Consider the following 57,671-nt stretch of genomic DNA (forward strand, 5'->3'; position numbering starts at 1 on the left):
GTTATGCTCAATAATGCGCTGGTAGCCACTCTTGATAACAAAGTCGAGCAGCTGGTCTTTCGAACCAAAGTGCTTGAAAATCAGGGCTTCCGAAACGCCGGCGGCCTTGGCAATCTGCTGGGTAGAGGTATTCTCAAACCCTTTCTCTCCAAACAGTTGCAGCGCCACATCGGCAATGTGTTGGCGGCGGGTAATCATACAGGAGATGGTAGAATAGGGCGGCAACCCGTGCCGGGCCGCCGTTATAACGAAGGTGCAAAGTTCGGGCATAACCACGGCAAAGCGGGCCTCCGCGTGCCTTATTTCCGAATAACCATGCGTAACTACTTAGCCATCAAACAGAAACCGGCCGATTCGGAATTACCAAATCGGCCGGTTGAGAAACTTTCAGACTCTGCCAGGCCGGGGCGGGACAGAGGGGTTACCAGCTGGGGTGGGACGACGGCTGGGTAATCAGGATGTGAAATGGAACCAGTTGGAGTGGGACGACAACCGGGCAACAGAGATAGAATGTGAACCGGCTGGGGTGGGACGACGGCCGGCTAGTAGAGTGGTAGCAGCTAACGGGGTGGGAGTCGCTGGCTGCTTAGTGATACAATATTACGACAAGAAACTAAAACGCGGTAAGTGTTAGCTCACCAAACAAAGGTGAGCTAACACTTACTGTTAAAAATTGTACGTAATTCATTGACTATCAGTAATAAAAAATAACGTATAAAATTTCGGTATTTGTGAAAATAGTATCATCATTAATCGGCTTCGGTAGCAATTGCCCGTTTTTCTGCTCAAAAAGCCAATTTCCGCTTGGGAAAGCTGCTGGCATAGAAGCAGGTAGCCCACAAAAAAAAAGGCTACAAAACTGGCGGCTAAGCCAATTTTGCAGCCCCCTGCGGGTGCGTACCGAAGCTACCTAACTCAAGTTGCGAGCTATACTCCTCGGTCGGCCAGCTAGCGCCGGCGGACCGGCCAAGCGGCCTCGCCAGTTGAAACTTGCCAGTGCGGCACGCTACGCCGCAACTTGGGTTACCTGGCAGCTTTATAGATACTTCTCATAGATGCCGGCCGCTATCTTCTCCACAATCGGTTTGGGTACCACGCTGGTAAGGCCCGCCGATACCTTATTGAGCACGCCGGGAATAAACTCGGCCCGGCCCGCAAATAAGGCTTTGAGGCCGGTGGTGGCCACTTGCGCAGCCGTCATCGACACTTTGTTGGCCACGGCCTGCAACTCGGTGCCCATGCCGGCGCGGTTGCCAAAGTCGGTGGTGGTGGCCCCAGGGCTGAGGCAGGTAACCGACACGGTGCTGCCCTTGAGCTCGTAGCGCAGCCCGCGGCTGAAGCTGAGGACAAAAGCTTTGCTGGCCGCGTACACCGTGAGCGAAGGCACCGCTTGGTAAGCAGCCGTGCTGGCCACATTGAGAATGTAGCCCTTGGTGGCGCGGCGCAGCAGCGGGAGCAGCGCATAGGTGAGCTGCACGGGCAGCGTCAGGTTGAGCTGTAGCATGTTGAGCTGCTCCTCCAGATTGAGCTGCTCGAAACGACCCCACAGGCCATAGCCCGCATTATTGACGAGCACACCCAGGCCCGCAGGGGCCTGGTGAGCGGCCCATGTGGCTACGGTAGCTGCTGCGTCGGGCTGCGTGAGGTCCAGGGCCAGTACTTGCGCCTGGCGCTCGTGGCGCAGCTGTACTTCCTGCGCCAAGGCCTGGAGCTGGTCGGCCGAGCGGGCTACTAGTAGGAGGTCGTAGCCGCGCTGGGCCAGGCCTAGCGCCAAGGCCCGGCCAATGCCGCGCGAAGCGCCGGTGATGAGAGCAAAAGGCATAAGGGATTAGGAGCTAAGGGACAAAAAAGCGGTGGAAGCAGCGCCGCCCAACCTAGTTGAGCAGCACCGCTTCCACCGCTTGAGTAGGCGAACGATGGCGTACTTATTTTACCAGGTGCAGGAAGCGCAGGTAGAAAGGCGTGGGGCTTTCCTCGCTCTTGGGCTGGTACTTGCCCCCGATAATGGGCACGTACATCACGCGGCGGCGCGACTCGGGGCCCGTGAGGGGCGACTGCGCCACGCGGTGCCACATGCGGCCATCGTGTACGGTAAGGTCGCCGGGCTCGGTTTCAATGGCAATCTCGTTGGGGTCGTAAAAAACGTCTTTGTAGTATTTCTTGCGAAACAGCATCTTGCCCAGGCCCTGGCGGTGGGTGCTAGGTATCACGCGTAAGCCGCCGTTGGTGGCCTTGGTACCGTCGAGGTGCAGGCCCACGTTGAGCATGGGCCGAATGCGCTTGCCGTAAAAAACATCGCGCAGCGAGTCGGTATGCCAGCCCATCTGGCTGAATTCGGAGCCCTCGATGTTCACGTAGTGGTTCACTACCAGGCCATCGCGCTCGTTTTCGCCTACCCGGCCGCCGGGCATTTCCAGCAGTGGAAACAGGGCCTTGAAGCGCGGGTCTTGCAGTAGCTCATGCAGCACGGGGCTGTGCTGCGAGGTAAAGGCGAAGCGCTGCACAATGGGTGAGCCGTCCACGTCTTTGCCGTACTTAATGGGCACTCCATTGACCTTTTCTACGCTGTGGGACAGCCAGTTAGCTTGCACTTCCTGGGTGGCTTGTAGGTAAAGCTGCACCTGCTCGGGCGAGGCAAAAGGCCGAAAATGCAGAAACCCGTATTTAGAGAAGAAGGCCCGCTGCTCGGCCGTCAGTTCCTGGCCAAGAGTGAAGCGCGGATAATCGGATAAAGATGCCATAGAGGGAAAAGTTGGCGGAAATAGCTCCCGGCCGCCCTGGAATTCAAATGAAGGGGCAAAGATACGTCTGCACTGCGTGGCACAGAATGAATATTGTCTGTTCTGCTGCCGCACCGTGCGGCCTATAACTAGGGGCCGGGTGGCGAAGTTTAGTGGCAGGGTTCTGTTTTATGGCTCATAGCCTATCTTTTTAGGATTATTAGGCCTAAAAGACTGTTAAATGGGCCAATTTTGTGGTTCGGCTTAGTTGCAGCCTTCGGGCGATAATTTGCCGTACAAAGACGCGGGCCGCTTGGCTTTCCTTTATCCCACCTGTTCTTTCTTGCCCGCTCATGGTTTTTACGCCTAGCCCCCTACTGCTCAAACTGCTCTACAACCGGGGCAGCCTCCACAACCTACCCGAGGGCCGGGGCGTGGCGTTCAGCATTAAAAACCGCCTCGATACCGCGCGCCTAACCGGCCTGACGCAGGTGAAGCTGGGCGACGTAACCGTGCCCGCCGCCCGCATCACCCTCGACCTGGGCGCGGGGGATTTTCGGACTGGCGCCAGTGTAGATGCTGATAGCCAGGCGGTTGAGCTGCCGGTGGGCCGCGTTGTTACGTTTGTGCTCGACATGCCCGCGCTGGCCGAGGGCGTGCATCAGCTGCAAGTGCAGTTTGGGACCGATGCCTTTGGCGAGCTCACCGTGGACGTGGAAGACGCTATTGGCAGCCCCGATAGCCGGGTGCGCATCCCGCGCTCCGACGAAGACGACTATGCGGCGGCGGCCATTCAGGCCCGGCAGCAGTTTGCCGAGGAATTTACCCAACAGGAATTCAGTCACTTAAAGAATTATTCGTTTGACCCGCACGACCTCAAGGGCAACTGCGAACATTTTGTGGGCGTGGCGCAGGTGCCGGTAGGCCTGGCCGGCCCTCTTACCGTGAACGGCGAACACGCGCAGGGCGATTTCCTGATTCCAATGGCTACCACCGAAGGCACGCTGGTAGCGAGCTACAACCGTGGCATGCAGGTGCTTAACTTGTGTGGTGGGGTAAAATGCACGGTTATTGGTGATGCCATGCAGCGGGCCCCGGTGTTTGTGTTTGATGATGCCCGCGGCGCCCGCGACTTTGGCCGCTGGGTGGCCGAGAGTCTGGAGCAAATTAGGCCCCAGGCCGAGAGCACGTCGCGCATTGCCAAGCTGCAATACATTGATACCTACCTCAGTAACAAGTTTGCCTACCTGCGCTTCAACTTCTCGACCGGCGACGCGGCGGGGCAAAACATGGTGGGCCGCGCCACGTTTGCGGCCTGCTCCTGGATTTTGGAGAACTACCAGGGCGCGCCCATCCGGCACTTTTATCTGGAGTCGAATTTTGCTACCGACAAGAAAGCCAGCCAGATAAACGTGATGCGCACCCGCGGCAAGCGCGTGGTGGCCGAGGCCGTAATCAAGCGCGATGTGCTGCAACAGCGCATGCGCGTGACACCCGAGCAGCTGGCCTACCACGGGCAGGTGAGCAACGTAGGGGCCTTTCTGTCAGGAGCTAACAACAACGGCGCGCACTCGGCCAACGGCATTACGGCGCTCTTCATTGCCACGGGCCAGGACGTGGCCAACGTGAGCGAGTCGAGCGCCGGCGTGCTGTATTCGGAGGTAACGAAGGAGGGCGACTTGTACCTCAACATCACTATTCCGTCGCTCATTGTGGCCACCCACGGCGGCGGTACCGGTTTGGCCACCCAAAACGAGTGCCTGCGCATGCTGGGCTGCGTGGGCCAGGGCACAGTATATAAATTTGCCGAAATAGTGGCCGGCGTGGTGCTGGCCGGCGAGCTGAGCCTGGGGGCCGCCATCAGTAGTAGCGATTGGGTGAGTAGCCACGAGCAGTACGGCCGCAACCGCTAGCGGGCTAAGCGATTGGGTAGCCTATATTTGGTCCCGCTCATTCTCTTTTTTCTGCCCGAAGTTTGAAACTAGCCTTTACTCTGCTGCTGGCCGCGGCGTGCGCCCCTGCTTGGGGCCAGGCCGGCCGGCCCAGCGCCGACCCCGTCCGCGCCCTTTACCGCGAAGCCAACACGCCAGCTGCCGCCCTGCGCCTGCGGGCCGAAATAAGCCAGCACTCCACCGAGTTTTTGGCCAAAGGCACCTACGAAGCCGGTTACCTGCGCACCCTCGATGGCCGCCGCATCTTGCTGGCCGGCCTGCGCTACCACGTGGGCCAGCGGGTACTGCAAGTGCAGGATTCGCTGCAAGCCGATAGCACCCACTATTGGCCGCTGGCCGCCATCCGGGGCTTTGACTTGGGCCTGGACGACGACGCGCCTTTGCCCGCTAGCCAAGCTGATGCCCCGCCCGCAGTGCAGCGCTACCGCGCCCGCCTGGTGCAGGACGGCCGCCAGGCCCCACACCGCGAAGCCGTGCAGGTGCTTACCACCATCGACTCGGGCCCGCTGCTACTGGCCTGGCTGCCCACCGTGGCTGAGCCGGCCAGCCACTACCTCATGCAAGTGCTGGTGGCCGGCCCCGGCCTGGGCGGCACCGAGCCGCTGCACCCGCTCGACCTCACGCCGGCGGCCGTGCTGCGCCTCTGCGGCAGCCGCGCCGAGGAGGTCCGCACCTTTGCCACCGCCCGCCACCTGCGCTACGACCAGCCCAACGAAGTAGCCAAAATGCTGGATTATTATAATCGCGTGGCAGTGGCTAAGTAGTTGGCTAATGTGGTTGAGGCTATGCTAAAAAGAACGTCATGCTGAACGCAAGGAAGCAGCTCGCTCGCGCCGCTGGATTACTAACCCGCCGATTCGAGCGAGCTGCTTCCCTGCGTTCAGCATGACGTTCTTTTACTTCAACTATGCTAACGTTCTTGCAGCCTACTTGCCCAGCAGCGCCAGTTGGGCGGTGCTATCCTGCACCACGTGCAGGGCCTGCTGAAGCTCCAGGTCGTCTTCACGCAGGATGGCGCGGGCGGCCTCGGCACCGTAGGCGCTGCGGGCAATGTTGGCCTTGAGGCAGTTGCGCAGCGCGGGCGCACAGCGGCGCAGGGCCACGGGGTCGGGCCGCATACCGGCCAGCGCAGCTTGGCGCACGAGGCCATCCAGCTCGGTATCGGTGACGCGGAATACGGATTGGTATTGCGCGAAGCGCAGGCCCGCCAGCTCGGTTTTGTGTCGCTGGTAGAAGGTGAGCGCGTAGGCGTACAGCACGCCCAGGTTTTGCAGGCGGGCATAATAGGCCGAATGCAGCACCGTATCGCGGGCCACAAATACGTCGGGTGTGATGCCGCCGCCGCCGTACACCACCCGGCCGTGGTCGGTGCGAAACTGCGGACCGGGGGCCACGCGCACGCTATCGGCTGAGCTTAGCTCGCCGTGCTGCTGGCGCTCGGTGAGCTCGCGGTTGTAGCTGGCGCGGTCGGGGCCGTAGGGCTTTTGGATGCAACGGCCCACCGGCGTGTAGTAGCGGGCCACGGTGAGGCGCAGCTCGCCACCCTCTTGCAGGGCAATGGGTTGCTGCACCAAGCCCTTGCCAAAGGTGCGGCGGCCCACCAGCAGGGCGCGGTCGTGGTCTTGCAACGCCCCGGCCAGCACCTCGGCGGCCGAGGCGCTGTTCTCGTCTACCAGCACCACGAGGGGCTGCTGCTCCCAGTCGCCGGCCACGTGGGCGTAGGTCTGGGAGTTGTACTGCTCCTCCTTGCCGGCGGTGTATACGATTTTGCGCGAGCCGGCGATGAACTCATCAGCCAGGCGGGTGGCGCGGTCGAGGTAGCCGCCGGGGTTGCCGCGCAGGTCGAGCACCAGCCGCTTCAGGCCCTGGCGCTGCAAATCGGCTAGCTGGGCCTTAAACTCCTCATACGTATTGGCGGCGAAGCGATTAATCTTGATATAACCCGTCTGGCCATCCTCCAGCAGCGCGCCGGGCTCCACGGAATTATTGGGTAAGCGGCCCCGATTGAGGCGAATGGTGAGCGGCTGCGGCAGCGTTGGCCGAGCCACCAGCAAACTTAGGGCGCTGCCGCGGGGGCCGCGCAGCAGCTGCATCACCTGCGTGGTACTAAGGTGCGCCCCGGCGATGGCTTGCGTGCCGGCACGCAGCAACTGGTCGCCGGGCAGCAGGCCCGCCGCTTCGGCCGGGCCACCCGGCAGCGTGGCAACTACGGTGGCCGTATCCCGGAAAAAGTTAAAATCGATCCCGGCTCCGTCGAAGCTGCTTTGCAGGAACGCATCGACCTGGTCGCGGTCCTTGGCGGGGATGTAAACCGAGTGCGGGTCGAGCTTACCCAGCAGCTGCGCCACGGCGTAGTTGGTCAGCCCATCAGCATCGACCGAATCGACGTAGTCGCGGTCAATATAGCTAAGTATTTCTTTATAACGAATATATCCGCGAGCAGTAGCGTCCGGATTTTCGGTGCGCGGCCTGAAAGGGTTGGTTCCCAATATGATACCGATACCTAGTGTCAGCAAAGGGAGTAGCCAGAGCCGGCGCTTTCTCTGCTTGCGAGTAGGTATTGGAGTAGTATAATGAACATCGCCGGGCGATGGTAACGGGGCGGGCATAAGCGAATCCGCAGAGCGTATAATTCTAAATCAAGCAGCAATAAAGTCAATTACTCACCCAAATCTACCGCCTGGCCAGCACAACCAATCACCAGTTACGGCCAACGGGAATGCTTTCCGGGTAGGCGCACACATTTTCTCGGTAAAAGACAAAATACCCGGTGACTTACGGTCAAGCTTAGCTGGCTGGTTGGGGGCCGGGCCGTTGCGGGCTACCAACCGGCCCTGCCACGGGGCCGTATCTTTGTGGTTTACCGCGCTTGCTTATGGCTACTCCCACTCCCGGCCGCATTTTGGCCATCGACTACGGCAACAAACGGGTGGGGCTGGCCATTACCGACCCGTTGCAGCTCATCGCTTCGCCCCTGGATACCATTCACAGTCAGGACTTAGTGAAATTTGTGCTCGACTACCACCTGCGCGAGCCGCTGGCGGCCGTGGTGGTGGGCATGCCGCGCACGCTGCTCAACGAGCCCACCGACTCGACCAGCGCGGTGGTGGGTTTGCTGCGCCGCCTGCGCCGCGAGCTGCCTGCCGTGCCCATCCACGAAATCGACGAGCGCTTCACTTCCCGGCTGGCCAAGCAGGCTATGCTGGCCGGCGGCCTGGGCCGCAAGGCCCGCCAGGATAAAGCCACCGTGGATAAGGTGAGCGCGGCGCTTATTCTTCAGTCATTTTTAGCATCCCCTTCGCACGCATGATTCTCCCGATTGTTGCCATCGGCGACCCCGTTCTCAAAACCCTCGCCAAAGACCTGCCTACTGACCTGCCCGCCTCTGAGCTGCAAAAGCTGGTGCAGGATATGTACGAAACCATGTACGAGGCCCACGGCGTGGGCCTGGCCGCCCCCCAAGTCGGCCGCGCCGTGCGCCTGTTTGTGATGGACTCGGGCCCCATGCTGACCCCCGACGAAGACGACGAGGATGACGAGCCCGTGGAAGTAGCTGCCGCCGACGAAATCACCGAAACGCCCATCAAGCGCGCCTTTATCAACCCGCAGATGGTGAGTGAAACTGGTACCCAGTGGGGCTTTGAGGAAGGCTGCCTGAGCATACCGGGCGTGCGCGAAATGGTGCAGCGCTGCCCCGACATTGTGCTGCGTTACGAGGACGAAAACCGCCAGGTGCACGAGGAAGCCTTCAGTGGCATGGCGGCCCGCATCATCCAGCACGAGTACGACCACCTGGAAGGTATATTGTTCACGGACAAGCTATCCACTTTCAAGAAGCAGCTGTTGAAAGGCAAGCTTGCGCGCATCAGCAAGGGCGACGTGAAGCACGACTACCGCATGAAATTTCCGAGCGGCGGTGGGCGGCGGTAGGGTAAGCCCAGTAAGTAAGTATAGCAAAGCCGGCGTACCTCATGAGGTGCGCCGGCTTTGTGCTTTGAGGACCAGGCGCGTATCTTTTGGCCCGTGAAGAAACAACTATTGCTATTATTGCTGTTGGCAAGCTGGCCAAATGCGCCCGCGCAGGCCTGGGGCTTTTTCGGCCACCGCTTGCTCAACCGGCTGGCGGTATACACGTTACCGCCCGAAATGCTGCCGTTTTTCAAGGGTAATATCGAGTACCTGACAACTAACGCCACCCGGCCCGACTCGCGGCGCACGGTGGTGCCCACCGAGGCCCCGCGCCACTTTATGGATGTGGATGTGTACGGCGACAGCGCCCTCACTGCCCACGGCCTGCCCCGCGCCTACGCCGATGCCGTGGCCTTGGTGGGCGGTGAGGACTCGCTGCTGCACCACGGCATAGTGCCCTGGCAGGTGGCCACTATGAAGGCCCAACTCACGGCCGCCTTCCAGGCCGGCGACACTGACCGCATTCTATACCTGGCCGCCGACCTGGGGCACTACGTGGCCGATGCCTGCGTGCCCCTACACACCACCCGCAACTACAACGGCCAGCTCACGGGCCAGCGCGGCATCCATGCGCTTTGGGAGTCGCGCTTGCCCGAGCTACAAGCTGCTGACTACGACCTGCTTACCGGCCCGGCCCCGTACCTGGAGCAGCCCATTGAAGCCGCCTGGGCGGCCGTGGCGCGGGCCCACGCGGCTGTCGATTCGGTATTCAGGATGGAGAAAGTCGTGTCGGCCGAGCTGGCCGAGGACCGCAAATACGGCTACGAGCAGCGCGGCAACCAAACTATCCGCACGTACTCGCGGGAGTTCAGCCAGGCGTACCACCGGCAACTCAACGGGCAGGTGGAGCGGCAGCTGCGCTACGCGGCCCGGCTCATTGGCGCATTCTGGTACACGAGCTGGGTCGATGCGGGCCAGCCCGACTTGACCAAACTACCCCAGCAGCCCTCGGGTGCCGCGCGGCTGCAAGCCGCCGCGGAAACCAAGGCAGCCCTGGCGGCCCCCGAAGTGCCGTTGCCGGGGCATGACGAATAGCCGCTCAAACAAAAAAGCCCGCTGATGTAGCGGGCTTTTTGCTTAAACAGTGAATAGTAAAGACTTAGACGTTTGGGTTAGAGCTGGCCAGTACGTCGTAGGCCAGGTTTTCGGCGGGCGTCATGTTGTTGGGTAAGCGAATGTCATCGGCGTCGTGCACGCGCAGCGTGAGCAAGCCTGAGAGTATCATGGCGCAGCCGCCCAGCACCAGCGTGAGCGACGAGTCGCCGTGGAACAGGTGCTTGGTGAAGTAGCCCAGCGTGACGCTGGCCAGCATTTGGGGCAGCACGATGAAGAAGTTGAATACGCCCATGTAGTAGCCCATTTTATTGGTGGGCAGCGCCCCGGCCAGCATGGCGTACGGGATGCTCAGGATGCTGGCCCAGGCAATACCCACGCCAATCATGGGCACCAACAGCAGCAGCGCGGCAGAACGAACGTGCAGACCAGCGAAGTCTACGTAGTTCGTAATAGGCACGCTACCAATGAAGTAGATAGAAATGAGGCCCAGGCCCCCGGCCGTGAGGCAAATCAGGTGCGTGACGCGGCGGCTGGTGGCGCGGGCAATAATGGGCAGCCCCAGCGCCGCCAGCGCCGAAATACCGTTGTAGACCGCGAAGCACACGTTCACCCAGTCGGCCCCTTCATTGTAGAGCTTGGAAGTGGTATCGCTGGTGTGGTAGATGTGGCTGGTAATGGCCGGCGTGGCATAAATCCACATTGAGAAAAGAGCCAACCAGCTGAAAAACTGCACGATGGCTAGCTGCCGCATCGTGCGCGGCATGTCGGAAATGCCAGCAAACGACTCCTTTACCCCGTTCCAGAAGCCGGCGGTGCGGGCTTTCTCGGCCTCAAACTCGGCTAGGTTTTCGGGCGGGTACTCGCGGGTGCGGATAACCGTCCAGAGCACGGCCAGGAAATACACGATGCCGCCGGTGTAAAAGGCATATTTCAGCGAGGGCGAAATCTCACCGGCCGGGGCTACGTTGTTGAAATGCAGCCAGTTGGTGAAAATATAGGGGAGTAGCGACCCCACCACCGCGCCAATGCCGATGAAGAAAGTTTGGGCCCCGAAGCCGGTGGTGCGCTGGTTGCTGGGCAGCATGTCGCCCACCAGCGCCCGAAACGGCTCCATGGAAATGTTGATGCTCGAATCCATTATCCAGAGCATGCCGGCCGCCATCCACAGGGCCGATACGTGGGGCATCACCAGTAGCGCCAGTGAGGCGCAGATGGCCCCAATGAGGAAGAACGGGCGCCGCCGGCCCCAGCGCGCGCTCCAGGTGCGGTCGGAGAGGTAGCCGATAATGGGCTGGATGACCAGGCCCGTAGTGGGCGCGGCCAGCCACAAAAAGGCCAGCTGGTCTTCCTTGGCTCCCATGGTTTCAAAAATTCGGCTCATGTTGCCGTTCTGAAGGGCAAAGCCAAACTGGATGCCCAGAAAGCCGAAGCTCATGTTCCAGATTTGCCAGAAGCTGAGGCGAGGCTTGACGCGCAACGAGTTGGACGGCGCGGCTACGGCAGAAGCGGCCATAGGAGTAGAAGCAAAAGGGTGGGAAAAGAATAAGTAGCTCTTAGCAAGGGCATTACCTTAGCTAAGTGAACGCCGTTATTTGGCGCTCAGCTCCAGCACCATGGCACTGAGTGGCTCCAGGGTCAGGTTGAGGCCGGGCTTGGGAGCCCCGCCGTTGAGCAGGTCGCGGTAGGTGTACACGTGTTGCGGGTCGAGGCCCATGCGCTGCAACACGGCGGCCGGAATAAGCAGGTTGGGCTTGTAGGTTTTGGTATCGCTGAAGTTGACGACTACCAGCACCTGCTGGCCCTTGGTATAGCGCACGAAGCTGTAGAGCTTGCGCTGGTCATACTCCTTGCCGAGATTGTTGGCATCCTGCAACTCATAAAAATACCCCTTGCGAATGGCCTCGCTGCTGCCCGCCAGCGTGAGCAGGCGCACGTAGAAATCGCGCAGCTGCTTTTGCTCGGGGCTGAGTTTGGCGCCGTCAAATTTGCCCTGGTTCATCCACTTCTGGTGCTCGGGCACGCCCCAGTAGTCGAAGATGCTGGTGCGGCCGTCGGCGCTCGAAAAGCCTTCGCTGCCCAGGGCCGGCTCGCCCACTTCCTGGCCCATGTAGAGCATGACGGGGCCGCTGCCCAGCGTGGCACTCACCGTCATGGCCGGAATGGCGCGCCGTGGGTCGGTGGCAAACTCCTTGGACGCAATGCGCTGCTCGTCATGGTTTTCCAGGAAGCGCAGCATGTGCGAGCCGAAGCCTTTGCTCTCCGTTTGCCACACGTGGGTGATGTCTTCCGTGGTGCCTTCCTGGCGCATCAGGCGGCGCAGGCCGTCGTAGAGGCCCACCTTGTCGTATAGAAAGTCGAAGTGGCCCTTAGTGAGGTAAGTGCTGTATTCCTTGGCGTTGTAGGCCTCGCCGATGAAGATGAGCGGGGGCTTCACCTTTTTTAGCTCCGGAATAACGTAGGCCCAGAACTCAACGGGCACCATCTCGGCCATGTCGCAGCGGAAGCCATCCACGCCCTTTTCGGTCCAGTACACGAGGATGTCGCGCATCTTCTTCCAGGTGTCGGGCACGGGTACGAAGTGCAAGTCGCGGTTGTGCTGATAATCGACGCCGTAATTGAGCTTCACCGTCTCAAACCAGTCGTCAATCCTAGGCGCGGCCGTAAATACGTCATTGCCAGTAGCTTTGGCCGGAAACTCGGCGTACTTGCCATCTTCGCCGGGCCCTTTGAGCGCGCCGAGCGGGTTGTAGCCGGCGGGCACCACGAAGCGCTCGCCGGGCAAGTAGTAGAAGTTGTTGTTGGGCGCGAAGGCCTTGGTTTTATCGTCCTGGCCGCCCAGGTCTACCACGCCGGCCGGCTTGGCATCCGAGTGATACGAGCGCGCTACGTGGTTGGGAATGAAGTCGATAATCAGTTTCAGGCCGTGGGCGTGGGTGCGCTGAATGAGGCTCTCGAACTCGTCCATGCGCTTGGCCTTGTTCACGGCCAGGTCGGGGGCCACGTCGTAGTAGTCCTTCACGGCGTAGGGCGAGCCGGCGCGGCCTTTCACCACGTCGGCATCGTCGGCGGGCAGGCCGGCGGCGGGGTAGGCCGTCATGGTGGCGTGTTCGAGCACGCCGGTGTACCACACGTGCGACACGCCCATCTCCTTTATCTTGGTGAGGGCCAGGTCGTTGATGTCGTTGAACTTGCCGCTGCCGTTTTCCAGCACCGTACCGTAGGTCTTGTTCAGGGCTACTTTGTTGCCGAAGAGGCGTGGTAGCAACTGGTAGATAATGAGCTTGTTATCCTGCGGAACTTCGGCAGTGGTGTTCGAGTCATTGTCCTGAACAGGAGAGGTAGGGTCGGCCACGGGAAAAGGGGTCGGAGTGAAGGCGAATAAAGCCAGGAAGCCGGCCGCCAGCGTTAGGTTTTTCATAGGCGGCGGTAAGGTAAGAAGTAGTTGGACAGGGAACAAACGGCCGTGCGCGGCTAGCCGGATATTTCAGCGTAGCGAAAGCCACGCTGAAATATCCTGATTTAATGCTACTTCCGTAACTCCACCACCCAAGCCGTGTGCGCCGGCAATGTCAGGGTCTTCAAGTTGCTGATGGCCGCGCCGCTCGTCACTTCCACGCCCGACGAAAAGCCGTCGGTGCGCTCGGCGTAGCGGGTGCCGTCTACCTTCTTCTCGTTCTTGGTGTTGTTGGCGATAATCATCACGCACTCACCACCTTCGTTGTAGCGGAAGTACGTGTACACGCCATCCTGCGGAATAAACTGCATGAGCTTGCCGCTGCTCAGCACGGGGTGCGCCTTGCGGTAGTTTGCCAGCTTGCTCACGTAGTCGAACGCCGCGCCGGCCTGGCCGCTACGCGTGGTGAAGTAGTTGGTTTTATCACCGGCCCAGCCGCCCGGAAAGTCCTCGCGCACTTTGCCATCGGGGTCCGAAAAGTTCTTCATCAGCACCTCGGTGCCGTAGTACAACTGGGGTGTACCGCGCAGTGTGAGCAGCCAGGCCAGGCCCATTTTATATTTGTTAAAGTCTTCGCCAATAACTGAATAGAAGCGGCTCATGTCGTGGTTATCCAGGAAAGGTACGTTGCGCGTGGCGTCGGTATAGAGCCAGTCGCCCTGCAAGGCGTGGTAGAGCTTGCTGAGGTCGCCGTTGTCGCCTTTCAGCGCGTCGCTGATGCCGAAGCAAATCTGGAAATCAAGCACGCCCGGCAGGTTCGACTTGAAGCCGTTGACGGGCGGCAGGATGTTTTGGGCGAAGAAGGCCTGCTCGGCCTCGGTGCCCTCCCAGGCCTCGCCAAACATGGCCAGCTTGGGGTATTCATCGGCAATGGCTTTGCCCCAGGCCATGAGGAAATTCAGCTCCGAATAGGGGTAGGTGTCGATGCGGTAGCCATCGAGACCAGTACTTTCTACCCACCACAAGAAGTTCTGAATCAGATAGGTAGCTACCAACCGGTTGCTCTGGTTCACGTCGGGCATGGTGGTGTCAAACCAGCCGTCGTTTTCCAGCTTGCGGTCCATTTTGGAGCCGTAGGGGTCGTTGAGGGCGAAAGCGTTGTAGTTGCTGCGCGTGAAGGTCGGGAACTGGTGAAACCAGTCGGCCGCCGGCTTGTCCAGAAACAAGTGGTGGTAGCTGCCCCAGTGGTTGAGCACAATGTCCTGTACCACCTTAAGCCCTTGGCCGTGAGCCGCTTTCACAAACTGCACGTACTCGGCGTTGGTGCCGTAGCGCGGGTCCACTTTGTAGCAGTCCGTCACGGCGTAGCCGTGGTAGCTGGCTTTGGGCATGTCGTTTTCAATCACCGGCGTGGGCCAGATGGTGGTGACGCCCAACTGCTTGAAGTACGCGAAGTGGTTTTGAATGCCTTGCAGGTCGCCGCCGTGGCGGGCATACATCGAGTCGCGGGCGATGTGGTTCACGCGGGTGCCCTTCACCACGTCGTTCTTGGGGTTGCCGTTCGAGAAGCGGTCCGGCATCAGCATGTAGATGAAGTCGGCCTGCGTGAGGCCCTGCGTGCGGGCCGGGTCCTGGTTGCGCGGGCGCAGCTCGTAGCTGTAGATAAACGGCTTGGCCCCCGTGAATTGCAGCTTGAGCTTGCCCGGCTGCGCCTGCGGGCTCACCGTGAGGCTCACAATCAGGTAGTTAGTGCTTTCGAGCTTCTGGAAGCCGTCGAGCGTTACGCCGGGGTAAGTGGCCAGAGCTACCTGGTCGGCGGCGATGCCGGGCGCGTTTACCAGCAGTTGCAGCTTGGGGTTTTTCATGCCCACAAACCAATAAGTGGGGTCGATGCGAGTAGCCGGCGCGGCGGGCGGCGCGGCCAGAGCCGGCGCGGTAGCCAGCAGCAGGGCCGAGCCCGCCGCCAGGAAAAACGAGCGAAAAATTCGCATAAGTCAGAGAGTGAGGGAGAAAGGTGGGAAAAAGCAGGTGCGCCGCCAGCTAGCCGCAACGAGTTAAAACCAGTGAAAAATGCCGATTTCGCTCCGCAAACCATTGCGGTAACAAGCTGGCTAACAGCAAAGCAAAATACACCGACTTACCTTGCTGCCCCGCTAGCTTTAGGGCGCGGGCGCTTCCTTTACAGCACCAAACCGCCTTAGCCACAACCAAGTACCTACGCACCACTCCCTTTTCTTCATGGCATTTCAATTTAAAATGGCCGCCCCAGCGGCCAAATACAAGGCGGCCGCGGCTTACTTCTCGATGGAGTTTGCCCTCGACCAGAGCCTGAAAATCTATTCGGGCGGCCTGGGCTTCCTGGCCGGCTCGCACATGCGCTCGGCCTACGAGCTCAAGCAAAACCTCATCGGCATCGGCATGCTGTGGACTTACGGGTACTACGACCAGGTGCGCAACCCCGACCAGACCATGAAGGCCGAGTTTCTGCACAAGCAGTACTCGTTTCTGGAAGACACAGGCATTGTGTTCCCGGTCATCATTCACGAGGCGCAGGTGTACGTAAAGGCGCTCTACCTGGCCCCCGAGACGTTTGGCACCGCCCCTATGTTCTTCCTCACCACCGATATTGAGGAAAACGACTACCTCTCGCGAACCATCTCGCACCACCTCTACGACCCCGACGCGGCTACCCGCGTGGCCCAAAGCATTGTGCTGGGCGCGGGCGGCGGGCAACTGCTCGACATCCTGGGCCGTCAGACCGACATCTACCACCTCAACGAGGGCCACGGCCTGCCGCTAGCGTTTTTCCTCTACGCCAAGCACAACCACGACCTGGCCGAGGTGCAAAAGCGCCTGGTATTCACTACCCACACGCCCGAGCTGGCTGGCAACGAGGAGCGCCCCATCAAGCTGCTCCAAGATATGAGCTTCTTTGCTGGCGTGCCGCTCGACGAAATTCGCCGGGTAGCCCGCCTCGATGGCGACGCGCTCAACTACACGCTCACCGCCCTGCGCTTTGCCCGCAAGGCCAACGGCGTGAGCAAGGTGCACGGCGAAGTGGCCAATGAAATGTGGGGCCACTATGAGGGTATTTGCCCCATCATCTCCATCACCAACGCCCAAAACGGCACCTACTGGCGCGACCCCGCGCTGGCTGCCGCCTTCAAGGCAAAGGATGATACCGCCCTGCTGGCCCGCAAGCGCGCCATGAAAGTAGAATTCTTCAAAATCGTGGCCGACCAGACCGGCACGCTCCTCGACCCCGACGTGCTGACCATTGTGTGGGCCCGCCGCTTTGCCGCCTACAAGCGCGCCGACCTCATTATGCGTGATTTTGAGCGCTTTGTGAAACTGGTGAGTGATGATGCGCGCCCGGTGCAAGTTATCTGGGCCGGCAAGCCGTACCCGAAAGATTACGGTGCGATTGATATTTTCAACAATATTATCCGCAAAACCAAGAGCCTCAAGCGTTGCGCCGTGCTCACGGGCTACGAGTTGGCCCTGAGCGCCGAGATGAAGAAAGGCTCCGACCTGTGGCTGAACACCCCGCGCTACCCCCGCGAGGCCAGCGGCACCAGCGGTATGACGGCCGCCATGAACGCCAGCGTAGGCGTGAGCATCGCCGACGGCTGGATTCCGGAGTTTGCCAAGGACGGCGATAACTGCTTCATTATCAAGCACGCCGACGTGGCCCTGCCCGACGACCAAAAGGACACCCTGGAGGCCGACAACCTGCTCACCGTGCTCGAAAAAACGGTGGTGCCAATGTATTACGACCAGCCCAAGCAGTTCCTCAAAGTGGTGAAAGCCGGCATGAAGGACGTGGAGCCCGAGTTCGAGAGCGGCCGCATGGCCAAGGAGTACTACGAGCAGCTATACAGGGCGTAGGAACCGGGCCGCGTTGGCCCAGCGACAATAAGCCTACTTTGAAACCCCATCTGACGCAAGTCAGATGGGGTTTTTGGCATTTTAAGCTAACTCCCATCAAAGAAGGCAACCAATTGGGCAGATGCTAGTTAGCTTCCAGATGGTTGCTAAAACTTAACCTGTTACGCCAATGCGCACCAACCCATTACGCTTCGCTAGTTTTCGCCGCCTGGTGCTGCTGCTGACGCTGCTCAGTGGGGCAGCGCTGGCGGCCCACGCCCAAACGCCGCCCCCGAACGACTCCCTTGCCAGGGCCCTGCCCATTGCCTGTGGGCAGGGCCTGGTGGCCAGCACGGCGGGGGCCCGCGTGGCTAATGCCCCGCGGGGCACCTGCGCTGGTACCTCCCTGGGCACGCCGGGCCTGTTTTATCGGTTCACGGCTCCTACCAGCGGCACGTACCAGGCCAGCACCTGCGGGGTAGCCACGGATTTCGACACCCGGCTGTTCGCATTCGACAGATACAGCGGCTGCTTGGGCGGCAACGACAACGCGCCGGGTTGCGGCAGCGCGTCCACGCTGTCGTTTCCGGCCACGGCCGGCGTTCAGTATTTTTTATTCGTGACGGGCACCAGCCCCACGGCAACGGGTGCTTTCGAGCTGAATTTGCAGTGCAGCTTCGTGGATTCGGCGGCCTGCGTGAAACCCAGCGACGTGCGGCTCACGCGCCTGACCGATTCGGTGGCCAGTGTTTCGTTTGCGCCGGTGGCGGGTGCCTCGGGCTACCAGGTTACGTACCAGGCAGCGGGCGGGCCAGTGCAGGTGGTGGCCCCCGCCCCGCCAACCCCGCCCGTCTTGCTGCGGGGCCTGCGGCCGGGCGTGGGGTACACGGTGAGCGTTTCCACCATCTGCCCGCCCGCGCCTAGCCAGCCCACGACCACCAACTCGGCCCGCGTTACTGCCCAGCTGGAGGGGGTGCTGGGGGTGGCGGCCGCCCGCACCGGGGCGGGCATCCTCGAGGTCTATCCCAACCCCGTTACCGGCGGCCGCCTGACTTTGCGGCTACCCGCCAGCCTGGCCGCGCCCGCGGCCACTGTGCGTTTGTTCAATGCGCTTGGCCAGACGGTACTGAGCCAAGCCCTGCCCGACACGGGCGATGCGCACACACTGGCAGTGCGCAGCCTGCCGGCGGGGCTATACACGCTGTGGGTGCAGCGGGCAGATGGGGCGGTAAGTAGTCAGCGCATAACGCTGGAGTGAGGGCCGCGGGAAATTATTTTAACTACCTGAAGCAGCATGTTTAAAATCAAAAAGCCTGCTTTTAGTACTGCCTACGGATTACCTCTGCTAATCTGGTGGGGTAGTTGAGCCGTAAAGGGGGAGAGCTCGTCCGTTTCCCGAAATTTTCCCTTTTACCCGCCATGTGTGGTCGCTATACCCTGATTACCCCCGCGCCAGCGTTAGCAAAGCGTTTCAACGCCCAGCCTACTGAACAGGCGCCTACGTTCAACGCCGCGCCTTCGCAGGCGCTCCCCATCATCACCAACGCCGCGCCCGGCCAGATTCAGCTGGTGAAGTGGGGCCTGGTACCCAGCTGGAGCCGCGACCCGGCCACGGGCCCCAAGCCCATCAACGCCCGCGCCGAAACGCTGGCCGAGAAGCCTAGTTTCCGGCAGCTGCTGGCGCGGCGGCGCTGCCTGGTGCTGGCCGACTCATTTTATGAGTGGCAGGCCACCGAGCGGGGCAAAATTCCGCACCGCATTCTGCTGCAAAGTGAGGAGCCGTTTGCCTTCGCCGGGCTCTGGGACGAGTGGCTGGACCGCAGCACCGGGGAGCTGCACCCCACGTTCACCATTATCACCACCGAGCCTAATGAGTTGATGGCCAAGCTCCACAACCGGATGCCCGTCATCTTGCCCGGCCCCGAAGCCGAGCGCGCCTGGCTCGCCGACGACCTGGGCGCGGCGCAACACCAGCAGTTGCTTGTGCCCTACAATACGGCCCTGATGAAAGAGTACGCCATCACTACGCGCGTCAACTCGCCCGCCCACAACGATGCTGAAGTGCTAGAAGCAGCGTGAAAACCAACTAGTTATGTAACTACTTGTTGTGCAGCCATTTACAATGTAGGCTTTACATCCAGCGTAAAGCTGGTGCTGCCCAGCTGCCCATCCTTCGTAAGGCCTTGCGCCACAACGAGATAGCGCCCGGCTTGGTCGGAGGTGAAGAAGTCGAGCGTTTGGGGCTGGCCGGCGGTCAGGCGCACGTCGGGGTTCCAGTAGAGCAGGTTGCGCAGGTCGGGCAGGCGGCTGCGCTGCTGGGCCTCAGTGTCGTAGTGCGGCGTATAAAATTCGCGCGGCACCTGCATCGCCTCGTACTCCTCAATAAGCGCGTGCGGGTTGAGCGGAAACCCGGCTAGGTCGCCCTTGTACGTGCTAAAGCTCACCACGCCATCGTATACTTGCTGGCCTAGAAAGTAGCGATTGGCAATCACCTCCAGCCGCTTGATTTTTAGCGGGTCGAAGGCCACGAGCTGGTTGATATTGAACACGGGCAGGCCGTCAATCAGCGTCAAAGGGTTGTCTTTCAAGTTGATATGCCGCGGACGGTCAATCACAACAAAGTGAAAGCCGTCTTTGCGCTTGCGCACCAGCACGGCCGGCACGTACTCGCGCATCACGTCTTCCAGCGATGGGAAGCGGGTGTAGTCATCGAGCCGAAACTGCTCGTCGGGCTGGCCATAGAAGGCGAGCGTGTCGCCGGGCACGGCGCGGTAGCGGGGCACTTGCGTCTGAAACTCGCGCTGCGTCTGCACCTGTAAGTGCCTTTCGCTGAGTGCATTAGTGAAGCGTACCGACAAGGGTGCCAACCCCGGCGCACTGCCGCCGCCACCCGCCGTGAACGGGCTTAGCAACTCGATGTGGTAGGTACTGTCGCGCATGGAGTTGGTTTGAAAAACCAGCTTGCGCAGCCCGTAAAAATCGGGCATTTCAAACTGCACCACACCATCGACTCGGCTCAGGGAACTGGCAAACTTGAAGTTGCGGCCGGGCAGCGACAGGTACGCCGGTATCCCGCTGGCGGGTGCGCCAGTAGGCTGGCTGATACGGCCTTGCAGCAGGTAGCCGTTGAGCTCGGGCGGGTAGGTGTGGGTGGGAGCTTGGCCAGCCACCACATCTTCCCACTTAAAGCGCCGCCAGCCCTGAGTGAGCATGAGGTTGTCGGCCGCCAGCTGGGCCGTGGCGCTGGAATCGCGGAAGTAGTAGCCCGCATCCTCAATAAAGCCAGGCAGGTCGGCGGCCAGCAGCAGGTAGCTGCTGATGTCGGCCGCGGCCGCGGTGGCCAGCGAATCGAGCCGGTACACGGCCAGCGATAAGGCTGCTGGCTGCGCCGCGCCCACTTGCAGCTGCACGCGGCTACGCGGCCCATACGCCGCCGCTGAAGCTTTGCCCTGAATAACTAATTGGTGGCTGGGCCGCCGGAAATACAGCCGCTCGCCCACTGGCCGCTGCCCGCTAAACACCGTGAAATGCGTGATGCCCGGCCGCAGCGACCGCTTATCCACCTGAAACGTGGCGCGCCCGGCCGTCAGCGCCGCCGTGGCAGCCACCGTTACTTGCTGCCCGGTGTGGGCCAGCAGGCGCAGCGGCTCGGCGAGCGCACCGCTTGGCTGCGTTTGCACGGCCACGGTGAGCTGAGTGGGGCCGTCGTCGGTTACGAGCAGCGCGTAGCCCTGCTCGGCCACGGCGGGTAGTTTGCTGGTGACTACTGCGCCGCCCGGCAGCCGCACGGTGGCTTGGTAGGCGGCCCCCGCCGCGGCCGGGGTGAGCAGGAAGCTACCCAGCCCCAACTTCAGCGTTTGGAAGCTGGCTACCGTGGTGCCGGTGGCATCGGTTACCGTGCCCGCGGCGGCTACGCTATTGCCCTGCTGGTCAGTTACTTTGAAGGCAACCCGGCCCGGCAGGCCCCGCACCAGCTGCCCGCCCTCGGGAAAAAACTGTATGCCATAGACCGGCCCGGCCTGCGCCGTAGAGGGCGCTACCGGCATGCCCTGCAAGGTGTTGACTACCGTAATCGGGCAATGAAAGTAAAATGCGGGGCCCGCGTTCTTCATCCAGTTGGTGTAGGCCCGCACGGTGTAGCGGCCAGTGGGCAGGTCGGGGGGCAACTCAAACGCGCCCTGGCCCATGGCTTGCACCAAGGCAATTTTGGCTCGCAACACGGGACGCTGGGCGGCATCGAGCACCTCCACATAGGCTACCTTGCTCATGGTTAGCGGCCGGTGCGCGGTGCCCTCCACAGCATAGGCTTTGAACCACAACGTTTCGCCAGCCACGTAGGCGGGCCGGTCGAGGTGCAAGAACAGCTGCTCTACCAGTGCCTGCCGCTGGTACTGCCCCAGCTTGCGGCCCAGGGTGGCCAGCGAGTCGGGGGCCTGGGCGTAGCTGGGGGCGGTGGCTAGCAGCCCGAAAGCTAGTATTAAACTACCTGCCCGGTGAAAATATGGGGTAAAAATCCAACGCATTTGTTTACAAGCTAATAGGTAGTAACCGTTCGTTCAATCTCTTGTCTATTACCAGAAACTAGGCTTAGTCGTAGTGCCCCGCGTGCGGCAATCAGCACAGTCGGTGGAGGAAGCCAAGAAGCCCCGGCCACCGCCGTCATTTACGCTGTCGATTGGAATATTTCGAGGATTAGCAAATAGGCCGATTACGCCAGGTTCGTCGCATCCAAGCGGTGTGCAGAAATAGACGGGGGCTAATATGCATTCGGCGTAAGGTGAATCGTACTGTGAGTCACTGCGTAAGGGTAGCTGGGCAGCCTCAATAAATAGGCGTTGCTGCTGCACGGTGTGGGCTCCCACAAAGCCGAGCACGGGCTCGCTGGCGTTATCCACGCGGTGTACATTGCCGGTGAGTTGCGAGGGCAGTGGGTCGTTAACAGTTCCCACTGCCTCAGTATTCTTGCGCAGTTGTTCGTAATAGGCAAACTCCTCGGCAGTTTCGGCTACTTGGCTCACTAGCACACTGTACCGAATTTTGATTCGCTCGGCCTTTGTTAAGATGCTTAATACCGTGAAGCTGGTAAGGGCATCTTGACTGAGTTGGGTCGTGTTAGTTTGTTTTATAGTAGTGGGCCGCTCCGTGCGCCAGCAGGTGTAAATAGGTGTAACGCGCTTACCAATGAGGCGACGGAAAGGTACTCGGCCAGGGAAGTATTCAAGATTCGAGCGAAAACCAGCATTGAACTCCCACGTTTCAACAAATTGCCAGCGGTAAAAACGTGACTGCTGGGCATCATCGCGAGCATTTACTTGGATGTCAACTCGGTCGCCGGCGAGCTGCCAGACAAGCTTATCAATGGCGGGCGTGACCTTAAGGGGTACTAGTGCCGACTCATAGGTAACGCCGCCGCTAGTAGTAATGCGTAGTTGGTACTGGCGGCCAGCGGGTAGCAGCAGGCTATCGGACTGGTAGGCGCCAGCGGTTTTCTCACTTAGAGTATAACGTACCCCCAGATTATCAACTAGAAAGAGCTTAGCGCTTTTTTCTATGATCGGCGTAGCAGTAGCCGCTAAGTCAGCCGTGCGAGAAAGCTTGATGCGGGTACGCCCGTTGCCATTGATAAAGCCATCGACTACAAGCAGGCTGGTGGGTGCATCAAGCACGGCGGGCATATAGGGCTCTACGCACCCACCCAAACTGATGAGGGCCAGCCCGGAAAATAAAAGAAATGCTTTTTGCCGCATAATGCAACGTGTAAGTAAAGTGGGTAATAGACAGTGGTTTAGTATAAAGTAGCTGCCCGTTACCAAAATTTAGGCTTCGTAGTGGTGCCTCGCGTGCGGCAGTCGGCACAGTCGGCAGAAGCCGCACTGTAGCCAAGTCCGTAATTAGGGTCATTTATTCCATCGAGCGGTATATTAGTTGCAGTGGCAAACAGTTTGATTACCGACTCTGCGTCACAAGAGCCCTGACTAACACAGAAGTAAACATTACTCGCGATACAGCTTTTATAAGGTGTATCATACTGGTAGTCGGCCAGATAGGGCAGCTGGGTGTGGTCGATGAAAAGGCGTTGCTGTTGCAGGGTGTGGGCACTTACAAAGCCTAGTACGGGCTCGGCCGCATTATCCGTGCGGCGCACGTTGCCAGTGAGTTGGGTGGGCAGCGGGTCATTGACAGTGCCCACGGCCTCTGTGTTTTTGCGCAGCTGCTCGTAGTAGGCAAATTCTTCGGCCGTTTCAGCTACTTGGCTCACCAGTACGCTGTAGCGAATTTTGAGCCGCTCGGCCCGGGTAGCGATGTCGAAGAGGTTGAAGTCGGTGAGCGCGTTCTGGCTGAGCTGCGCCGTGCTGGTCTGCTTGATGTTAGTGGGCCGTTCGGTGCGCCAGCACGTATAGATAGGCGTAACGCGCTTGTCTATCCGCCCTGGCCCTGATGTAGTAGGAAAATACTCTACTTCAGAGCGGAAGCCAGCGTTGAACTCCCAGGTTTCGACGAAGCTCCAACGGTAAAAGCGTGCTTGTGCGCTGGCATCATGTGTATTAAGAAGGACGGCCACCTTGTCGCCATTTAGTTGCCAGGTAAGCTTATCTATAATGGGAGTAGTCAGCAGCGGGACCAGGGCCGACTCGTAGGTAGCGTTGGTAGCCGTGGTGATGCGCAACTGGTACTGGCGGCCGATAGGTAGCAGCAGGCTATCGGAGCGGTAGAAGCCCGGCGTTTTCTCACTGAGCGCGTAGCGCCCACCCATGTTGTCGATGATAAAGAGCCTAGCTCCTTTTTCGGCGGGTGGCGTGGTGGTGGCCGTAACGTTGGTTGTGCGCGAGAGCTTAATGCGCGTTGCCCCATTGCCATTAATGAAGCCATCCACTACTAAAAAGCTAGTGGGCGCATTCAGCACGGCCGGCACGTAGGGCTCCACGCATCCCCCTAAAGTGAGTAGTGAGCACAAAATGCTTGTTATAAATAGCTTGGCTTTCATGTCTTAAAAGCGAAAATTGTACGTGACCGTCGGAATAGGCTCGCCAAAAATCGATAGCTTATAGCCCTTCAGCTGGCCATTAACCGTTTGAAAATAAACTGAGTACGGGTTGCGACGGCCCGTTACGTTGTAGATGCTAATTGTCCAGGAGCTGTGGGCCAGCTTCTTGATTTTGTGGCTGCCCTCGATGTTGAGGGCAAAATCCATGCGGTAGTAGTCGGGCACGCGGTAGGCGTTGCGGTCCGAGTAGTACACGCGCAACGCATTGTCGATGTAGTACTTAGCCAGCGGCAGCGTGATGGGGCGGCCGGTGCTGTAGTTCATGTTGAGCGAGGCGCTGAAGCGCTGGCTGAAGCGGTAGTTGCCCACCAGCGTCACGTCGTGGGGCTTGTCGTAGTTGCTGGCGTACCAGGCGCCACCGTTTACCACGTCGGTGGCGGTGTTTACCTGCACCAGCGAGCGAGCGTAGGTATAGCTGAGCCAGCCGTTGATTTTGCCGGTGTTTTTGCGCAGCAGCACTTCCACGCCGTAGGCCTTGCCCTCGGCATTCACGAGGTCGGTTTCGAGGCGGGGGTTTAGCAGCAGCACGGCCCCACTCTTGTAGTCCAGAAAATCGTGGATTTTCTTGTAGTAAGTCTCCACCGAAAACTCGATGGTATTGTGCTTGAAATTGTGGTAGTAGCCCAGCGAAACCTGGTCACCCACCTGCGGCCGGATGTAACCGTCGCTCAGCTTCCAAGTGTCGGTGGGCGATACTACCGTGGTGTTGGAAAGCTGGTGGATGTACTGCCGCATCCGGTTGTAGCTGGCCTTTACCGAAGAGTTATCGGTAAGCTCAAACTTGCCCGATAGCCGCCACTCGGGCCCGTTGTAGTGAGCAAATACCTGGTTTTTGCCATAGGTGGTGGTACCCGTAATGGTGCTCTCGCTGCGCGAAATACCTGGGATGTATTCCGACACCGCGCGCGGCCCCAGCGCTTGGTAAAACGAGTAGCGCAGGCCTGCCTGTACCGAAAACCGGGGGCTCACGTCGAAGCGCTCCGAGGCATACACGGCGCTTTCCAGGGCCCGCTCGTGCTGGATGTTAGTGGGCAGCAGCAACGACTTTTCGCCCGAAGGCAGTTGGTCGCCGGGGGCCGTGTTGTAGAGCAGCGAGCTAGCCCCAAAGTCCAAGGTGTGCTTGGGGTGCACCTGGTAGGAGAGGTCGGCCTGCACCGACGACTGGTTGAGGCTATAGGCAAAGGTGCTGGCGGAAAACTCGTTGCGCGTGGTGGCCAGGTTGAAATCGTAGTGGCTGGTGGTGCCTAGTAGCGTGCCGTAGAACTTGTCATTGAAGTCGTGCTTCCACTTCAGGCTGGCGGCCACGTTGCGGTACTCGTACACGGTGTCGCTGGCCAGCCGGAAGCGGTCGTGGCTGAGGTAGCCGGTGGCCGACAACGAGTTGTGGGGGTTGAAATCGTAGGTGAGGTAGGCGCTCAGGTCATAAAAGGAGGCCGCGCTGTTCTTGAGCGTGGGGCTCGGCACCTTCTTCAATAACCAGTCGGAATACGATGTGCGCCCGCTCACCAAAAAGGAGCCTTTGCCATTGGCCAGCGGTCCTTCCAGCGCCAAACGGCTGGTTAGCAACCCAATACCGCCCGAGGCCCCGAATTTTTTGCGGCTACCCTCGCGGCCCACAATGTCGAGCACCGAGGCTAGCCGCCCCCCGTAGCGCGCCGGAATGGCGCTTTTATACAGTTCCACCGACTGCACCATGTCGGGGTTGAAGGCCGAGAAAAAGCCGAATAAGTGGGCCGGGTTATAAATGGTAGCCCCGTTGAACAGCACTAGGTTTTGGTCGGTGCCGCCGCCGCGCACGCTAAAGCCCGTGCTGCCCTCGCCAATGGTTTTCACGCCCGGCAGGGCCGTTACCACCCGCAGCAGGTCCGACTCGCCAAACACGGTCGGAATTTGCTTTATCTGCTTGATATCCAGCTTCTGCACGCCCATTTGCATGCCGCGCACGTTGCGGTCCTTCTGGCCCTGCACCACTACTTCCGTCAGCGAGGTCGCATCGGTCAGCACTTCCAAGTCGAGGCGGCCGTCGCCGTGCACCCAAATTTGGCGACGCGTGCTCCGAATGCCCAGGCCCCGAATATTGAGGTTGTGCCGGCCCACCGGAATCATGAGCGAGTAGTTGCCCAGCTTATCGGTGGCCGTGCCAATATTGGGCGAGTCGATAAATACGGCGGCCCCCAGCACGGGCGCGCTACCCACGCCGCCCGTGCGCACCGTGCCCGTGAGCGTGGCGCGGCCCCCGGTCGGCGTGGCCTGGCGCGGCCCAATCTCATACACCCGAAACTCCGACGTGCCCGTGGCCGGCGGCCCGCTGGGCCGCGCGGGTGCATTGGCCAGGTCGGGCGCGGGCGCGGTACCGGGTGGTAGGGTCTGAAAAATACCTTTGGGCACCTGCGTTTGCAATGGCCGCTCGGGCGTCACAAATACCCGGTTAGTAGCCTCATCGATAGCGAATTGCAGCGTAGTGTGCGCAAACACCTGCGAGAGCAAGGCCAGCAGCCGCACGTTATCGGCCTGCACGTGCACCGTTACGGTGTCGAGGGTAGCTGCCTTGAAATAGAAGCGGTAGGGCGTCTGGGCCTCCACGCGCCGCGCAAATTCTTCGAAGCGTAGCCCCCGAAAATCACCGCTGATGGTGGGGTTAGCTTGCTGGGCCTGAATAGGTTGCGCGCTACTAGTCAGCAGCCCGGCCACTAAAAAAACAACGAAGTAGAAACGGGTCATAGAATGCACATGGAAAAGGAAAGGAGCCGCCCGCGGCGGCAGTCGCGCCAGCTACTGCGGCAGCGTGTAGTAGTAGCGCAGCGCCTCCAGCGCCGAGGCCTCTTGCTGCGCCGCGCCGAAACCCAACTTGTGCTGGCGGGCGTAGCGCTGCACCTCGTCCTGATGGGCGGGCAGCACCGCTAGCAGGGCTTTGAGGCTGCTGACCTCGGCCGTAGTGCGGGCCGTGCGTACGTAGAGCTTGTCGGTCTGCCGGTATTCCAGGCGCAGCACCTGCTGCACGTAGGCTTGATTTATTTTTTTGGAGTGGCTGGCCAGCAGGCTTACCGGGCCGCCCAGCAGCAGGTCGTAGTAGCCGGTGGGCAGCGCCTGGCCAGCCGAGTCGGCTGCCAGCCGCACAAACCGGTGCCCGCCCAGCGTGAAGGAACTGACCTCGCCCGGCACCAGCGTAAAGGCCGCCGCCAGGCCCGGGTAGCTTGCCACCACCTGGCCCAGCGCCAGGTCATAGCGCAACGGCACCGCCCCAAAGGCGGCCCCACGGTAGACTACCGTGCCCAGCTGCGGCGCAGCATCCAGAAAGAAGGGGTGGCTGATTGTGCTAGGCTTCACGTAGTCCACGTATTCGGGCCCGTTGAAGAGCAGTGATTCGGGCCGCACGGTGCGGGTGTACACTTGGCCCGCCGCCGCCACGGCGGCCGTCAGGGCGCTGGAGTCGGCCGGGGTTTGCGCGGCGGCGTAGCCTGCGCTGGCCAGCGCCAGTACCAACCCATAGCCCACCCGATAGCGTAATTTTGTCATCAACCTCACGTCGTTAAAAAGCCCTTACCCAACCAGTTTGCATAGCCATGTCTGGTAGCAAGTTGCAATGATAACGCCGCGGCCGACAACTAAGTATTGCGTTGCTGCCTACGTGAGGTAGTTACATGAAGCTGGTTTCCATACTACTTCAATTTAGTGAAAGGAAAATATTACGAATGAAAAAAATATTTTCCCGATTATTCACCCGCCTGCGTCGCCGCGCGCCGCGCGCCGCGGTCACCTTCCGGCTCACGGCGCTGCCGGCCAACACGCCGGCCGGGGCCACCATTTACCTGGCTGGCTCGTGCAACGGCTGGACCACCGACGACCCGGCCTACGCCTTTTCTTTCGACCCCGCCGCCGGCAATTATTACCTCACCCTGCCGCCCGGCCGGGGCACGCTCGACTATAAGTTTTGCCGCGGCAGCTGGGTCACCATCGAAACTGATGCCGACAACCGCGCCATTCCCAACCGGCGCTATATCTTTGGTCAGCAGCAACAAGTAATTGAGCAGCAAGTAGTTAATTGGGAGGACCAGGGCGGTAGTATTCCGCCGCGCCAGCATTCGGCTTCGCCCAATGTGCACATCTTAGCTCCCGCCTTTGCCATGCCGCAGCTGCGGCGCACGCGCCGGGTGTGGGTGTACCTGCCGCCCGGCTACGAGGGGGGCACCCAGCGCTACCCGGTGCTGTACCTGCAAGACGGCCAGAACGTCTTCGACCAGTACACCTCCTTCGCCGGCGAGTGGGGCGTGGATGAAACCCTGGATGCCCTCGCCGCCAGTGGCCTCGACCCGCGCGGCTGCGTGGTGGTGGCCGTGGACAACGGCGGCCGGCACCGCCTCGACGAGTACTCGCCCTGGCGCAACAAGCGCGTCAAGCGCGGTGGCGAAGGCGCGCAATACGTTGATTTTTTGGTCGATACGCTTAAGCCATACATCGACCACCACTACCGCACCCAGCCCGCGCGCGACAGTACGGGCGTGGCCGGCTCCAGCATGGGCGGGCTGCTGGCCACCTACGCGGCCCTGCGCTACCCGGCCGTGTTCGGACGGGTGGGCGTGCTGTCGCCGGCCTACTGGTTTGCCACGCCGGCCCTGCTGAGCTACGTGGCGCAGCAAGCGCCCCGGTCCGATACACGCTGGTACTTCGTGTGCGGCGCTCAGGAAAGCCCCACCATGGCGCCGCTTATGGCCACCGTGCGCGACGCGCTGCAAGCGGCCGGTGTACCTGACAACAACTTAAATTACAAGGTGTTAGTAGATGGCGTGCACGCCGAATGGTTTTGGCGGCGCGAGTTTGGGGAGGCCTACCGCTGGCTTTTTGCCGAGGCGGCGGGCTTGCCGACCGCGGCGGCCCCCAGCACTTCCTTGGCGTAGTAGGCGCAAAAATCGGTGAGCGGGCACACGCTGCACTTAGGTGAGCGGGCCACACAGATGTAGCGCCCGTGCAAAATCAGCCAGTGGTGGGACTTCGGAATCACGGCCTGCGGAATGTACTTTACCAGGCCTTTTTCTACGGCCAGCGGCGTGGTGGCGGTTTTGGGTACCAGCCCCAGCCGGTGCGACACCCGAAAAACGTGCGTATCCACGGCCATCGCGGGCTGGTTGTAAATCACCGACACCACCACATTGGCCGTTTTGCGGCCCACGCCGGGCAGGCGCTGCAATTCCTCAATGGTGCTGGGCACTTCGCCGCCAAACTCCGCCATGAGCAAGTGCCCGAGGCCGGCCAGATGCTTGGCCTTGTTATTGGGGTACGACACGCTGCGGATGAATGGAAAAATATCCTCGGCCGAAGCCGCGCCCAGCTCGGCGGCTGTCGGAAACTGCGCTAGCAGGGCGGGCATCACCAGGTTCACGCGCTTGTCGGTGCACTGGGCACTTAGCACCACGGCCACAATCAGCTCGTAGGGGTTACGGTAGGCTAACTCCGTTTTGGGCTCCGGAAAGTTGGTGGTGAAGTAGTCGATAAAGCGGCGAAACCGTTCGGGGCGCGTCATGGCAAAAAGGTAGCAAAACTGGGCTTTAAGCCAAAGCTACCGCCAAAAGCGAGCAAAAGGAAAAGCAGAAAAGAACGTCAGAAACTAGAATAGAACGTCATGCTGAACGCAGTGAAGCATCTCGCTCGCGCCGTTGGGTTAATAACCTGATGGCACAAGCGAGATGCTTCACTGCGTTCAGCATGACGTTCCTTTTTTAATTATTCCTAACTACAAAAAGCTCAGCCCCTAGCGCATAAACGTGCGCGAGTACTGCAAAATGGCCGCCGTGGTAGCTGGGCGCGGGGCGCGGGCGAGGCGGTCGAGGGTGCGCTGGGCCAGCAGCAGGTCGGCGCAGGCGCTGGCTAGGGCAGGGTCGTGCAGTAGGGCTTCTTCGAAGTCGTGCTGCTCGTCAGCCGGCAATTCGTTGTACACGTAGCGAAGCAACGTCGGGTGGGGTAAGGTTTGAATCATATAGGAGCGAATGCGCGGCCATTTTTTTCCGCAGGTTGATAAGCGCGTAACGCATACGACCGAGCGCAGTATTGATGCTGACGCCGGTTGCGTCGGCTATTTCCTGAAAGCTCATGTCGCCGTAGTGACGCATTAGGAGTACTTCTTTTTGGGCAGTGGGCAGTTCCTGAATCAGCTGGCGCAGGTGCGCGTGGCTTTCCTCGCGGCCTAGTACGTCGTCAGCTGACTCTTCGGACAACTGTAACGAGTTGGCGAGCCCCATATTGTCATCGAGGCTGGTTTGGGGCGCGCGCTTGGCCCGGCGAAACGCGTCGATGGCCAAGTTGTGCGCAATGCGGCACAGCCACGAGCCGAACTTGCCCTCGTCCTGGTAACGCCCGCTTTTGAGGGTGTGGATGGCCTTGATGAAGGTGTCCTGGGTGAGGTCGTCGGCCATGTCTTCGTCGCGCACTACCAAGTGAATGGTGGTGTAGACGCGCGCCTGGTGGCGCTGGAGCAGCTGGGCAAATGCCGCTTCACGGCCGGCCAGGTAAAGGTCGATGAGCGCAGAATCGCTCGGCTGCAAGGGTTCCATAAAGGGCTACGGGTTATTGGGGAACGTAGAGCTTCTGGTCGATAGGGCAGCCGTTAAAAATTTACTGGGTGAGCGGAAAGTGAAGCCGCTATAATCAAGCCAAATGTAACAGGTGGGCCGCGAGTTGTGCAAATAAGCACTGGCGAAGGCGCAACTTTATTTTGTGTTTTCAGTAGCGCCCGCCCCGGCGCAGGTACCGAAGGCCGGAGCGCCCCGCCGACATGGGCAGGCAGTGCAGTTCCCTGCCTCAACCTAACTATCGATAGGCCGTTGTAGAGGCAGGGCGGCCCATTTTCCGCTGCAACACTATGCGAATAATTGCTCCTTTTGCCGGGTTACTACTCGTTGGTTTGATAGGGGGTGGGTGCGGCAGCCCCTCCGAAACTGCCAAAGACGGGGCGGTGACCCTAAAATTCAATTTTGCGCCGGGCAGCAAGTTCACCTACGCCGTAGAAAGTACGCAGCAAATAGACGCGCCCGGCCAGAAAATCGGCCAGTCGATAACCATGGTGAGCAGCTACGCGGTGCAGGCCGGAGCCGGCACGTCGAAAAACCTGACGGTATCCTACGACCGGGTAGCCATGAAAATGGATGCGATGGGCCAAAAGCTAGCCTACGACAGCAGCAACCCGACCACCAAAAGCAGCCCCCTGGCCTTGATGGGGGGCCTGGTGGGCAAGTCGTTCGAAGCCACGCTCACCGACGAAGGCAAGGTGACCAGCATCAAAGGCGTTGACGCCCTAGTAAATGGCATGGTAGACCCTGCCAACCCCAACGCGGCGGCCGTGCGCGCGCAAATGAGCAAAACAATGAACGACAGCACCTTGCAGAGTGCATTGGAGCAGTCGTTCAACATTTACCCAGACCACGCGGTGAAACCTGGCGATACGTGGTCCAAAACCATTAAGCTGGCAATGGGCCCCTTAAGCATACGGGCGGCCAGCACCTATAAGCTGAATAGTGTGAGCGCAGGCATCGCGCACTTGGGCATTACGAGCAAGCTCGATGGCCAGGGGGCCATGGATATGTCGGGCACCCAAACCGGCACCATGGATGTGGAGGTAGCCACCGGCATGCTTACTGATAGCAAAATCGTGCAGATGTTAACCAGTAAACCCGGCGCGCCCGCCGCAAAAATTACCACCAACATTCATGTCACGGGCACCAAAAAATAAAACACATTAGCCTAGACTATAGCTACTTGCTTATGACTACTTACCTCGCCCTGCACTACTGGGCCGGCTCCGGCCGCGAATTTGAGCCCCTGCTGCCGCTACTGCCGCCCGGCAGCAAGCTGCTGGCCCCCGACCTGCCCGGTTTTGGCAGCCAGGCCGCCCCGGCGGGCTTCGACTACTCGGTGGCCAGCTACGCCGACTGGGTAGCGCAGTATATTGAAGAGAGTCAACTAACTGATTATCAAATAATTGGTCATAGTATGAGCGGTAAGGTAGCCCTGGCCCTGGCGGCGCGCCAGCCGGCCGGGCTGCGCGGACTCATCCTGCTGGCACCCTCGCCGCCCACGCCCGAGCCCATCAGCGACGCCGACCGGGCCGCCAGCCTGGCCGCCTACGGCCAGCGCGCCGAGGCCGAAAGCACCTTCACCAAAATCACCAGCATCCCGCTCTCCGAGGAGCAGCGCGCGCAGGTGATTGCGGACAACCTGCGCACCACCCAGGCCGCCTGGGATGCCTGGCTGCTGCGCGGCTCCCGCGAAGACATCTCGGCCCTGATGCCCCAGGTAAACGTGCCCTGCCGCCTACTGGTGGGCGAAAATGACCGCGCCATTCCGCTGGCCGCCCAGCGCCAGCAAACGCTGCCGCTGCTGCCCGCCGGCTCGGCCCTGGTGGCTGTGCCGGGGGCCGGCCACTTGCTGCCGCTGGAAGCCCCGGAATTTATTTTTAGCGCGTAGGGGAAGCTTTAGCTTGCCGCCGAAAGGCGCAAATTATTGAAGTACAATAACTTAGATAACGACTGGCAAGCTAAAGCCTACCCTACATGGCTACCTACCAAAACCCCGTGCTGGACTGTGATTTCCCGGACCCCAGCGTGCTGCTGACCTCCGATGGTTACTACTACGCCTACGCCACTCAGGCCAAGTATGCGGGGCAAGTGCTCAACTTTCAGGTGGCGCGCTCCCGTGACCTGGTGAGCTGGGAGCACCTGGGCGAGGCGCTGCCCACCAAGCCCAAGTGGGCGGCCACCAGCCAGCGCTTCTGGGCCCCCGATGTGAGCCGGCACACCAATGGCCGCTACCTGCTCTACTACTCGGCGCAGCCCAACGACCCGGCCGCCGGGCTGTGCCTGGGCGTAGCCGTAGCCACGCACCCCGCCGGCCCGTTCGTGGATAGTGGCGCGCCGCTCCTGGCGGGTGGGCCAGGCTTTGAAAACATTGACCCCATGCGTTTTACGGAGCCGGATACTAGACGGCAGCTGCTATTCTGGGGCTCGGGTTTCGGGCCGCTGCGGGTGCGCGAATTGGCCGCCGATGGGCTCAGCTTTGCGCCCGACAGCGTGGCACAGGTGGTGGTGGCGCCCCTGCTCACGGGCGATAAGGCTGCCTATGGCCACCTCATCGAAGGCAGCTGGGTGCACTACCGGGCGGGCTGGTACTACTTGTTTTACTCGGGCGACAATTGCTGCGGCCCCGATGCCCGCTACGCGGTGCTGGCCGCCCGCGCCCGCCAGCCCACCGGCCCCTACCAAACCCTGGCGGCCGCTACTGGTACGGCGGGTACCATTCTCACCGAAAATGCGCGCTGGCAAGCGCCCGGCCACAACTGCCTCCTCACCGACGCGGCGGGGCAGGACTGGCTGCTCTACCACGCCATCGACCGGCAGCAGCCCACCTACGATGCCCTGAACGCCGAGCAAGGCTACTCGCGCCGCGTCATGCTGCTCGATAAAGTTACCTATGATGAAGCGGGCTGGCCGCAGGTGGGCACGCCCTCCATTTTGCCCCAGCCAGGGCCGATAATTAGGTAAGTAAGAGCTTGCTAGTTAGATAATTATATAAAAAAGGAACGTCATGCTGAGCTTGTCGAAGCATCTCTACCTCATCGTTGGATGAAGCGGTAGAGATGCTTCGACAAGCTCAGCATGACGTTCCTTTTATCCCCTTCTTCCTATCCGCCTTAGTCCAGCGAGCGGCCTCGGAACAGGATGTAGCCCAGGTGCGCGTACAGCCCAAAGCGGTTGTTGGGATTCGGGTCGTCGTAGTAGAGCGCGTGCAGCGCCAGCGGCCCCACCGGCGTGGTGAAAATGAAGCCCGTGGAGGCCGTGAGGTAGGGCCGGCTGATGCCGGCGGCGCGGTCGGCTACCTGATTGTTGTCGTTGAGCTGCGCAATGTTGAGGTGCGTAAACAGCTCAGAGCGCCACTCTAGCTTGCCCAGCACCAGCTGCGAGTAGCGCACGCCCACGGCCGCAAAGCGCGGCGAGCGGTAGCGCTCCAAAAACCGGGTGCGCGAGTCGGGCAACGGCGCAAACAGGGGGGCGGTGGTCAGCGAGGAGCGGTAATTGAAGAACTCACCCTGGCCACTTATCGTTATTTCGCCGAAATAGCCCCAGGCCGAGCGGTCCTTTTGCAGCGGGTAGTAGCGCTCGTAGGTGCCCCTAAATTGAATCCACTCATGGTGCCGCGAACGCTCGCCCAGGTCCTGAAAATTGGAGGTAGAGCCGGGGTTGTACACCTCGGTGCCCGTAACGCCCCGCAGGGTGATGATGGCGCGCCGCCCGCCGGTAGCGTACTGCTTGCGGTTAAGGGAGTTGCGCGCAAACCGAATGGCCGCCGTAGCCCCTTTGAAAGAGGTGCGGTCGAGCGTGGCAGAGGACGAAATATCTTGTAGGTTGGAGTAGTTATCAACGTTATAAAAGGCCCCCAGGTCGAGCACCATGCGCGAGCGGTAGCGGGGCGATACCCCAATCTGGGCCCCGATTTTGGTGTCCTTTTGCTGCACCTGGGTGCTGAGGGCATCGCTGCCCAGCAACACGCCCGTCTGCTGAAAATCCCACTGGTTGTAGGTGACGATGGGCGAAATATAGAACGGCAGCTTGCCCGGCGCATTCACCCGGAAAGTGGCCTGGGCTCCGTTGTAGAAGCGCCCCACGCTCACATTGGCCGCCGCCGAGTATAGTAGCCGGCGCAGGTAGCGAAACTCCACGCCCAGGTAGAGGCTTTCGATGGGCCGGGTGCTGAGCGTAAAACCTAGGTCGGCGGCTACGTTATTATTGCGCTGAGCATCAATACTAAATACGTAGCCTTTCAGCTTTTCATCGTAGCGAATGCGGGGGTAGATGTTGCGGAAGTAGTCGTCGGAAGCCAGGCGGTAGTAGCCTTCCTCCAAGTCATCGATGGTATACGTAGAGCCGCTGCGCCGAAAAAAGCTGCGGGCATACTCGTTCTGGTCGGGCCGCAGGCCGTGCACTTCCACCTCCACAAAGCGCGGGGCCGGCACACTCTGCTGAAACAGCGAACGGCGGCGTTGCAGCTCCACCGTATCCACGCGGCGCCCGATGCGCTGCTTTATTTCGGCCAGCTTGAGCTGCGTGGCCGTGTCGCCCTGGGCAATAAGAATGCGTACCTTGTCGAAATCGGCCGCGCCCAGGCTGCCCAGGTTGGGCTGAATATAGATGCCGTTTTTGCCTACGCTATTGGTATCGGCCACGCTGGAACCCAGAAAAACCAGCGTGCTGGTGAGCAGCGCGTCGTCTTTCTTATACGGGTACTTTTTAAGCGACACGTCGCCCACGTTCACCCCAATCATGATGTCGGGCTTAAAGTCCTTACGCATCACGTTGGTAGGAAAGTTGTTCAGCACCGCGCCATCAAATAAATAGCGGCCGTCGAGGTTGCGAATGGGCCGGAACGCCAGCGGGTAGGCCATCGAGTTGCGCACGGCGTCGGAGAGCGAGCCCGATTTCTGCACCACCTCCTGGCGGGTAAACACCTCGGTGGCCAGGGCGCGGTAAGGCACAAACAGGTTGTCGAAGTTGTACTTGGCGGCGGCCCCGGCGGGTGCCAGCAGCCGGGTGAGCGCAAAATTCAGGTTGAGGTCGTTGACAAGATTGGGCGAGATGTTAGCCTTCAGCGTGGAGTCGATGGCCAGCCCCAGGCGCAAGGACGACGGCGAGGGCTCGGCCGTGAGAAAGTTGAACGTTTTGTCGGGTAGCGCCTTGCCATTGGCCCAGTTCTGAAACTCCTCCGACAGCACAATCTGCTCGATGTCGCGCGGTGAGTAGCCGGCCGCGTACATGGCCCCCACCACGGCTCCCATGCTGTTGCCCACAATGTAATCGATGGGGATGCCGTTGGCTTCCAATTGCTTGAGCACGCCCACGTGCGCCAGGCCTTTGGCCCCGCCGCCGCTTAGTACCAGGCCCACGCGCTGCGCGTGCACCGGCACCAGCAGCCCCCACATCAGTACCAAGCACAGTAATTTTTTATACATAAAGAAGAAAAATAGGACTGCAAGTTACGTGTGGTATACGCCTGGGCTTTTGCCGCGCGCTGCCGGGGCCAGCAGCTTGTGCCAAGAGGTGGGCTAATGGGTTATGTTGTTTAACAATCTGATAATGAATGTTAAACAACAAATAAAAAGCTTGCCTTTTCGTGCAACCTCCCCTGTTTTCCGCTGTTATTTTGAACCACTACTTTTCTGGCCCCCTGATGAAAACCCCTGCCCCCGACGCCAACAGCAGTAGCACCCCGGTTCGCAAGCGCACCAAAACCCGCCCCGCCACCCGCCGTCGCACCGACGAGAATACCTACACCGACCCCCACCTGCGCGAACGCTTGCGCACCGAGATTCGCGCCGCAGCCAAGGGCGGCGAGCCCGGCACCTGGAGCGCCCGTAAATCGCAGCTGCTCACGCTGGCATACCAAAAATCGGGCGGCGGCTACCTCCAGCTCCACCCCAATGCCAAGCAAAAAAGCCTGACGAAATGGACTGACCAGCAATGGGAAACCAGCGACGCCAAGCCCGCCCGCCGCGCCGGCGGCACCACCCGCTACCTGCCCGCCAAGGCCTGGGACGCCCTGACCCCCGCTGAGAAGAAGGCGACCAACGAGAAAAAAAAAGCCACGTCCAAGGCCGGCAAGCCGGTCGTGGCCAACACCGCAGCCGCCAAGCAGGCTCGCAAGCGCGCCGAATAGCCTCCTCGCAAGTGGCTCGTCGGCAATAGCCACTCTCCACTGTGCCCCGTACTACTGGGCTCCCGTTAGCCATTAGTATCGTATGAAAGAGTTTTTTGTGGAGCTGCTGGGCTTGGCGGCCAAAGCCGATACCATCACGACGAGCCAGATTTGCTGGCGCACGCTGGTTGTATTTATTATTGCGCTCATCTTATTGCGCGTATCGGGCCGTCACACCTTTGCTAGCAACAGCGGGCAGGAAACCGTGGTAAAGTTTATGTTGGGCGCCCTGCTGAGCCGGGCCATTGCGGGCGATTCGCCGTTTGGCGTTATTCTCGCTGCCTCGGCGGCGTTGGTGCTGCTGCACCGGGCTTTTGCCTATGCTACCTATTTTTTCCCGGCTTTTGGCCGCTTAGTGAAAGGTGAGTCGTCTGTTTTGGCTGCCGATGGTAAAATTGACCACCAGGAGCTGAGGCGGGCTTCTTTTTCGGAAGAAGCCCTGCACGCGGCCCTGCGCGGGGCCGCCAACCTCGACGACCTCACCAAGGTGCAAGAGGTACGCCTGGAGCACGACGGTACCGTAACCGTGGTGAAGAAGGAGAAAGACAGCTAGGGTTGCCTGATTAAGCAACCTGCCTGCCCTACAAACAAGTAGCCCTGCTCAACACCATCTGGGCAGGGCTACTTGTTTGTAAAACACTGAAAACCAGTATCTTGCGTATTAATCCCGCTTGCCCTTCAGCGCTTGCTTGAGCGCCCCTAGCTCGTCGCGCAGCTTGGCCGCCTGCAAAAAGTCCAGCTCTTTGGCCGCGGCTTCCATTTTCTTCTCGGTGGTTTTGATGAGCTTTTCGAGCTCGGCGCGGTTCATCATGGCCACTACGGGCTCGGCGGCCATGGCTAGTGCCGCGCCGCCTTCGGCGTAGGCGCCGGCGGGCGCTTGCGCTTCCACCGTGCGATAGTCGGCCAGGTCGGTCTGACCCAATATCTGCGCATGGCTCTTGCGCACGGTGCGTGGGGTAATGTTATGCTCTTCGTTGTAAGCCTGTTGGGTGGCGCGGCGGCGGTTGGTTTCGTCAATGGCGCGCTGCATCGAGCCGGTCATGCGGTCGGCGTAGAGGATTACCTTGCCGTTCTCGTTCCGCGCCGCCCGGCCCATTGTTTGAATCAGGGAGCGCTGGTCGCGTAGGAAGCCTTCCTTGTCGGCATCCAGAATGGCGACCAGGCTAACTTCTGGTAGGTCAAGACCTTCGCGCAGCAGGTTTACCCCGATGAGCACATCGACTTCGCCCAGCCGCAGGCGGCGCAGTATCTCCACGCGGTCCAGGGTTTTCACGTCCGAGTGAATGTACTCGACCTTGATGCCCAGGCGCTCCATGTACTTGCTCAGCTCCTCGGCCATGCGCTTGGTGAGGGTGGTCACCAGCACGCGGTCGCCGGCCTTCACGCGCTCGTCCACCTCGTCGAGCAGGTCGTCAATCTGGTTGACGCTGGGGCGCAGGTCAATCACGGGGTCGAGCAGGCCGGTGGGGCGGATAATCTGCTCCACCACCACGCCGTTGGCCTGGGTCAGCTCGTAGTCGGCCGGCGTGGCCGATACGTACACAGCCTGCCGGTACATGCCCTCAAATTCGTTGAAAGTCAACGGCCGGTTGTCAAAAGCTGAGGGTAGCCGGAAGCCGTATTCGATGAGGGCCGTTTTGCGGCTACGGTCGCCGCCCCACATGGCCCGAATCTGGGGCATGGTGGCGTGGCTCTCGTCCACTACAAGCAGGTAGTCGTCGGGGAAGTAGTCAAGTAGGCAAAACGGCCGCGAGCCCGGCTCGCGCCGGTCGAAGTAGCGCGAGTAGTTTTCGATGCCTGAGCAGTAGCCCAGCTCGCGTATCATTTCGAGGTCAAACTCGGTGCGCTCCTGAATGCGGCGGGCCTCCACGTCGCGGCCCTCCTTCTCGAAGTACTTGTGCTGCTGCACCATATCATCCTGAATCTCGTGGATGGCGGTGTTCAGCGTTTCCTTGCCGGTCACAAAAAGGTTGGCCGGGTAGAGGGTCATGTTCTTCTCGTCGCTCAGCTTGCGGCCGCTCACGGGGTCGATTTTCTGAATTGCCTCAATCTCGTCGCCGAAGAAGAAAATGCGGTAGGCGTAGTCGGCATAGGCCGGAAACACGTCCACGGTGTCGCCCTTCACCCGAAACGAGCCGCGCTTAAACTCCACCTCGGTGCGCGAGTACAGAATCTGCACAAACTGGTAGAGCAGGTTGTTGCGCGAGTAGCGGTGGCCGGGTGCCAGAAAAATAACATTCTTGCTAAATTCCTCGGGGTTACCAATGCCGTAAATGCATGACACAGAGGCAATTACTACCACATCGCGCCGGCCGCTCAGTAGCGTGCTGGTGCAGTGCAGCCGCAGCTTCTCAATCTCTTCGTTGATGGCCAGGTCCTTCTCAATAAAGACGTCGGAGCTAGCGATGTAGGCCTCGGGCTGGTAGTAGTCGTAGTAGCTGATGTAGTATTCGACGGCATTGTGCGGGAAAAACGCCTTGAACTCGCCGTAGAGCTGGGCGGCCAGCGTTTTGTTATGGCACATCACGAGGGCGGGCTTGCCGGTTTCGGCAATCACGTTGGCCATCGTGAAGGTTTTGCCCGTGCCCGTGGCACCCAGCAGCACTTGGGCCGGCTCGCCGCCGTTCACGCCTTTTACCAGCTCGGCAATGGCGCGGGGCTGGTCGCCGGTGGGTTGGAAGTCAGAAGTAAGCTGATAAGTGGACATGCGCGGGCGATAAGTGACCAGAAAAAGGCCAATCTTCCTAACCCCAAACCAGCCGCCGGGGTTTCTGCACTTCCAAAAAAGCCAGTTCCTTTTGGGTCTTCGCCGGGCGCTACTGCGGCCGCAGGCGCAGGGTAGCCACTGGGGGCGGGGTATTGCTGGGGTTGGCGGGCGCAGGCCGCACGGCCAGTAGGCGCGCCCAGTACGGCTTTTGGTGCAGCGTCACGGCCACCGAGTCGGTGGTGTTGGGCTGGTTGCGTTCATTGCAGCCCAGGCACAGGCGCAGGGAGAGGGGCTGCGCTTTGCCATCGTGCAGACTGATGCCCACGGCCACGTAGCCCGCCGTGATGCACTGCACATCGGCGGGGCAGCGCGAGTCGCTCACTTCCGTGAGGGTAGCCTGCACCGTGAGCCCCGGCGCAAGGGCGATGGTAGTGGGCTGCTTGTAGACCAACTCGGTTGGCGGAGCTGAAGCTGCGCTACGTTGAGCAGGGGTAGTGCCAGGGCTGGTGGTGCTACAGGCTAATAAGCCGCCGCCCAGGAGCAGGAGAAAGAAGTTTTTCATAAGAAGCAGCCCGTTTGCTCAGCGGAAAGGCCGAGTAGCTGTACCCGTAAACTGCGGGCAGCTGGGCCCGGGGCACCGTGGCCTTTGTGGGCCGCAAGCTAACACAATGGCGCGTGGCCAGGCGGGCGCCCATTATCAACGTACCCGCCAACGCAATCAGTAATAAGCGTAAGAGTATGGGCATAAGCTTGTTAACAGAGAGGGTGAGGTAGTGCGGCAAAGGTGGTTAGCGCCTTTACTGAATCTTGAAGCCCCGGCCAAGCTCTACGCCAGCTTCCAGGCCAAAGCTATAGGGGCGCTGCTGCTGCAGGAAATCCTGGCTGGGATTGGCATTGAGGCTGAGCACGCCCAGCTCGGCCACCGGCCCCAGGTTGAGGGCCCATTGGTGCCCGGCGGGCCGGTACTGCACGCCGCCCCCGCCCCGCAAACCCACCGACAGGTGGCGGTAGGGCGAGCTAACCGAGGCGGGCGTGTAGGTGCGGGCGGCTTCGGGGTTGCCCTCTACTTCGCTGCGCACGTTGAGCAGCGCCGTAACGAAAGCGCCCATGCGCCCATAAAACGAAAAGCCGCTTTTGGTGGGGTTGGAGTAGCGGGCCTCCACCGGCACGCTCACCGAGCGGTAGCGGTACGTGGTGCTTTGCAAGCGGGCGGCGGGCTTGGGCGCAAACACAGCTTGTGAGTAGGATAGGTCGGCCACCTGCTCACCCACAAAGGCCACGGAGCTGGCCGAGCTGGCCGTGTTCTGCGTGAGCTCCAGGCCGGTGCGCAGGCCCCAGCGGCTGGCCCCCAGCCGACGCGTGGCCCACACACTCAGGCGCTGGCCCAGGCCGGCGCGCAGGTTGTTGCGGTATTCCGCCGCTGCCGAGCGCGTAATAATGGGGGAGTTCAGACCAAACGCGGTGTTATACGAGTCGGCTGCTTTAGAAAAATCAATGTTAGGCTGAAACGCGCTGGCTGCATAGGATGCCCCGTATTGCCAGTTGCGCGCGAGCTCCAGCGGTGGGCCCGCCGCTACGGCTACGGGGGCCAAGTTGACGGGCAGGCCTGCCGGGGGCACGGCTGCCAAGCTAGCCCAGCGCGTGGCCAGGCTGCCTTCGCTAGCTGATGTTGCGCTGGCTAGCGCGGAAGCCGGTAGGGCGCCTGCCGTCACTTCATCAGTTGGTACCTGGCGGGTAATCGCTGCGCCTTTACCCGCACTAGGCTGCCCCGGCGTGATATTGGCTAAGTCACTGGTTGATAAGGCTAACGCAGTAGACGTTTCCGGCGTCCGGCCCGTAGCTGATTCTTCCGTAATGAACCGGGCGGCTATTTGATTACGCGTAGCAAACGTGCGGTTGCGGCTGCTAGCTGCCACTAGTTCGCCAGCAGTGCGGGCCGTAGTAGGCTGCGCTTGCGCTGTCCGCAAATGACTCACAGCCTGGGTGTAGGCTGCCGCAGTTGTGGGCTGGATGGGGCGCGAGGCCGAAAGCGTAGCAGTTTGGTCGATAGGGGAGGAGGGAGAGAGCGTGGAGGAAACGGCTGCTACGGTAGCTTGGTTGGCCGAGCCGAGCGGGGCCGTGGTGGCCAGCGGAGTGGCGGTGGCGGCGCGGCGCGCCGTAGCCAGTCCCGGCCGGTCGGCCGCCGCAGAGGTGGCGCGGGCCAGCGTGGCTGTAGTAGGAGAGTCCTGCTGCTGGCTGTGCCACCAGCCACCGCCCGCCAGCGAAGCCAACAGCAAGCTGGCCGCCACTGCCCACCGGTAGGCGGCCAGGCGATGGCGGTACTTCTCGTTTTGGGCCAGCAGCAAGCGGTTGTCTATATGCTCCCACACTTGGGGGCGGGGGGGCACGGCCGCCGCCTCACTCTCCAGCAGGTGGTGGCGAAATAGGTCTTCGAGGCTACCCTTGGGCGGGGTGGATGGGTTCATAACGGGCTAACAATAACTTACTTAGTAGGGGGTTGGAGGCGGGCGAGCTTGTTTTGCAACACTACGCGGGCCCGCGAATACTGCGACTTGCTGGTGCCCTCCGAAATTTCGAGCATCTCGCCGATTTCGCGGTGCGTGTAGCCCTCAATGGCATATAGGTTGAATACCAGGCGGTAGCGCGGGGCCAATTCTTGTACCACGGCCAGCAGCTCGCTGTAGGCATAGCTGCTGAACGTAAACTCGTCGCTGGCCAGCGTTTCGGGGTAGTCGCCGTCGCTCACGGCCACCAGGGGGGCGTTGCGGCGGTGCTGGCGCAGGGCGGCGTTCACCATGATGCGCCGAATCCAGAACTCCAGCGGGCACTCGCGCCGAAAGCCGGCCAGCGTCCGAAACACCGTCACGAAGCCCTCCTGCAACACGTCTTCGGCCTCAAACGTGGTTTGGGCGTAGCGTAGGCACACGGCCATCATGCGGGCGGCGTAGCGCTCGTACAGCTGCTTTTGCGCCAGCTGGCGGCCTTGCAGGCAGCCATCGATGAGGTCTTCTTCGCTGAGCACCGCGCTGGGGGTGGGGCGACTTGCGGTGAGGGGGCCAGTAGCTGGGGGCACAGGGTCGTTGGCCAGCGCGGGCCAGGCAGCAGCACTCATGAGCAAAGCCGGGCCGGGCCGGGGTAGAAAGCTTTCAACATATGCGCTGCTAACTGCGAATGAAAGATACGTCTTTGCACGAAACCAGGCATAAGTGCCTGCCCCGCACCCTTAAGAAGCGCAAGCCGCGCCAAGCGTTGCAACGGGCGGATAAATAACCCGCTTGCCGGAGCTAATAATTTGTTAAATAATGAGTTATGTTTAAGCTGGCAAAGCCCTTATTGGCTATTGATATAGCCAATGCGCATGCAAAGGCCAACGGTTTGGCCTGGTTTGCCGTTTCTCACTAGCCACAGGCAATTCACTATTTTTCCTTTTCCCCGATGAAGACCCTCATCTTGTTTTACTCCACCTATGGGCACGTTTGGAAGCTCGCCGAAGCTATTGCCGAAGGTGCCCGCGAAGTGGCTGGCAACGAAGTAGTTGTAAAGCGTATTCCCGAAACGCTGCCCAAAGAAGTGCTCGACAAAACCGGGGCTACCGGTGCTCAGCAGGCTTTCGCCCACTTGCCCGTAGTTACCGCCGATGAGTTGGTAGAATACGACGCCATCATCTTTGGCACGCCCACGCGCTACGGCAACCTCTGCGGCCAGATGCAGAGCTTTATGGACAGCACCGGCGGCCTCTGGGCCAAGGGCGCGCTGGTGGGCAAGGTAGGCGGCGCGTTTGTGAGCACCGCCACCCAGCACGGCGGCCAGGAAGAAACCATCCGTAATTTCCACACCGAGTTGCTGCACCATGGCTTCGTTATCGTGGGCCTGCCCTACGCCTGGCAGGGTCAGATGGGCCACACTGAAGTAACCGGCGGCACACCCTACGGCGCCAGCACCGTGGCCGGCGGCCAGGGCGAGCGCCAGCCCAGCGCCAACGAGCTGGAGGGTGCCCGTTTCCAGGGCCGCCACACGGCCGAAATAGCTAGCAAGCTAGCTAAGTAATTGATAGATAAGGCCTAAAAAAGCAGGGGCGGCTTACCAACTGGTCGGCCGCCCCTGCTTCTTTAGGCTTGGTTCCAAATGGCCCAGGCGGCTTCGGCTTGCAGCTCCAGCATTTCAAAGCCGTTGTTAATGTGCGCCCCCGCCGCCTGGCCCCGCTGCAAAAACAGCGTTTCGCGCGGGTTATAAATGAGGTCGAACAGGTAGTGCGCCGGCGTGAGGGCCGCGTAGGGGAGGGGCGGGCACTCGCCCACGGCTGGGTAGGTACCCAGCGGCGTGGTATTGATGATGAGCGAGTGGGCAGCCAGCACATCGGGCGTGAGCTCGTCGTAGGTGAGGTGGGCACTCAGGGGGTCGCGCGATACGAGCCAGTGGGCAATGCCCAACTCACGCAGCGCCACGCCCACGGCTTTGGCCGCGCCACCGGTGCCCAGCACCAGCGCCCGGCCCATGGCGTGCAGCGGCTCCGGGTAAAACCGGCGTAGCGACTCGCGAAAGCCCACGTAATCAGTGTTATGCCCCACCAGACTGCCATCGGCCGCAAACTCAATGACATTAACCGCCCCCACCAGCGCGGCCGATGGGGCCACGCGGGTGAGGTAGGGCCAGATTTGCTCCTTATAAGGTATAGTTACGTTCAGCCCCGCCAGCTCGGGGTGGCGGGCCAACAGGGGTACCAGGTCGCCGGCTTCGGCCAGCTCAAACAGCTCGTAATGACAGTCCGTGAGCCCCAGGCGGTCAAATTTCTGACTGAAATAAGTCTGGGAAAATGAGTGGGCCAGCGAGCGGCCCAGTAGCCCAAAAGTGCGCATGCTTGACTACGTGAATAAGAAATGGATAAACATAACTATTTGCTAAGCAAGTAGTTATGTTTGATACAGGAATTGGCTTCAGCTACGCGGCGCGGGCCTGTAGCTTTTTGCGTACAAACTGCCAGGCCGCCGGGGCTATCGATAACAGCACAATGGCAATAACGACCAGCTCAAACTTCTGCTGCACAATAGGAATGTTGCCAAACAAGTAGCCCAGCACGCTCATCGAAGTCACCCACAGCACGGCGCCCACTAGGCAGTAGGTGGCAAAAGTGCGGTAGCTCATGGTGCCCACACCCGCCACAAAGGGCGCAAACGTGCGCACAATCGGTACGAAGCGCGCCAAGATGAGCGTTTTGCCGCCGTGCTTGGCGTAGAAAGCCTGCGTTTGCTCTAAGTAGCTGCGCTTCAAGAGCTTGAAATCACCCCGGAAAGCCCGCGGCCCTATCTTATCCCCGATGAAATAGTTGAGGTTGTCGCCCAAAAAAGCCGCCACCACCAGCAGCGGAATAAGGATGCTCAGGCTGAGGCCGCCCCGCGCCGCCAGCGCCCCGGCAATGAACAGGAGCGAGTCGCCGGGCAGGAAAGGGAAGATAACCACCCCGGTTTCGACGAAGACGATGATGAAGAAAAGCAGGTAGAGAAGGTTGCCATATTCCTGCACGAGCTTATCTAAATTAAAGTGCACCAATAGGTCAAAGAAATGCTTGAGTGGTTCCATAAAAGGCGAGGTATTGAGCCCGCAAAGAACGCAAGGCTGGTACGAACATTGCCAAGCGCCGCCCCAACGCCAGCTAGCCGGCTGGTAGTAGAGGCACTATAAAAAAAATGCGCGCATGATTGTGTACAAGGGGGGAGACTGGTGGCAGGCGCTCCGGCATTTCCACACCTCCGCCGTTATTCGCCAGTTGTTGGTGCGCGTTAGCCTGGTGGGGGTGTATGGCATTGCTATTGCCATGTGGGGTATCAATTATCACCACAGTATGCTGAGCATCAGTCGGGAGTATTTTTCCTTCTTGGGTATTCTGCTGAGCTTGCTCCTGGTTTTTCGCACCAACACGGCCTACGACCGATACTATGAAGGCCGGCGGGTGTGGGGCGAGCTGGTGTCGCAGTGCCGTGGCCTGGCCATTGAGCTTAATGCGGTGCTACCCCGCGATGCGGCGGCCAGCCGGCGCTACTTCGCCGCGCTCATCTCCAATTTCCCTTTTGCCCTGAAAGGCTCCCTGCGCAACCAAATGAAGTTTGAGCAGATGGAAGCTACGCCTGACATCCTGGAGCGTTTGCGAGCGGCTGAAAACGTGGCTGTTACGTTATTAGCCGTATTGCAGGAAAGCCTGGAGCAGCTGCGGCAAGTTGAAATAATCCGGGACTTTCACCTGCTCAATTTCAAGACGCACTTTCTGAGCATGATGTCGGTGAACGGCACGTGTGAGCGCATCAAGGCCACACCCATCCCCTTCTCCTACACCTTCTTCATCAAGGCTTATATCCTGACTTTTATTGGGGTTATGCCTTTCGTCTTGCTCTCTACGTCGGGGTATTTCATGGTACCCATCACCATGTTTGGGGCCTATGCCCTACTCGGCTTGGAAATGATTGGGGAGGAGATTGAGAACCCGTTCGGCATGGACTCCAATGATTTGCCGCTCACGCAGTTATCAAATCGCATTCGGGTGAGTGTGCACGATATCCTGCGAGTAGAGCTGTCGGAGCAAAAAAAGGCCCTGGCCGCTGTGCCCTACAGTGTTGTGCACTAAACCAAGGATTGTATCGAATGAATGGTTTTTTGAACAATGGGCACAGTTGTTGTAAAGCCACTACCGCCCTTTTTAATTGCACAATTCTGGGCAAAAATATTAATCTAATTTTTAGGTGTTTTTTTGAAAAATTAATAGCCGCAAAATAGATACTTGCGTACAAGGCGACACTTGCGAAAGCAGGTAATCCCTACAAGACCTCATAACTCCCTCATTTTCAACATGCAAACACGTACTCTTACGTCAAAAGCTAGCCTCGGCTGGCTTTCTTGGCGGACCTTCCTCCCTCTCTTTGCCCTACTAGCTGGGTTAAGTGCCTCACAGTCGGCGCGAGCGCAGACCGTATCCTCGACTTACTATAACGATGGTATTGTGCTAACGCGCCAAGTTGTTGGAAGTGCCACTCAGGACGCTAACCACAATTATGCTGGTCTTGCTACTGAGTCGCCATATATCGCATACGATAAGCTAGGTAAGTCTACCCCTTCGCTAAACTTAGGCATTTATGACCTGAGTGGAACAAGCAAATTGGTATTGAATGGTGGCTCGATTGAGGCTGACCCACCTGCGGCAAATAAGACAGCTAGTTACACCATTACTACTACCCGCCTGCAGTATCGGGTATACGCACAAGGCGCAGCTACGCAGCCGGCGTATATGTCAGTGGTTCTACCACGTAATGGCTCACTCAATGGTAGTCAGTTTTACTCTAACACTACAGATGCTAACGTCAATCTTCTAAGTGGTCTCTCTGTTGGAGGCACATACATTCTAGAGGTCGTATTTCAAACTGACACGCAAGGCTCGAATGGCTCTACCAATACTGACCAAGACCCTGTAACGACTACGTACCAAGCACAGTTTGTGCTTAATGCGCCTACACCTCCCTCTTTTGTTGCGGCCAGTCCTAACACTATTCTGATAAACCCAAATAATGGTGGTGATGTATCCTACACAACTACCGTCTTTAACGGGGCTAATCTTGGTGCCTTCGATGTGAATACTGGCAAACTGTTGTTAAATGGTGGTACATCTACTACTATAGAAAATGGCAACAATAATATCACTGACGTTTCCCTCTATTACCGTGTGCACAGCTCTGCTACAGCTGGTGGTGGCTTTAGCTTTGTGTCACTTGCTCAAACTCAAGTAGTAACGAACGCAGACGGAACAAGGACTCGTAGTTTCTCTTTGAATAGTGCTGCGCAAAATTTATTAAATAATATTAATATTGCCAGTGGTTATAATGTAGATGCCTACTTTGTAGCTAGCTACACTAATGGCAGTAATAACTTCACTGTTCGTGATGATAATGGGGGGAATTACTATGTAGCTAATTTTTCAGTAACGGGCACGGCTATCGTCACGGTAGTTTGGACTGGTGGGATTGACGATAACTGGTTTAACCCCAATAACTGGAATCCCAAACAGATTCCTACGGCTACTACTAACGCCCGCATACCAGATTTCCCGAGCGGTTCTAACATCACCTATCCCAACATCTATAGCAACGTAGTAAAGCAGCCAGTAGGTGAGATGACCACTACTAACCCCGATGGTACGAAAAATACTATCCCGGCTACACCTGGCTACGACAACACAAATAGTGGCAATGCGATGGTTCGTGACCTCACCATGAGCGGCACATCCCCAACGCAACGAAGCATTTTGCGTCTGATTGTTGGTCGCCTCGACGTTTTTGGAGACTTTAACAATACGCAACAGAGCTTTATCCAACGGGCTGGCACTACTATTAGCTTCAAAAGCCAAGGCAACCAGACTATCAGTGGTAACACGAACGGTTTTACCAACGTTGAAATTGACGGTGCTGCCGGTAGCATTAAGACCCTTTCTAGTGCCTTCAGCATTAAAGCTGGGGGTTCACTAAAGTTTATCAACGGTATTCTGCAGACTGATATATCGCAAACTGATACTAATTATATCAGCTTTGATGCAGCTACTACAGAAGCCGGCACCGGCATTGTAACACCAGCCGGCCGCCTGCTTAATGAAACTAATGATTCCTTTTTCCGGGGATATCTAATTACTACGCAAACCTCCGCACCGGGCACTACGCAAGACTTCAGCAACATTGGCCTTACCACTACTTTCACTGGCCTTGACCCTGGTCCCGTATTCGTTAGCCGTAACACGGCTGGCAACTACGCCCCCACTGCTTTCGGCGGTGCGAACCCAAAGCCTGGCATCCGGCGCGTGTTTGGTGTGCAACCCAATAATCCGGGTACGAATACTGCCGGCCTCAATGCAGTAGTGCAGTTTGCCTACCTCGACAATGAGCTTGTTAACCTGCGGGTTAACACAACTAACCCTCCTGATTACAGTGGCAGTGTAGATAAAACAAAGCTCGCGCTGTACGTTTCTACTACCGGTGGCAACACGTTCAGTCAACTAGGTCGTGACTCGAACGATAATAACGTACTCATAAAGTCAGGCGTAACTACTTTCGCCACGTTCACGCTCAGCGAGCAGCAGACGCCACTGCCTGTCAAGCTCATCTCGTTTGATGCTAAGCGCACCAGTGCTAATGCACTTATCACTTGGGCCACCGCTGTAGAAATTAGCAATTCGGGTTTTGAAGTGCAGGTCTCTACTGATGGCACTACGTTTCGCAAGCTTGCTTTCTTGGCCAGCCAAGCTATCAACAGCACATCGGTGTTGAAGTATAGCTTCCTCGATGATGAAGCCAACAAGACAGGCACGCGTTACTACCGCCTCCGCCAGATTGATGAAGATGGTAAGGACGACTTCTCGCCAGTACGCGTAGTAAGCTTCTCTACCGCGAGCGCCAACCAGGCTACTACGCTCACTTCGTACCCTAACCCATTCACTACTAGTGACTTGCCGGTTATCCTGGTGCAGTCTGCTACCGCTGGTGATGCCACCTTGCAGGTAGTCGATATGATGGGCCGGGTGGTTGCCCGTCAAGCATTCACTACCGTTGCTGGTATTCAAGAGGTTAGCCTCCCGCAAGCTAACTTGAGCACCGGTGTTTATGTAGCAAAAGTTACCTTGGCCACTGGCGAAGTAAAAACCATTCGTATCCAGAAACGATAGTCAATAGGCTGTTATTCCTGCAACCTAATTAAAAAGGTCCGGCTCTCTTAGGAGGGTCGGACCTTTTTTATGCATAGGGATTTTGAGTCACGAAATTGCAGTATTTCTTCTTTTAATGTTACGTATTCAAGGTAGTAGATAGATGATGAATAAAATTTTGTGGCATGCTTCTTGAAAAGATATGCTGCTTTTGGCTAACAGCATTACCTTTAGGATTGCTTTGCGCTCATTGAGTGCTTATAGCGCTTTTTCAAGCCAAAACTGAGTGTAATAACCTGCGTACAAGGCCGCAATTCCTTGCCATGCATCTACGTTAAGCCGTCTTAATACCTTATTTTTTACCCCATGCATACACTTACCCATCCACAAAAAACCCATACAAGCAGGTTTTGCTGGCATAAAATTCTGTCGATACTTTTGCTGGTTGCAGGATTAGGAACTGTGCACTCTGCTTCAGCACAGCGCTTTACATCCGATTCGCTGACTATTGCTTACTCAACGACTGGTGCTACCACTACAACTCAGCTTTATTATGGTAAAGGGGGAACGCCTGTCTTAGGTGGCGCTTCAGGCGGGGGGCTTATAGCTTCAGGAATTGACCCTTTCAATTCTGCAGGCACACTTAATATTACTTCGGTCGGTGACAGACTGAATCCATCAGGTACTACTGCAATTAATTCGTCCTTCTATTATCGGGTCTACTTGCAAGGTACTTCCGTGGCCAACATGCCGACCTATACCAAGGTTACATTGAATGGCTCAGTAAATAATAATACATCGAAATCCATATACGGTAGTTCGCAGAATATTGACCTACTAACAACTCCCCGTAATACTGGTGGCGGTACCTACGTACTTGACGTATACTATGACTTCAACTGGCAAGATGGTGGAGACGCGGGTACAGTTAATGATAAGGCAAGTGGGCCATCAACTCCCTATTCCGCTACTTTCATGGTAGCATCTCCCATTAATACCCCAACCGGCAGTGTCACCACTTGGCAGAGCACAACTAGTACCGCTTGGTTCTTAGCTAGCAACTGGAGCAATGGTGTACCTACGGCTACTTCAGATGCGATTATTCCGGAGAACACACAGGGCACAAATATTATTTTTCCTGTATTGAATAGCTTGGCTCGTCCCTATCGGGTGCGCAACCTGACATTGAACGGCACTACAAACTCTGGTCGTGCTCAGATTACCATTCAGCAAGCTGTTTTGCGGGTTTACGGTAATATTCAGCAGTTGAGCGGTGGTTTGGTAGGTACTAATACTGGCAACGTTGGAGTACTCGATTCAACTCAGAATTCCAGACTGATACTGCTTGGCAGCAACCAATTTATAACGGGTCGTTTGTCAGTACCTGATGTAATTATATCTGGAACTGATATTAAGTCAATAGCAAATGAACTGAGACCAACCAATATATTGGCATTTGTTCCGACTACAAGTTCTGGCGTAATTGTTCAGTCAGCCAGTTCAAAGCAGAATGCAGATGGTACCACCTCTTATGTCTTTGATACCACTGGCAATTCGCTTATAAATCTTGGTAGTACAGGTTCGATTTCTAATGAGGTAATTGGTCGCGAAACAAATGTCTCGTACATTAAAGGCATTGCTTCGGCTTCCCGACCCTTGCAGTTAGATAATAACGGAGTAGGTATACAGGAGACCTTCGGTAATATTGGGCTAGATTTTACGCCTAACCACACTGCTACGCTGGTAACGGTGCAGCGAATCATTGGTGACCCGTTACTAGGCCCTACTACACCTTCACCCAGAGTTACACCAGTTCCTATTAAGCGTCAGTATTCTATTTCAGGCGATGATAATAGTGGCAGCGTTGCAACGGCTGGATCTAATAATAACGTAGTATTTCATTACTTGGATTCTGAATACGAGTTGAATACTATCATGGAGCCTAACCTAACTATGTTCCGCACCAACACTGGCGCGGCTCCTTACACCCCGCTCGGTGGCAACCTTGACCAAACGGCTAACACAGTATCGTTGGTAGCGCAACCATCGCTCCCAAACTACTTTCTCACGCTTGGTGACCGTACTAATCCCCTACCCGTTAGCCTTTCAGCTTTCACGGCCGTTCGCAACAACGCTGACGTCGTACTAGGTTGGACTACGGCTTCTGAAAAGAACAACACCGGTTTCGAAGTGCAGGTATCGACTGACGGCGTTACGTTCCGTAAGCTGGCTTTCGTAGCTACCCAAAACGGCAACAGCAATCAGAAACTCGTGTATACTTATACTGATACAGAAATTGGTAAAAGCGGCGTGCGCTATTACCGTCTGCGCCAGATTGATACTGACGAGAAGGAAGCCTTCTCACCCGTGCGCGCAGTGAGCTTCAGCGGTGCTGCCTCGGCTGCAACAGCCTTGGCTGGCTACCCCAACCCTTTCACCAATAAGCTCGACTTTAACCTTGATGCTACGGTGGTAGGCAACGGTGTTGCGCACGTTCAGTTAGTAGACATGACCGGCCGTATCGTGCTGGAGCAAGACCTGAAGGTGGCCAATGCTAGCCTCACCCTCACTAACCTCGATGGTCTGCGTAGCGGCCTCTACCTGGCTAAGGTTACCCTGCCAGATGGCACCACCCAGAAGGTGCGTGTGCAGAAGCAATAGACTACCAGCAGACGTAAAAAAGGCGGGCTCCCACATGGGAGCCCGCCTTTTTTACGTCTGCTGATTTTCTGTAAAGCAAGGTGCTAGCCACGCGGCATAGAAGTGCCCGGTTTGCCAGTCTTGGCAGCGGGCTGAAACATGGGGTCTACCGCATCCATATCCAGAAAGTGCGAGAACGTATCGCCCCGTAGGCCCAGGCGGATGGTTTCGAGGCTCACAATCTCATTAGGGGCAATGTTGCCCAGATTTACGTTGGCTCCCAATAGCTTAATGAACCATACTTGCTGCGCCTTTTGAGGAGCTTCCCAAAGGATGCGCTCGGAGGGAATCTTAGTCAAAATCTCCTCTACTAGCCCCGAGCGAACTTCGCCTGTGCTGCGGAAAAGGCCCACGTTGCCACCCTCACGGGCTTCGCCGATTACCTTGATGGCCCCGGCGTCAAGCTCGGCCTGCATCTGCGAAATCCACTTGTAGGGCGGGATAATTTTCTCGGCGTCTTTAGAACCTACTTCGCTCAGCACCTTCACCGACTTACTCAGCTCGCGGATAAACTCGCATTTGCGGCCATGGTCGAGGTCAATGCTGCCATCCGAAACCTCAGCGTATTCCAGGCCGAAGCTATCGAGCAAGCGGCGGTAGTCATCAAACTGATTACGGATGATGAAGGCTTCAAATAGCGTCCCGCCCAAGTATACCGGAATGCCGGCCTCCTTGTAGATTTCCAACTTACGCTTGAGGTTGGGCACTACGTAGGATGTGGCCCAGCCCAACTTAACGATATCTGTATAAGGGGCGGCTACTTCCAGAAAATCTTCGACCTCACGTAAGCTCAGGCCTTTGTCCATCATCATGGTAAAGCCTTGCTCACGAGGCTTTTCAGTACGTTCGGGAAGCTGCGAAAGAGAATAATTCATGCGTAGTGAAGCGGGCGCGGGCCCGGCAAAAGAATAAGTAAAAAGCCTGCCCACCAAGTAGGTGGGCAGGCACAAAATTAGCTCAGAAAGGCACAGGCATTTTTGGGTGCTGGGGCGGGCACCTCACTACTTGCGAAACTGGTCAATGAGTCGTTGCAGCGCTGGTTGCTTTTGCAACTCGGGGAAATAGTCGAATAGGAGCGAATGCTGCTCGTAATTGAGCGTGAGCGCGGTTTCCAGCTCCTGGTAGGCTTCACGCAGGCGGCCGGCGGCCAGCAAGTAGGCGCATACCATGTAGTGAAAGTGCGCTTCGTGCGGGTGTAGCTCCACAGCGTGCTGCAGCAGGTCCACGGCCTCCTCGTAGTGGCCTTGCTCGTATAAAATGGCGCTCCAGCTCACCCAGCCAGTAGCCTCCTCGGGGGCCACTTCAGTGGCTTTTTCGTAAGCCTCCAGCGCGCTGACAATGTTGCCAACCTGGTTTTCGGCTGCCCCGAGGGCTGCCCAATACTCACCACTTTCGCCATAGAGTTCCACTGCCTTGCGAAAGAAATGCAACGCCTCGTAGGGCCGCTCCTGCTCTTGCAACAGCACACCCTGGCCAAACCAGGCCTCATCCATGTTGGGGTTTAGCTCCAGAGCCTGGCGATAATACTGCCGCGCCTGCTCCCAGGAGCGTAGCTTTTCGTAGCACTCGCCAATATTGCACAGGGCTTCATCGGTGGGCTCACCGGCCGGGTAGCTTAGCTCAAACTCGGTAATGGCCCGCTGATACTCCTGCTGGCACACATAGGTGTCAGCTAGCCAGTGGTGGGCATCATAAAAATCTGATTCAATGACGATTGCATAATCAAAGGCCGCCGCCGCCTGCTCGTATTTCTCCAGCCGGTAGTAGTACTGGCCCAAGTTATACCACGCCACGGCCGAGTAAGGGTCGTCGTCGGTGAAGCGCTGAAAGAACTCCTCATGCTCCGCCATTCGGTCGCTAACCTCCAAGCAGTTAAGTAGTTCCTGTACGGTCGTTTCGTTGTCGGGGTGCAGGCGCAGGCTGTGCTTGTAGTGCCGGGCGGCGCTCTTGTATTTCTGCCAGCTTTGGTAAGCCAAGCCCAGGTTAAAATGAATGTCCTCGCGGTCGGGGTTATTGGCCAGCGCCGCCTGAAAGAAGCGCACCGCTTCCTCAAAATCGCCCCGTTGGGTCGAAATTATCCCACGCGTCACGGCCACATCGGCATTGTCGGGGTCAAGGCTGGCTACGCTGGCAATCTGGCGCTCGGCTTCGGCATAGTCGCCTCGCATGGCAGCAATTTGCGCCCGGTCAATCAGGAGCTCAGTCGAAAATGGGTATTGGCTCAGCGCCGCCTCGCAGGCTTGCTGGGCCTTATCGAAAGCGGCACTCGTTACGTAGTGGTCAATAATTAATTCAAACTCCTCTAAGTCAAAGAATATGGCCTCATCGTGGGCCAGCATTCGCTCATAGCGGCGCACCATGTCTTGGGCGGCTCGCGGGTCATCAAATGGTTCGTTCATGCGCATAATTGTCACGAAGTATAACGGGTAGCTCTTCTTCGCTCAGTGTACTAATTTGGGGCCAAGGCTAAGCGCCAGCCAAGGGCTTGCCAACCACACCGCGTACCCCTGCTAATAGAGAAAATGGGGCTGCCTGCTACTCGCTAAGATACAACCGTGGGGAGAGTTGTCCGGTTCGTTTTAGTAGCCTGGGCCAGCCAGGCGATGGTTTCGGCTAAGGGGCGGAAGGCAAGACCCGTAGTGCGGGTGGCCTTGCTGGCGTCGTAGTAAACTGGCCGCCGGCCGGCGCGGGCCGTGTCACGGGTGATGAGTGGGCGCGCGCCGGTAAGGAGAGCCCGGCCGTGCTCCAGGCGCCAAATGATTTCGGCCGCCCAGTTGGGTACGGCGGTGGTGGGTGGCCGCCGCCCAAAGGCAGTAGCCATTTGCCCTAAGAAATCGCCCAGTGGGTGCAGGCCCTCGCTAAGAATGTAGCGGGCCGAAGGGAGGGTTGGTAGGTCAAGGGTGAGGCGCAATAGCTGGCTCACCACATCGCGCACGTCCACAAAGTTTACCTGGCCCTGGGTGTAGAAATGGTGCTCCTCGTAGGCGTAGCGCAGTAGGCGCGTGCTGCTGCGATGCCAGTCACCAGGGCCTAGTACTACCGACGGATTCACGATAACGGCCGCCAAGCCCTCGGCCACGCCGCGCCATACTTCCAGCTCGGCCAGGTACTTGCTGGTGGCATAGGTTGGGTGGCTACCTCCCAGGTCCCAGGTGGCGGTTTCGTCCAGGCGGCGCGGCGCGGCGGTGGGTTCGAGCGCTGGGTCGGCGGCGGGCTGGCCCAGTGCTGCTACCGAGGAAACATAGCCCAACCGGATGGCCGGCCGGCGCAGACAGGCATCGACGATGGCGGCCGTGCCCTCCACGTTCACGCGGAGCAGCTCGTCCTCATCCTGTGGGGCGTAGGAAACCAGGCCGGCGCAGTGCAGCACATGCGTGATTTCCGGCGTTAGTATACTCTCCAGCAGGGTTACGTCCAACAGGTCGCCCTGTACCCACTCGACACCTACCAGCTGGGCTGGGGGCGTAGCTCCTCGGTAAAGAGCCCGAATGGTAAGCCCTCGGCCAACCAACGCTTGCAGCACAAAAGAGCCGATAAGGCCTGTGCCACCGGTTACAAAAATCATAGCACCAAAAATAATTCCCTGCGCAACTAAGGCCTCGGCGCAGGCTTTACAGAGTATTGTTGAGCAGGGGCAGAGCCATCAACTTGTGAAAATAGGCTGATTTCAACACCTTGGTACCCAAGGCGGCCGTGTGGCGCAGGTGGTGCGTATCGGTGCCAACAAAATCCACCAGCCGGGCATCAATTAGCTTTTCAGCCACGTGGCGGGCCGCTGGCGAGTAGTAGCCCGCTAGCGAGTTGAGGTTCAGCTGAAGCAACACGCCCTGCTCCTGGCGCAGCTTTTCTATCTCTGCGAAACGCCCATAAAAATAGACATATCGCTCGGGGTGGGCCAACACTGGGCGATAACCCGCGGCTTGTAAGTCGAAGATGGTCCCTTGTAGGTTGAGCGGTTCGTTGAGGTAAGAAGTTTCAATGAGTAGGTAGCGCCGCTCACCGCCAAACGTCAGCAGTTCTGTACCATCTGCTAGCTTACGGCCCAGCCATTCGTCGAGGTAATACTCGGCCGCACACTCTAGCACCACATCAGCCAAGCCAGCTTCGGCCGCCGCTGTGCGTAGCAGCCCAAGGGCAGTTCGGATACCTTCGGGCGTATTCTTATAAAAGTCGCCCATAATGTGGGGCGTCATAATGAGCTTGCCAAAACCCAATGCCCGCAGCTCACGCAGTAGGTCGAGGCTATGCGCCAGCGTTTCGGCCCCGTCGTCCAGGCCAGGCAGCAAGTGGGAATGCATATCCACCGCCAGATTGGCTAGGGGAGACACCACTGAATGCTTGTTATCCGGTACTGGCTTACGGGTGAATAATTTTTGCCAAAATGCTGACATAAAGGTGTTTAGCTAAATAGCCCTTTTATGCGCTGGCTTAGCGTAGGCTTCTTTACTGGCTCTTCGTAATACCCCATCCCAGTGGAGCCGTAGCCATAGCCATAGCCGTAGCCATAGCCGTAGCCATAGCCATAAGAGCCCTGCGCTTTAGCATCATTCAGGATGGTTGACATCCGCGTAAACTGGTTATTACGCATCATCCGGTTCATGTTTTTGAGGAAAGTTTTGCGCGAATAGTTGGCGCGCACTATATAAATGGGCACATCAGCTTTTCGCATGATAAGAATGCCGTCTGTTACTAACCCCACAGGCGGAGTATCAATTAGAATCACGTCGTACGTTTTATACAGTTCCTCCAGCATCTTATCGAAGCGCGGGTTCAGTATTAGTTCCGATGGATTAGGCGGCGTAGGTCCCGCCGAAATAAAGTCCAGAGACTCAATACTGGTGTGCTGCACACATTCGGCTACCGAATGCCGGTCAATTAGAATAGTGCTGATACCACGTACGTTTTCGGCATCAAAAGCCAGGTTGACCTTAGGTTTACGCATATCAAGGTCGAGGATAACCACGCGTTGACCAGACAAGGCAATGATGCCTCCTAAGTTAACCGTAACGAATGTTTTGCCCTCACCCGAGATGGTAGAGGTGACCGAAATAAGGCGCTTCTTATTAGATGGACTAATAAAATCCAAATTAGTCCGGATTGATCGAATGGCCTCCGATACGGAGGATTTCGGATTTTTATCCACCACCAAACGCGATACATTCAGCTTCTCCTTGTCGTAGGTTGGAATCACACCCAGCACCGATGCCTTTGTATTACGCTCCAGCTCACTCACGCTGGTGATGGTGTTGTGCATCAGGTAGCGCGCGGCTATCAGCCCCAGGCTTAATACTAAGCCACCGGCCAGGCCAATAGCATACACCAAGAACTTAACCGGCGAAATGGGCGCATCGGGCGCATAAGCCGGCGAGAGAATTTGGAAGTCGGCCGTAGTACCCGCGTTCTGAATATTGTACTCCACCTTCTTCTCTAGCAGCATCTGGTAGGTGTTGCTGTATAGCTCCAGAGGGCGCTTTAGGCGGGCCAGCTCAGTTTCCTTGCCGGGTAGCGATTGCAGCGTGCTGTTCAGCTTATTCTGCTGCTCATCCAGCAGGCCCAGCTGGTTGCGCAGCTGCAGCTGCGACTGCCGCAGTTGCCGCTGCAGGGCCGCGCGGGCAAATTTTACCTGCGCTCGCTTCTGACTAAGTGCCTCCGTTTTATCAGTGTAAGACCGCTCGACGCGCCGTATGGTTTGTTGTAGTTCATTCAACTCGCTGAGCTGCTGCGTAATAGGGCCATCGTTGAGCATTGCCAGCCCCGGGGCCGCCTCCGCCAGCGTGCCGTTTTCACTCATGGTGATTTGCTCCTGTGAGGCCAGGCGACCTACTTCATTGAGCAACGTAAGCTTTTGTTCCAGCTCCA

Annotated in this window: 45 protein-coding genes (2 of these 45 only partly in view); 18 read left to right on the forward strand and 27 right to left on the reverse strand. The window is 58.7% G+C overall.

Annotated features, from left to right (window positions below):
* The 3 genes from ACYVGC_RS16025 to ACYVGC_RS16035 all read right to left on the reverse strand — a co-directional run.
* On the reverse strand, nt 1–270 hold the 5' portion of the coding sequence (locus ACYVGC_RS16025) for a TetR/AcrR family transcriptional regulator (protein ID WP_460584854.1). It extends 336 nt beyond the left edge of the window; only the first 270 of its 606 coding nucleotides appear in the window; the start codon lies at nt 268–270; its stop codon lies beyond the left edge, outside the window.
* A gap of 766 nt (nt 271–1,036) precedes the next feature.
* Complete coding sequence (locus tag ACYVGC_RS16030) at nt 1,037–1,822, reverse strand: SDR family NAD(P)-dependent oxidoreductase (protein ID WP_460584855.1); 786 nt, start codon at nt 1,820–1,822, stop codon at nt 1,037–1,039.
* A 103-nt stretch (nt 1,823–1,925) separates the two neighbouring features.
* Entirely contained in the window at nt 1,926–2,741 is an 816-nt protein-coding gene (locus tag ACYVGC_RS16035) for a phytanoyl-CoA dioxygenase family protein (protein ID WP_460584856.1), read from the reverse strand.
* Nucleotides 2,742–3,073: 332 nt separating this feature from the next.
* Between ACYVGC_RS16035 and ACYVGC_RS16040 the strand changes: the two genes are divergently transcribed.
* Together ACYVGC_RS16040 and ACYVGC_RS16045 are read left to right on the forward strand one after the other, a co-directional pair.
* On the forward strand, nt 3,074–4,633 hold the full coding sequence (locus tag ACYVGC_RS16040; RefSeq protein ID WP_460584857.1) for a hydroxymethylglutaryl-CoA reductase: 1,560 nt from the start codon (nt 3,074–3,076) through the stop codon (nt 4,631–4,633).
* A gap of 62 nt (nt 4,634–4,695) precedes the next feature.
* Nucleotides 4,696–5,436: a hypothetical protein gene (locus tag ACYVGC_RS16045; RefSeq protein ID WP_460584858.1), complete on the forward strand. Its 741-nt coding sequence runs from the start codon at nt 4,696–4,698 to the stop codon at nt 5,434–5,436.
* A 162-nt stretch (nt 5,437–5,598) separates the two neighbouring features.
* Here the strand turns inward: ACYVGC_RS16045 and ACYVGC_RS16050 are convergent, their stop codons facing one another.
* Complete coding sequence (locus ACYVGC_RS16050; protein WP_460584859.1) at nt 5,599–7,161, reverse strand: S41 family peptidase; 1,563 nt, start codon at nt 7,159–7,161, stop codon at nt 5,599–5,601.
* Between the two features lie 386 nt (nt 7,162–7,547).
* On the opposite strand from ACYVGC_RS16050, the gene ruvX reads away from it, so the two are divergent.
* From ruvX to ACYVGC_RS16065, 3 genes are all read left to right on the forward strand, one after another.
* On the forward strand, nt 7,548–7,982 hold the full coding sequence (gene ruvX, locus ACYVGC_RS16055) for a Holliday junction resolvase RuvX (protein ID WP_283562776.1): 435 nt from the start codon (nt 7,548–7,550) through the stop codon (nt 7,980–7,982).
* On the forward strand, nt 7,979–8,602 hold the full coding sequence (locus ACYVGC_RS16060) for a peptide deformylase (protein WP_460584860.1): 624 nt from the start codon (nt 7,979–7,981) through the stop codon (nt 8,600–8,602). Before ruvX ends, ACYVGC_RS16060 begins: the two co-directional genes overlap by 4 nt.
* Before the next feature lie 93 nt (nt 8,603–8,695).
* Nucleotides 8,696–9,676 (forward strand): zinc dependent phospholipase C family protein, encoded by a 981-nt coding sequence (locus ACYVGC_RS16065; RefSeq protein WP_460584861.1) that lies wholly within the window; start codon nt 8,696–8,698, stop codon nt 9,674–9,676.
* Nucleotides 9,677–9,740: 64 nt separating this feature from the next.
* Here ACYVGC_RS16065 and ACYVGC_RS16070 read toward each other — a convergent pair whose 3' ends face one another.
* From ACYVGC_RS16070 to ACYVGC_RS16080, 3 genes are all read right to left on the reverse strand, one after another.
* Complete coding sequence (locus ACYVGC_RS16070) at nt 9,741–11,210, reverse strand: MFS transporter (RefSeq protein WP_460584862.1); 1,470 nt, start codon at nt 11,208–11,210, stop codon at nt 9,741–9,743.
* Between the two features lie 75 nt (nt 11,211–11,285).
* Nucleotides 11,286–13,115 (reverse strand): alpha-amylase family glycosyl hydrolase, encoded by a 1,830-nt coding sequence (locus tag ACYVGC_RS16075; protein WP_460584863.1) that lies wholly within the window; start codon nt 13,113–13,115, stop codon nt 11,286–11,288.
* 107 nt (nt 13,116–13,222) lie between these two features.
* Nucleotides 13,223–15,082: an alpha-amylase family glycosyl hydrolase gene (locus ACYVGC_RS16080; RefSeq protein ID WP_460584864.1), complete on the reverse strand. Its 1,860-nt coding sequence runs from the start codon at nt 15,080–15,082 to the stop codon at nt 13,223–13,225.
* 247 nt (nt 15,083–15,329) lie between these two features.
* On the opposite strand from ACYVGC_RS16080, the gene glgP reads away from it, so the two are divergent.
* The 3 genes from glgP to ACYVGC_RS16095 all read left to right on the forward strand — a co-directional run bounded on the left by glgP (nt 15,330) and on the right by ACYVGC_RS16095 (nt 19,037).
* Nucleotides 15,330–16,979 (forward strand): alpha-glucan family phosphorylase, encoded by a 1,650-nt coding sequence (gene glgP / locus ACYVGC_RS16085; protein ID WP_460584865.1) that lies wholly within the window; start codon nt 15,330–15,332, stop codon nt 16,977–16,979.
* Between the two features lie 169 nt (nt 16,980–17,148).
* Complete coding sequence (locus ACYVGC_RS16090) at nt 17,149–18,216, forward strand: T9SS type A sorting domain-containing protein (protein ID WP_460584866.1); 1,068 nt, start codon at nt 17,149–17,151, stop codon at nt 18,214–18,216.
* A gap of 161 nt (nt 18,217–18,377) precedes the next feature.
* Nucleotides 18,378–19,037 (forward strand): SOS response-associated peptidase, encoded by a 660-nt coding sequence (locus tag ACYVGC_RS16095; RefSeq protein ID WP_460584867.1) that lies wholly within the window; start codon nt 18,378–18,380, stop codon nt 19,035–19,037.
* A gap of 38 nt (nt 19,038–19,075) precedes the next feature.
* On the opposite strand, the gene ACYVGC_RS16100 is transcribed toward ACYVGC_RS16095, so the two are convergent.
* The 5 genes from ACYVGC_RS16100 to ACYVGC_RS16120 all read right to left on the reverse strand — a co-directional run bounded on the left by ACYVGC_RS16100 (nt 19,076) and on the right by ACYVGC_RS16120 (nt 27,519).
* Nucleotides 19,076–21,481 carry a hypothetical protein gene (locus tag ACYVGC_RS16100; RefSeq protein ID WP_460584868.1) on the reverse strand — a complete coding sequence of 802 codons (2,406 nt, stop codon included), beginning with the start codon at nt 21,479–21,481 and terminating at the stop codon, nt 19,076–19,078.
* 48 nt (nt 21,482–21,529) lie between these two features.
* On the reverse strand, nt 21,530–22,705 hold the full coding sequence (locus ACYVGC_RS16105) for a DUF4249 domain-containing protein (protein ID WP_460584869.1): 1,176 nt from the start codon (nt 22,703–22,705) through the stop codon (nt 21,530–21,532).
* A 59-nt stretch (nt 22,706–22,764) separates the two neighbouring features.
* Complete coding sequence (locus tag ACYVGC_RS16110) at nt 22,765–23,883, reverse strand: DUF4249 domain-containing protein (RefSeq protein WP_460584870.1); 1,119 nt, start codon at nt 23,881–23,883, stop codon at nt 22,765–22,767.
* 63 nt (nt 23,884–23,946) lie between these two features.
* Nucleotides 23,947–26,724: a TonB-dependent receptor gene (locus tag ACYVGC_RS16115; RefSeq protein ID WP_460584871.1), complete on the reverse strand. Its 2,778-nt coding sequence runs from the start codon at nt 26,722–26,724 to the stop codon at nt 23,947–23,949.
* Between the two features lie 51 nt (nt 26,725–26,775).
* Nucleotides 26,776–27,519 (reverse strand): hypothetical protein, encoded by a 744-nt coding sequence (locus tag ACYVGC_RS16120; protein WP_460584872.1) that lies wholly within the window; start codon nt 27,517–27,519, stop codon nt 26,776–26,778.
* Between the two features lie 176 nt (nt 27,520–27,695).
* Between ACYVGC_RS16120 and ACYVGC_RS16125 the strand changes: the two genes are divergently transcribed.
* Nucleotides 27,696–28,898 carry an alpha/beta hydrolase-fold protein gene (locus tag ACYVGC_RS16125; RefSeq protein WP_460584873.1) on the forward strand — a complete coding sequence of 401 codons (1,203 nt, stop codon included), beginning with the start codon at nt 27,696–27,698 and terminating at the stop codon, nt 28,896–28,898.
* On the opposite strand, the gene nth is transcribed toward ACYVGC_RS16125, so the two are convergent.
* The 3 genes from nth to ACYVGC_RS16140 form a co-directional block, all read right to left on the reverse strand.
* Nucleotides 28,829–29,521 (reverse strand): endonuclease III domain-containing protein, encoded by a 693-nt coding sequence (nth, locus tag ACYVGC_RS16130; RefSeq protein ID WP_460584874.1) that lies wholly within the window; start codon nt 29,519–29,521, stop codon nt 28,829–28,831. The genes ACYVGC_RS16125 and nth overlap by 70 nt on opposite strands.
* A 228-nt stretch (nt 29,522–29,749) precedes the next feature.
* Nucleotides 29,750–29,935: a hypothetical protein gene (locus tag ACYVGC_RS16135; protein ID WP_460584875.1), complete on the reverse strand. Its 186-nt coding sequence runs from the start codon at nt 29,933–29,935 to the stop codon at nt 29,750–29,752.
* Complete coding sequence (locus tag ACYVGC_RS16140; RefSeq protein ID WP_460584876.1) at nt 29,913–30,548, reverse strand: RNA polymerase sigma factor; 636 nt, start codon at nt 30,546–30,548, stop codon at nt 29,913–29,915. The genes ACYVGC_RS16135 and ACYVGC_RS16140 overlap by 23 nt, the downstream gene beginning before the upstream one ends.
* 308 nt (nt 30,549–30,856) lie before the next feature.
* On the opposite strand from ACYVGC_RS16140, the gene ACYVGC_RS16145 reads away from it, so the two are divergent.
* The 3 genes from ACYVGC_RS16145 to ACYVGC_RS16155 all read left to right on the forward strand — a co-directional run bounded on the left by ACYVGC_RS16145 (nt 30,857) and on the right by ACYVGC_RS16155 (nt 33,530).
* Nucleotides 30,857–31,723, forward strand: coding sequence for a DUF6263 family protein (locus ACYVGC_RS16145; protein ID WP_460584877.1), 867 nt, complete (start codon nt 30,857–30,859; stop codon nt 31,721–31,723).
* A 32-nt stretch (nt 31,724–31,755) separates the two neighbouring features.
* Complete coding sequence (locus ACYVGC_RS16150; protein ID WP_460584878.1) at nt 31,756–32,457, forward strand: alpha/beta fold hydrolase; 702 nt, start codon at nt 31,756–31,758, stop codon at nt 32,455–32,457.
* 86 nt (nt 32,458–32,543) lie between these two features.
* Nucleotides 32,544–33,530, forward strand: a complete 987-nt coding sequence (locus ACYVGC_RS16155) for a glycoside hydrolase family 43 protein (RefSeq protein WP_460584879.1) — start codon at nt 32,544–32,546, stop codon at nt 33,528–33,530.
* A gap of 149 nt (nt 33,531–33,679) precedes the next feature.
* On the opposite strand, the gene ACYVGC_RS16160 is transcribed toward ACYVGC_RS16155, so the two are convergent.
* Nucleotides 33,680–35,992: a patatin-like phospholipase family protein gene (locus ACYVGC_RS16160; protein WP_460584880.1), complete on the reverse strand. Its 2,313-nt coding sequence runs from the start codon at nt 35,990–35,992 to the stop codon at nt 33,680–33,682.
* A 218-nt stretch (nt 35,993–36,210) separates the two neighbouring features.
* Between ACYVGC_RS16160 and ACYVGC_RS16165 the strand changes: the two genes are divergently transcribed.
* Together ACYVGC_RS16165 and ACYVGC_RS16170 are read left to right on the forward strand one after the other, a co-directional pair.
* Nucleotides 36,211–36,696: a hypothetical protein gene (locus ACYVGC_RS16165; RefSeq protein WP_460584881.1), complete on the forward strand. Its 486-nt coding sequence runs from the start codon at nt 36,211–36,213 to the stop codon at nt 36,694–36,696.
* 82 nt (nt 36,697–36,778) lie between these two features.
* On the forward strand, nt 36,779–37,288 hold the full coding sequence (locus ACYVGC_RS16170; RefSeq protein ID WP_460584882.1) for a DUF421 domain-containing protein: 510 nt from the start codon (nt 36,779–36,781) through the stop codon (nt 37,286–37,288).
* Between the two features lie 108 nt (nt 37,289–37,396).
* Here ACYVGC_RS16170 and uvrB read toward each other — a convergent pair whose 3' ends face one another.
* The 4 genes from uvrB to ACYVGC_RS16190 all read right to left on the reverse strand — a co-directional run bounded on the left by uvrB (nt 37,397) and on the right by ACYVGC_RS16190 (nt 42,554).
* On the reverse strand, nt 37,397–39,442 hold the full coding sequence (uvrB, locus tag ACYVGC_RS16175; protein ID WP_460584883.1) for an excinuclease ABC subunit UvrB: 2,046 nt from the start codon (nt 39,440–39,442) through the stop codon (nt 37,397–37,399).
* Between the two features lie 109 nt (nt 39,443–39,551).
* Nucleotides 39,552–40,004, reverse strand: coding sequence for a hypothetical protein (locus ACYVGC_RS16180; RefSeq protein ID WP_460584884.1), 453 nt, complete (start codon nt 40,002–40,004; stop codon nt 39,552–39,554).
* Nucleotides 40,005–40,239: 235 nt separating this feature from the next.
* On the reverse strand, nt 40,240–41,907 hold the full coding sequence (locus ACYVGC_RS16185) for a porin family protein (protein ID WP_460584885.1): 1,668 nt from the start codon (nt 41,905–41,907) through the stop codon (nt 40,240–40,242).
* A 17-nt stretch (nt 41,908–41,924) separates the two neighbouring features.
* Nucleotides 41,925–42,554 (reverse strand): RNA polymerase sigma factor, encoded by a 630-nt coding sequence (locus ACYVGC_RS16190; RefSeq protein ID WP_460584886.1) that lies wholly within the window; start codon nt 42,552–42,554, stop codon nt 41,925–41,927.
* 323 nt (nt 42,555–42,877) lie between these two features.
* On the opposite strand from ACYVGC_RS16190, the gene wrbA reads away from it, so the two are divergent.
* A complete protein-coding gene (wrbA, locus tag ACYVGC_RS16195) occupies nt 42,878–43,489 on the forward strand; it encodes an NAD(P)H:quinone oxidoreductase (protein ID WP_460584887.1) in 612 nt (203 codons plus the stop codon).
* 62 nt (nt 43,490–43,551) lie between these two features.
* Here the strand turns inward: wrbA and ACYVGC_RS16200 are convergent, their stop codons facing one another.
* Nucleotides 43,552–44,298: a shikimate dehydrogenase family protein gene (locus ACYVGC_RS16200; RefSeq protein ID WP_460584888.1), complete on the reverse strand. Its 747-nt coding sequence runs from the start codon at nt 44,296–44,298 to the stop codon at nt 43,552–43,554.
* Nucleotides 44,299–44,380: 82 nt separating this feature from the next.
* Entirely contained in the window at nt 44,381–45,019 is a 639-nt protein-coding gene (locus tag ACYVGC_RS16205) for an SNARE-associated domain-containing protein (protein ID WP_460584889.1), read from the reverse strand.
* A gap of 115 nt (nt 45,020–45,134) precedes the next feature.
* Here ACYVGC_RS16205 and ACYVGC_RS16210 point away from each other — a divergent pair, with 115 nt between their 5' ends.
* The 3 genes from ACYVGC_RS16210 (at nt 45,135) to ACYVGC_RS16220 (ending at nt 51,773) form a co-directional block, all read left to right on the forward strand.
* Entirely contained in the window at nt 45,135–46,058 is a 924-nt protein-coding gene (locus tag ACYVGC_RS16210; protein ID WP_460584890.1) for a bestrophin family protein, read from the forward strand.
* Nucleotides 46,059–46,280: 222 nt separating this feature from the next.
* Nucleotides 46,281–49,133 carry a T9SS type A sorting domain-containing protein gene (locus ACYVGC_RS16215; RefSeq protein WP_460584891.1) on the forward strand — a complete coding sequence of 951 codons (2,853 nt, stop codon included), beginning with the start codon at nt 46,281–46,283 and terminating at the stop codon, nt 49,131–49,133.
* Nucleotides 49,134–49,478: 345 nt separating this feature from the next.
* The gene (locus ACYVGC_RS16220) at nt 49,479–51,773 is read left to right on the forward strand and encodes a T9SS type A sorting domain-containing protein (protein WP_460584892.1); all 2,295 of its coding nucleotides are present in this window, start codon (nt 49,479–49,481) and stop codon (nt 51,771–51,773) included.
* Nucleotides 51,774–51,856: 83 nt separating this feature from the next.
* On the opposite strand, the gene ACYVGC_RS16225 is transcribed toward ACYVGC_RS16220, so the two are convergent.
* The 5 genes from ACYVGC_RS16225 to ACYVGC_RS16245 form a co-directional block, all read right to left on the reverse strand.
* A complete protein-coding gene (locus tag ACYVGC_RS16225; protein WP_460584893.1) occupies nt 51,857–52,687 on the reverse strand; it encodes a phosphosulfolactate synthase in 831 nt (276 codons plus the stop codon).
* 126 nt (nt 52,688–52,813) lie between these two features.
* Nucleotides 52,814–54,211, reverse strand: a complete 1,398-nt coding sequence (locus ACYVGC_RS16230) for a tetratricopeptide repeat protein (protein WP_460584894.1) — start codon at nt 54,209–54,211, stop codon at nt 52,814–52,816.
* A gap of 143 nt (nt 54,212–54,354) precedes the next feature.
* Nucleotides 54,355–55,377, reverse strand: coding sequence for a Rossmann-fold NAD(P)-binding domain-containing protein (locus tag ACYVGC_RS16235; protein WP_460584895.1), 1,023 nt, complete (start codon nt 55,375–55,377; stop codon nt 54,355–54,357).
* A 46-nt stretch (nt 55,378–55,423) separates the two neighbouring features.
* Nucleotides 55,424–56,110, reverse strand: coding sequence for a tyrosine-protein phosphatase (locus tag ACYVGC_RS16240; protein WP_460584896.1), 687 nt, complete (start codon nt 56,108–56,110; stop codon nt 55,424–55,426).
* A gap of 101 nt (nt 56,111–56,211) precedes the next feature.
* Nucleotides 56,212–57,671: the 3' portion of a GumC family protein gene (locus tag ACYVGC_RS16245; protein ID WP_460584897.1), read on the reverse strand. Its footprint extends 1,036 nt past the window's final position; 1,460 of the gene's 2,496 nt are visible here — the last part of the coding sequence; the start codon falls outside the window, past its right edge; the stop codon is at nt 56,212–56,214.

Source organism: Hymenobacter arcticus, from assembly GCF_054779975.1.

What these genes read in the sequence shown, in the direction of transcription:
- ACYVGC_RS16165 (WP_460584881.1), top strand. Translation starts at nt 36,211, where the DNA reads ATGAAAACCCCTGCCCCCGACGCCAACAGCAGTAGCACCCCGGTTCGC.
- ACYVGC_RS16170 (WP_460584882.1), top strand. Translation starts at nt 36,779, where the DNA reads ATGAAAGAGTTTTTTGTGGAGCTGCTGGGCTTGGCGGCCAAAGCCGAT.
- ACYVGC_RS16115 (WP_460584871.1), bottom strand. Translation starts at nt 26,724, where the DNA reads ATGACCCGTTTCTACTTCGTTGTTTTTTTAGTGGCCGGGCTGCTGACT.
- ACYVGC_RS16150 (WP_460584878.1), top strand. Translation starts at nt 31,756, where the DNA reads ATGACTACTTACCTCGCCCTGCACTACTGGGCCGGCTCCGGCCGCGAA.
- wrbA (WP_460584887.1), top strand. Translation starts at nt 42,878, where the DNA reads ATGAAGACCCTCATCTTGTTTTACTCCACCTATGGGCACGTTTGGAAG.
- ACYVGC_RS16080 (WP_460584864.1), bottom strand. Translation starts at nt 15,082, where the DNA reads ATGCGAATTTTTCGCTCGTTTTTCCTGGCGGCGGGCTCGGCCCTGCTG.
- ACYVGC_RS16185 (WP_460584885.1), bottom strand. Translation starts at nt 41,907, where the DNA reads ATGAACCCATCCACCCCGCCCAAGGGTAGCCTCGAAGACCTATTTCGC.
- ACYVGC_RS16200 (WP_460584888.1), bottom strand. Translation starts at nt 44,298, where the DNA reads ATGCGCACTTTTGGGCTACTGGGCCGCTCGCTGGCCCACTCATTTTCC.
- ACYVGC_RS16205 (WP_460584889.1), bottom strand. Translation starts at nt 45,019, where the DNA reads ATGGAACCACTCAAGCATTTCTTTGACCTATTGGTGCACTTTAATTTA.
- ACYVGC_RS16190 (WP_460584886.1), bottom strand. Translation starts at nt 42,554, where the DNA reads ATGAGTGCTGCTGCCTGGCCCGCGCTGGCCAACGACCCTGTGCCCCCA.
- ACYVGC_RS16155 (WP_460584879.1), top strand. Translation starts at nt 32,544, where the DNA reads ATGGCTACCTACCAAAACCCCGTGCTGGACTGTGATTTCCCGGACCCC.
- ACYVGC_RS16220 (WP_460584892.1), top strand. Translation starts at nt 49,479, where the DNA reads ATGCATACACTTACCCATCCACAAAAAACCCATACAAGCAGGTTTTGC.
- ACYVGC_RS16140 (WP_460584876.1), bottom strand. Translation starts at nt 30,548, where the DNA reads ATGGAACCCTTGCAGCCGAGCGATTCTGCGCTCATCGACCTTTACCTG.
- ACYVGC_RS16180 (WP_460584884.1), bottom strand. Translation starts at nt 40,004, where the DNA reads ATGAAAAACTTCTTTCTCCTGCTCCTGGGCGGCGGCTTATTAGCCTGT.
- ACYVGC_RS16105 (WP_460584869.1), bottom strand. Translation starts at nt 22,705, where the DNA reads ATGCGGCAAAAAGCATTTCTTTTATTTTCCGGGCTGGCCCTCATCAGT.
- ruvX (WP_283562776.1), top strand. Translation starts at nt 7,548, where the DNA reads ATGGCTACTCCCACTCCCGGCCGCATTTTGGCCATCGACTACGGCAAC.
- ACYVGC_RS16035 (WP_460584856.1), bottom strand. Translation starts at nt 2,741, where the DNA reads ATGGCATCTTTATCCGATTATCCGCGCTTCACTCTTGGCCAGGAACTG.
- uvrB (WP_460584883.1), bottom strand. Translation starts at nt 39,442, where the DNA reads ATGTCCACTTATCAGCTTACTTCTGACTTCCAACCCACCGGCGACCAG.
- ACYVGC_RS16095 (WP_460584867.1), top strand. Translation starts at nt 18,378, where the DNA reads ATGTGTGGTCGCTATACCCTGATTACCCCCGCGCCAGCGTTAGCAAAG.
- ACYVGC_RS16030 (WP_460584855.1), bottom strand. Translation starts at nt 1,822, where the DNA reads ATGCCTTTTGCTCTCATCACCGGCGCTTCGCGCGGCATTGGCCGGGCC.
- ACYVGC_RS16060 (WP_460584860.1), top strand. Translation starts at nt 7,979, where the DNA reads ATGATTCTCCCGATTGTTGCCATCGGCGACCCCGTTCTCAAAACCCTC.
- ACYVGC_RS16090 (WP_460584866.1), top strand. Translation starts at nt 17,149, where the DNA reads ATGCGCACCAACCCATTACGCTTCGCTAGTTTTCGCCGCCTGGTGCTG.
- ACYVGC_RS16125 (WP_460584873.1), top strand. Translation starts at nt 27,696, where the DNA reads ATGAAAAAAATATTTTCCCGATTATTCACCCGCCTGCGTCGCCGCGCG.
- ACYVGC_RS16230 (WP_460584894.1), bottom strand. Translation starts at nt 54,211, where the DNA reads ATGAACGAACCATTTGATGACCCGCGAGCCGCCCAAGACATGGTGCGC.
- ACYVGC_RS16075 (WP_460584863.1), bottom strand. Translation starts at nt 13,115, where the DNA reads ATGAAAAACCTAACGCTGGCGGCCGGCTTCCTGGCTTTATTCGCCTTC.
- ACYVGC_RS16215 (WP_460584891.1), top strand. Translation starts at nt 46,281, where the DNA reads ATGCAAACACGTACTCTTACGTCAAAAGCTAGCCTCGGCTGGCTTTCT.
- ACYVGC_RS16100 (WP_460584868.1), bottom strand. Translation starts at nt 21,481, where the DNA reads ATGCGTTGGATTTTTACCCCATATTTTCACCGGGCAGGTAGTTTAATA.
- nth (WP_460584874.1), bottom strand. Translation starts at nt 29,521, where the DNA reads ATGACGCGCCCCGAACGGTTTCGCCGCTTTATCGACTACTTCACCACC.
- ACYVGC_RS16160 (WP_460584880.1), bottom strand. Translation starts at nt 35,992, where the DNA reads ATGTATAAAAAATTACTGTGCTTGGTACTGATGTGGGGGCTGCTGGTG.
- ACYVGC_RS16225 (WP_460584893.1), bottom strand. Translation starts at nt 52,687, where the DNA reads ATGAATTATTCTCTTTCGCAGCTTCCCGAACGTACTGAAAAGCCTCGT.
- ACYVGC_RS16070 (WP_460584862.1), bottom strand. Translation starts at nt 11,210, where the DNA reads ATGGCCGCTTCTGCCGTAGCCGCGCCGTCCAACTCGTTGCGCGTCAAG.
- ACYVGC_RS16240 (WP_460584896.1), bottom strand. Translation starts at nt 56,110, where the DNA reads ATGCATTCCCACTTGCTGCCTGGCCTGGACGACGGGGCCGAAACGCTG.
- ACYVGC_RS16210 (WP_460584890.1), top strand. Translation starts at nt 45,135, where the DNA reads ATGATTGTGTACAAGGGGGGAGACTGGTGGCAGGCGCTCCGGCATTTC.
- ACYVGC_RS16040 (WP_460584857.1), top strand. Translation starts at nt 3,074, where the DNA reads ATGGTTTTTACGCCTAGCCCCCTACTGCTCAAACTGCTCTACAACCGG.
- ACYVGC_RS16120 (WP_460584872.1), bottom strand. Translation starts at nt 27,519, where the DNA reads ATGACAAAATTACGCTATCGGGTGGGCTATGGGTTGGTACTGGCGCTG.
- ACYVGC_RS16145 (WP_460584877.1), top strand. Translation starts at nt 30,857, where the DNA reads ATGCGAATAATTGCTCCTTTTGCCGGGTTACTACTCGTTGGTTTGATA.
- ACYVGC_RS16235 (WP_460584895.1), bottom strand. Translation starts at nt 55,377, where the DNA reads ATGATTTTTGTAACCGGTGGCACAGGCCTTATCGGCTCTTTTGTGCTG.
- glgP (WP_460584865.1), top strand. Translation starts at nt 15,330, where the DNA reads ATGGCATTTCAATTTAAAATGGCCGCCCCAGCGGCCAAATACAAGGCG.